The sequence below is a fragment of the Pseudoalteromonas sp. P80D2 genome (assembly GCF_036680945.1).
Classification (GTDB): Bacteria; Pseudomonadota; Gammaproteobacteria; order Enterobacterales; family Alteromonadaceae; genus Pseudoalteromonas; species Pseudoalteromonas shioyasakiensis.
On record NZ_JAZDAR010000016.1, the window covers coordinates 1 to 57,671 of the forward strand.

50 protein-coding genes, 5 tRNA genes and 1 riboswitch (1 of these 56 running past the window's edge) are annotated in these 57,671 nt (G+C 42.4%); of the genes, 15 read left to right on the forward strand and 40 right to left on the reverse strand.

The window, feature by feature from the left end:
- Positions 1–157: 157 nt before the first annotated feature.
- From VRK28_RS00700 to orn, 5 genes are all read right to left on the reverse strand, one after another.
- A tRNA-Gly gene (locus VRK28_RS00700) sits at positions 158–233 on the reverse strand.
- A 102-nt stretch (positions 234–335) separates the two neighbouring features.
- A tRNA-Gly gene (locus VRK28_RS00705) sits at positions 336–411 on the reverse strand.
- A 166-nt stretch (positions 412–577) separates the two neighbouring features.
- Positions 578–653: transfer RNA gene (locus tag VRK28_RS00710), tRNA-Gly, on the reverse strand.
- A gap of 93 nt (positions 654–746) precedes the next feature.
- Positions 747–822: transfer RNA gene (locus tag VRK28_RS00715), tRNA-Gly, on the reverse strand.
- Between the two features lie 275 nt (positions 823–1,097).
- Positions 1,098–1,643, reverse strand: a complete 546-nt coding sequence (orn, locus tag VRK28_RS00720; protein ID WP_054554138.1) for an oligoribonuclease — start codon at positions 1,641–1,643, stop codon at positions 1,098–1,100.
- A 122-nt stretch (positions 1,644–1,765) separates the two neighbouring features.
- Here orn and rsgA point away from each other — a divergent pair, with 122 nt between their 5' ends.
- Positions 1,766–2,824 carry a small ribosomal subunit biogenesis GTPase RsgA gene (rsgA, locus tag VRK28_RS00725; RefSeq protein WP_058585944.1) on the forward strand — a complete coding sequence of 353 codons (1,059 nt, stop codon included), beginning with the start codon at positions 1,766–1,768 and terminating at the stop codon, positions 2,822–2,824.
- Positions 2,825–2,842: 18 nt separating this feature from the next.
- Positions 2,843–3,709, forward strand: coding sequence for an archaetidylserine decarboxylase (asd, locus tag VRK28_RS00730; RefSeq protein WP_175083551.1), 867 nt, complete (start codon positions 2,843–2,845; stop codon positions 3,707–3,709).
- Positions 3,710–3,773: 64 nt separating this feature from the next.
- Here the strand turns inward: asd and VRK28_RS00735 are convergent, their stop codons facing one another.
- From VRK28_RS00735 to VRK28_RS00770, 8 genes are all read right to left on the reverse strand, one after another.
- Positions 3,774–4,529 carry a HesA/MoeB/ThiF family protein gene (locus VRK28_RS00735; protein WP_062566541.1) on the reverse strand — a complete coding sequence of 252 codons (756 nt, stop codon included), beginning with the start codon at positions 4,527–4,529 and terminating at the stop codon, positions 3,774–3,776.
- Between the two features lies 1 nt (position 4,530).
- The gene (thiE, locus tag VRK28_RS00740; protein ID WP_062566542.1) at positions 4,531–6,054 is read right to left on the reverse strand and encodes a thiamine phosphate synthase; all 1,524 of its coding nucleotides are present in this window, start codon (positions 6,052–6,054) and stop codon (positions 4,531–4,533) included.
- A gap of 15 nt (positions 6,055–6,069) precedes the next feature.
- The gene (locus VRK28_RS00745; protein ID WP_062566543.1) at positions 6,070–6,852 is read right to left on the reverse strand and encodes a thiazole synthase; all 783 of its coding nucleotides are present in this window, start codon (positions 6,850–6,852) and stop codon (positions 6,070–6,072) included.
- A gap of 1 nt (position 6,853) precedes the next feature.
- A complete protein-coding gene (thiS, locus tag VRK28_RS00750; RefSeq protein WP_171041525.1) occupies positions 6,854–7,051 on the reverse strand; it encodes a sulfur carrier protein ThiS in 198 nt (65 codons plus the stop codon).
- Between the two features lie 8 nt (positions 7,052–7,059).
- Positions 7,060–8,064: an FAD-dependent oxidoreductase gene (locus VRK28_RS00755; RefSeq protein ID WP_062566544.1), complete on the reverse strand. Its 1,005-nt coding sequence runs from the start codon at positions 8,062–8,064 to the stop codon at positions 7,060–7,062.
- Between the two features lie 73 nt (positions 8,065–8,137).
- Complete coding sequence (thiC, locus tag VRK28_RS00760; protein WP_062566545.1) at positions 8,138–10,090, reverse strand: phosphomethylpyrimidine synthase ThiC; 1,953 nt, start codon at positions 10,088–10,090, stop codon at positions 8,138–8,140.
- Between the two features lie 145 nt (positions 10,091–10,235).
- Positions 10,236–10,337: riboswitch (TPP riboswitch) on the reverse strand.
- A 64-nt stretch (positions 10,338–10,401) separates the two neighbouring features.
- Positions 10,402–10,761 carry an META domain-containing protein gene (locus VRK28_RS00765; RefSeq protein WP_283206515.1) on the reverse strand — a complete coding sequence of 120 codons (360 nt, stop codon included), beginning with the start codon at positions 10,759–10,761 and terminating at the stop codon, positions 10,402–10,404.
- A 166-nt stretch (positions 10,762–10,927) separates the two neighbouring features.
- Positions 10,928–11,317: an acyl-CoA thioesterase gene (locus VRK28_RS00770; protein WP_054561129.1), complete on the reverse strand. Its 390-nt coding sequence runs from the start codon at positions 11,315–11,317 to the stop codon at positions 10,928–10,930.
- A 123-nt stretch (positions 11,318–11,440) separates the two neighbouring features.
- On the opposite strand from VRK28_RS00770, the gene VRK28_RS00775 reads away from it, so the two are divergent.
- Complete coding sequence (locus VRK28_RS00775; protein ID WP_062566547.1) at positions 11,441–13,540, forward strand: TonB-dependent receptor; 2,100 nt, start codon at positions 11,441–11,443, stop codon at positions 13,538–13,540.
- Positions 13,541–13,608: 68 nt separating this feature from the next.
- Here VRK28_RS00775 and epmA read toward each other — a convergent pair whose 3' ends face one another.
- Both epmA and efp read right to left on the reverse strand, forming a co-directional pair.
- Positions 13,609–14,583 carry an elongation factor P--(R)-beta-lysine ligase gene (epmA, locus tag VRK28_RS00780; protein ID WP_062566548.1) on the reverse strand — a complete coding sequence of 325 codons (975 nt, stop codon included), beginning with the start codon at positions 14,581–14,583 and terminating at the stop codon, positions 13,609–13,611.
- Positions 14,584–14,650: 67 nt separating this feature from the next.
- Positions 14,651–15,217, reverse strand: coding sequence for an elongation factor P (gene efp, locus VRK28_RS00785; protein WP_054554126.1), 567 nt, complete (start codon positions 15,215–15,217; stop codon positions 14,651–14,653).
- 41 nt (positions 15,218–15,258) lie between these two features.
- Between efp and epmB the strand changes: the two genes are divergently transcribed.
- A complete protein-coding gene (gene epmB / locus VRK28_RS00790) occupies positions 15,259–16,272 on the forward strand; it encodes an EF-P beta-lysylation protein EpmB (protein ID WP_332393096.1) in 1,014 nt (337 codons plus the stop codon).
- On the opposite strand, the gene VRK28_RS00795 is transcribed toward epmB, so the two are convergent.
- Positions 16,273–16,485, reverse strand: a complete 213-nt coding sequence (locus VRK28_RS00795; protein ID WP_054554124.1) for a hypothetical protein — start codon at positions 16,483–16,485, stop codon at positions 16,273–16,275. It abuts the gene before it with no gap.
- Positions 16,486–16,557: 72 nt separating this feature from the next.
- On the opposite strand from VRK28_RS00795, the gene VRK28_RS00800 reads away from it, so the two are divergent.
- Complete coding sequence (locus VRK28_RS00800; protein WP_054554123.1) at positions 16,558–16,848, forward strand: hypothetical protein; 291 nt, start codon at positions 16,558–16,560, stop codon at positions 16,846–16,848.
- Positions 16,849–17,024: 176 nt separating this feature from the next.
- Here VRK28_RS00800 and VRK28_RS00805 read toward each other — a convergent pair whose 3' ends face one another.
- A complete protein-coding gene (locus VRK28_RS00805; protein WP_332393097.1) occupies positions 17,025–17,528 on the reverse strand; it encodes a DUF3016 domain-containing protein in 504 nt (167 codons plus the stop codon).
- 230 nt (positions 17,529–17,758) lie between these two features.
- On the opposite strand from VRK28_RS00805, the gene galE reads away from it, so the two are divergent.
- Entirely contained in the window at positions 17,759–18,772 is a 1,014-nt protein-coding gene (gene galE, locus VRK28_RS00810) for a UDP-glucose 4-epimerase GalE (protein ID WP_332393098.1), read from the forward strand.
- 63 nt (positions 18,773–18,835) lie between these two features.
- Here galE and VRK28_RS00815 read toward each other — a convergent pair whose 3' ends face one another.
- The 5 genes from VRK28_RS00815 to VRK28_RS00835 all read right to left on the reverse strand — a co-directional run bounded on the left by VRK28_RS00815 (position 18,836) and on the right by VRK28_RS00835 (position 23,557).
- Positions 18,836–21,286: a carbohydrate-binding domain-containing protein gene (locus tag VRK28_RS00815; protein WP_332393099.1), complete on the reverse strand. Its 2,451-nt coding sequence runs from the start codon at positions 21,284–21,286 to the stop codon at positions 18,836–18,838.
- A 151-nt stretch (positions 21,287–21,437) separates the two neighbouring features.
- Positions 21,438–22,007, reverse strand: coding sequence for a hypothetical protein (locus VRK28_RS00820; protein WP_332393100.1), 570 nt, complete (start codon positions 22,005–22,007; stop codon positions 21,438–21,440).
- A gap of 5 nt (positions 22,008–22,012) precedes the next feature.
- Entirely contained in the window at positions 22,013–22,516 is a 504-nt protein-coding gene (locus tag VRK28_RS00825; RefSeq protein ID WP_332393101.1) for an RNA polymerase sigma factor, read from the reverse strand.
- 21 nt (positions 22,517–22,537) lie between these two features.
- Complete coding sequence (locus VRK28_RS00830; RefSeq protein WP_332393102.1) at positions 22,538–23,245, reverse strand: hypothetical protein; 708 nt, start codon at positions 23,243–23,245, stop codon at positions 22,538–22,540.
- Between the two features lie 235 nt (positions 23,246–23,480).
- Positions 23,481–23,557: transfer RNA gene (locus VRK28_RS00835), tRNA-Ile, on the reverse strand.
- A gap of 273 nt (positions 23,558–23,830) precedes the next feature.
- Here VRK28_RS00835 and hemN point away from each other — a divergent pair.
- The gene (hemN, locus tag VRK28_RS00840) at positions 23,831–25,204 is read left to right on the forward strand and encodes an oxygen-independent coproporphyrinogen III oxidase (protein WP_332393103.1); all 1,374 of its coding nucleotides are present in this window, start codon (positions 23,831–23,833) and stop codon (positions 25,202–25,204) included.
- Positions 25,205–25,266: 62 nt separating this feature from the next.
- On the opposite strand, the gene VRK28_RS00845 is transcribed toward hemN, so the two are convergent.
- From VRK28_RS00845 to VRK28_RS00855, 3 genes are all read right to left on the reverse strand, one after another.
- Positions 25,267–25,782, reverse strand: a complete 516-nt coding sequence (locus VRK28_RS00845; protein WP_332393104.1) for a DUF2489 domain-containing protein — start codon at positions 25,780–25,782, stop codon at positions 25,267–25,269.
- A complete protein-coding gene (gene yihI, locus VRK28_RS00850; RefSeq protein ID WP_063529037.1) occupies positions 25,779–26,378 on the reverse strand; it encodes a Der GTPase-activating protein YihI in 600 nt (199 codons plus the stop codon). The genes VRK28_RS00845 and yihI overlap by 4 nt, the downstream gene beginning before the upstream one ends.
- A gap of 751 nt (positions 26,379–27,129) precedes the next feature.
- Positions 27,130–27,762: a c-type cytochrome gene (locus VRK28_RS00855; protein WP_054561153.1), complete on the reverse strand. Its 633-nt coding sequence runs from the start codon at positions 27,760–27,762 to the stop codon at positions 27,130–27,132.
- A gap of 283 nt (positions 27,763–28,045) precedes the next feature.
- Here VRK28_RS00855 and yihA point away from each other — a divergent pair, with 283 nt between their 5' ends.
- Complete coding sequence (yihA, locus tag VRK28_RS00860; protein WP_054561154.1) at positions 28,046–28,693, forward strand: ribosome biogenesis GTP-binding protein YihA/YsxC; 648 nt, start codon at positions 28,046–28,048, stop codon at positions 28,691–28,693.
- A gap of 4 nt (positions 28,694–28,697) precedes the next feature.
- On the opposite strand, the gene VRK28_RS00865 is transcribed toward yihA, so the two are convergent.
- Positions 28,698–29,216: a DUF1285 domain-containing protein gene (locus tag VRK28_RS00865; RefSeq protein ID WP_332393105.1), complete on the reverse strand. Its 519-nt coding sequence runs from the start codon at positions 29,214–29,216 to the stop codon at positions 28,698–28,700.
- A complete protein-coding gene (locus tag VRK28_RS00870; protein WP_058585960.1) occupies positions 29,216–29,803 on the reverse strand; it encodes a YceI family protein in 588 nt (195 codons plus the stop codon). Before VRK28_RS00870 ends, VRK28_RS00865 begins: the two co-directional genes overlap by 1 nt.
- Before the next feature lie 424 nt (positions 29,804–30,227).
- Here VRK28_RS00870 and VRK28_RS00875 point away from each other — a divergent pair, with 424 nt between their 5' ends.
- Positions 30,228–31,148, forward strand: coding sequence for a lipase family alpha/beta hydrolase (locus VRK28_RS00875; protein ID WP_332393106.1), 921 nt, complete (start codon positions 30,228–30,230; stop codon positions 31,146–31,148).
- A gap of 309 nt (positions 31,149–31,457) precedes the next feature.
- Here the strand turns inward: VRK28_RS00875 and polA are convergent, their stop codons facing one another.
- Positions 31,458–34,193 (reverse strand): DNA polymerase I, encoded by a 2,736-nt coding sequence (gene polA, locus VRK28_RS00880; protein WP_332393107.1) that lies wholly within the window; start codon positions 34,191–34,193, stop codon positions 31,458–31,460.
- Between the two features lie 511 nt (positions 34,194–34,704).
- On the opposite strand from polA, the gene elbB reads away from it, so the two are divergent.
- The 3 genes from elbB (at position 34,705) to VRK28_RS00895 (ending at position 38,696) form a co-directional block, all read left to right on the forward strand.
- Positions 34,705–35,355, forward strand: coding sequence for an isoprenoid biosynthesis glyoxalase ElbB (gene elbB, locus VRK28_RS00885; protein ID WP_332393108.1), 651 nt, complete (start codon positions 34,705–34,707; stop codon positions 35,353–35,355).
- 182 nt (positions 35,356–35,537) lie between these two features.
- On the forward strand, positions 35,538–35,930 hold the full coding sequence (locus VRK28_RS00890) for a c-type cytochrome (protein ID WP_054554118.1): 393 nt from the start codon (positions 35,538–35,540) through the stop codon (positions 35,928–35,930).
- A 201-nt stretch (positions 35,931–36,131) separates the two neighbouring features.
- On the forward strand, positions 36,132–38,696 hold the full coding sequence (locus VRK28_RS00895; protein ID WP_332393109.1) for a bifunctional diguanylate cyclase/phosphodiesterase: 2,565 nt from the start codon (positions 36,132–36,134) through the stop codon (positions 38,694–38,696).
- Here VRK28_RS00895 and rep read toward each other — a convergent pair.
- Entirely contained in the window at positions 38,686–40,698 is a 2,013-nt protein-coding gene (gene rep / locus VRK28_RS00900) for a DNA helicase Rep (protein WP_332393110.1), read from the reverse strand. The genes VRK28_RS00895 and rep overlap by 11 nt on opposite strands.
- 111 nt (positions 40,699–40,809) lie before the next feature.
- Here rep and ubiK point away from each other — a divergent pair, with 111 nt between their 5' ends.
- Positions 40,810–41,073, forward strand: coding sequence for a ubiquinone biosynthesis accessory factor UbiK (gene ubiK / locus VRK28_RS00905; protein ID WP_054561163.1), 264 nt, complete (start codon positions 40,810–40,812; stop codon positions 41,071–41,073).
- A gap of 51 nt (positions 41,074–41,124) precedes the next feature.
- Here ubiK and can read toward each other — a convergent pair whose 3' ends face one another.
- The 7 genes from can to ilvG all read right to left on the reverse strand — a co-directional run bounded on the left by can (position 41,125) and on the right by ilvG (position 49,575).
- Positions 41,125–41,787 (reverse strand): carbonate dehydratase, encoded by a 663-nt coding sequence (gene can / locus VRK28_RS00910; protein ID WP_054561164.1) that lies wholly within the window; start codon positions 41,785–41,787, stop codon positions 41,125–41,127.
- An 18-nt stretch (positions 41,788–41,805) separates the two neighbouring features.
- Positions 41,806–42,984, reverse strand: coding sequence for a methyltransferase (locus VRK28_RS00915; protein ID WP_332393111.1), 1,179 nt, complete (start codon positions 42,982–42,984; stop codon positions 41,806–41,808).
- A gap of 49 nt (positions 42,985–43,033) precedes the next feature.
- On the reverse strand, positions 43,034–44,038 hold the full coding sequence (locus VRK28_RS00920; protein WP_332393121.1) for an ABC transporter substrate-binding protein: 1,005 nt from the start codon (positions 44,036–44,038) through the stop codon (positions 43,034–43,036).
- Positions 44,039–44,169: 131 nt separating this feature from the next.
- Complete coding sequence (gene ilvA, locus VRK28_RS00925) at positions 44,170–45,720, reverse strand: threonine ammonia-lyase, biosynthetic (RefSeq protein ID WP_054561166.1); 1,551 nt, start codon at positions 45,718–45,720, stop codon at positions 44,170–44,172.
- 2 nt (positions 45,721–45,722) lie between these two features.
- Positions 45,723–47,579, reverse strand: coding sequence for a dihydroxy-acid dehydratase (gene ilvD / locus VRK28_RS00930; RefSeq protein ID WP_062566580.1), 1,857 nt, complete (start codon positions 47,577–47,579; stop codon positions 45,723–45,725).
- A gap of 104 nt (positions 47,580–47,683) precedes the next feature.
- A complete protein-coding gene (gene ilvM, locus VRK28_RS00935; protein ID WP_054554110.1) occupies positions 47,684–47,929 on the reverse strand; it encodes an acetolactate synthase 2 small subunit in 246 nt (81 codons plus the stop codon).
- Entirely contained in the window at positions 47,926–49,575 is a 1,650-nt protein-coding gene (ilvG, locus tag VRK28_RS00940; RefSeq protein WP_332393112.1) for an acetolactate synthase 2 catalytic subunit, read from the reverse strand. The genes ilvM and ilvG overlap by 4 nt, the downstream gene beginning before the upstream one ends.
- A gap of 536 nt (positions 49,576–50,111) precedes the next feature.
- Between ilvG and VRK28_RS00945 the strand changes: the two genes are divergently transcribed.
- Entirely contained in the window at positions 50,112–50,990 is an 879-nt protein-coding gene (locus VRK28_RS00945; protein WP_332393113.1) for a TraB/GumN family protein, read from the forward strand.
- Positions 50,991–51,014: 24 nt separating this feature from the next.
- Here VRK28_RS00945 and modF read toward each other — a convergent pair whose 3' ends face one another.
- Positions 51,015–52,472, reverse strand: coding sequence for a molybdate ABC transporter ATP-binding protein ModF (modF, locus tag VRK28_RS00950; RefSeq protein ID WP_332393114.1), 1,458 nt, complete (start codon positions 52,470–52,472; stop codon positions 51,015–51,017).
- Positions 52,473–52,601: 129 nt separating this feature from the next.
- Between modF and VRK28_RS00955 the strand changes: the two genes are divergently transcribed.
- On the forward strand, positions 52,602–53,225 hold the full coding sequence (locus tag VRK28_RS00955) for a hypothetical protein (protein ID WP_062566584.1): 624 nt from the start codon (positions 52,602–52,604) through the stop codon (positions 53,223–53,225).
- A gap of 13 nt (positions 53,226–53,238) precedes the next feature.
- Here the strand turns inward: VRK28_RS00955 and VRK28_RS00960 are convergent, their stop codons facing one another.
- From VRK28_RS00960 to VRK28_RS00970, 3 genes are all read right to left on the reverse strand, one after another.
- Complete coding sequence (locus VRK28_RS00960; RefSeq protein WP_332393115.1) at positions 53,239–54,990, reverse strand: response regulator; 1,752 nt, start codon at positions 54,988–54,990, stop codon at positions 53,239–53,241.
- Positions 54,991–55,082: 92 nt separating this feature from the next.
- Positions 55,083–57,419: a fatty acid cis/trans isomerase gene (locus VRK28_RS00965; protein ID WP_332393116.1), complete on the reverse strand. Its 2,337-nt coding sequence runs from the start codon at positions 57,417–57,419 to the stop codon at positions 55,083–55,085.
- A protein-coding gene (locus tag VRK28_RS00970; protein ID WP_332393117.1) for a hypothetical protein crosses the window boundary here: on the reverse strand, positions 57,416–57,671 show its 3' portion. It continues 125 nt past the right edge of the window; only the last 256 of its 381 coding nucleotides appear in the window; the start codon falls outside the window, past its right edge; it ends in the stop codon at positions 57,416–57,418. The genes VRK28_RS00965 and VRK28_RS00970 overlap by 4 nt, the downstream gene beginning before the upstream one ends.

A 57,671-nucleotide genomic window follows, 5' to 3' on the forward strand; every position in this document is an offset into this window, starting at 1 on the left:
TGACTTTACTTTCATGATTACTGACTCCAAAAAGGTGTCTACTTTTATGGAGTCAGATCAGTAAGCTGTAAGCTGTAAGCTGTAAGCTGTAAGCTGTAAGCAAATCTTGGTATTAACTAAATTATTTAAGAAAGTGTTTTTGGGATTTTTTAGAGATTGGAGCGGCACACGAGGCTCGAACTCGTGACCTCAACCTTGGCAAGGTTGCGCTCTACCAACTGAGCTAGTGCCGCTTTAAATAGTTTCTAGTTACAAGATTCAAGTTACAAGTTTGAATAGCTTGGTGCTTTCAACTTTCCCCTTGAAACTTATATCAATTTCTTTTGGTGAGAAATTGGAGCGGCACACGAGGCTCGAACTCGTGACCTCAACCTTGGCAAGGTTGCGCTCTACCAACTGAGCTAGTGCCGCTTTTAAGTAGTCAGTAATTTGTCCGTTGTCGCACAACCTGAAGGTTGCGGTGAAACGTTCTGGCAACTGAGCTAGTGCCGCACAATAAGTTACTAGTTTTAAGTTACAAGCTTCAAGTTAGTTACTTTCTTCTTGAAACTTAAGCCAATTTCTTTTGGTGAGAAATTGGAGCGGCACACGAGGCTCGAACTCGTGACCTCAACCTTGGCAAGGTTGCGCTCTACCAACTGAGCTAGTGCCGCATAAATAAGTTGTAAGCTGCAAGTTTCTAGTTTCAAGCTAATGCTTTCAACTTTCCCCTTGAAACTTATATCAATTTCTTTTGGTGAAGAAATTGGAGCGGCACACGAGGCTCGAACTCGTGACCTCAACCTTGGCAAGGTTGCGCTCTACCAACTGAGCTAGTGCCGCTTTAAAGTAGTCAGTAATTTGTCCGTTGTCGCACAACCTGAAGGTTGCGGTGAAACGTTCTGGCAACTGAGCTAGTGCCGCTTTAAAGTAGTCAGTAATTTGTCCGTTGGCGCACAACCTGAAGGTTGCGGTAAAACGTTCTGGCAACTGAGCTAGTGCCGCAAATTATAACTTTCAACTATAAAAGTTTAGCTAAAGACACACTAACCCCGCGGGGGTTAACGTCTTAAGCGGGGCAGGATTCTACAATAATCCGATGTGTTTGCAAATGTTTTTTACAAATTAAAGAATTTTTCTTGGTAAACCTTTAATTCCATGATCGAATCTTTGATATCGTCGAGGGCTAGATGTGAACCTTTTTTGTTCACTTGCGCTAATACGTCAGGTTTCCAACGACGTGCAAGCTCTTTAACTGTACTCACATCAAGGTTACGGTAGTGAAAGTAGTCTTCCAATTCAGGCATGTACTTATTCATAAAACGGCGGTCTTGGCCGATAGAATTACCACACATAGGTGAAGCACCCGCAGGTACCCATTGCTTTAGAAATGCCAATGTTTGATCAATAGCATCTTGTTCAGTGAATGTGCTTGCTTTACAACGAGCTGTTAAACCAGATTGACCGTGCTGAGTCGTGCACCACTCGTCCATGCCATCAAGCAGTTCATCGCTTTGATGAATAGCAATAACAGGGCCTTCAGCCAAGATGTTTAAATCACTGTCGGTGACAACAGTGGCAATTTCGAGTATTTTATCTGTTGCTGGTTCGAGGCCTGTCATTTCCAGGTCGAGCCAGATAAGATTTGATTTATGAAAAGACATAGTTACCTTAGCGGTGCTTTCCTTTAGATCCAACGCATTTAGATATATCATATTAGTATCATCAGTCGACCTAAAGCTTTTTTTTCAAAAAGCCCGACATTTACTCAAGTTATAGGCCAAAAGTGGCAAAACAAAAGAAATTAAGTAAAGGCCAATCACGTCGAATTAAGGCCAATCATCAAAAACGCCTCTCTAATGCAGACAAAAAGCAACAGAAAGGGGCAACTGTGCAATGGCAAAATGACAATTTAGGCCCTGCCGAAAATGCGGTTGTGATCAGTCGATTTGGCCAACATGCCGATATCGAAACCGAATCAGGCGAAGTATTGCGCTGTAATATACGCAGAACAGTATCGAGCCTTGTATGTGGTGATGAAGTTATTTTTCGCCGTGCAAAAGTTAGCGAAGGCGACTTAGCAGGCGTTATTGAAGCAACTCATGAGCGTCGTTCACAACTAACTCGCCCTGATTTTTATGACGGGGTGAAAGTCGTCGCTGCCAATATTGACCAAATTTTAATGGTCTCTGCTGTATTGCCTGAGTTTACGCCAAACATTATCGACCGCTATTTAGTTGCCTGTGAAGACATGGGGATTGAGCCTATTTTAGTGCTTAACAAAATAGATTTAATTGACGATGAAGGCCTTGCTTTTATTGATGAAATTCTCGATATCTATCGTGAGCTAGGTTATCAAGTACTATTAGTCAGTAATAAAACCGGTCAAGGCATTGCTGAGCTTAAACAAAAACTGGTTGATAAAAACAGCATTTTTGTTGGTCAAAGTGGTGTGGGTAAATCAACCTTAGTGAACACTGTACTGCCTGATGCTGACATCTTAACCCAAGAAGTATCTGAGAACAGCGGCCTTGGTCAACACACAACAACCGTATCGCGATTACACCATTTACCAAGTGGTGGTAACCTAATCGACTCACCGGGAATTCGTGAGTTTGGCTTATGGCATTTAGATGTTGAGCGCGTTACATGGTGCTTTAAAGAGTTCCGTGATTTTATTGGTGGCTGTCGTTTTCGCGATTGTAAACATTTAAACGATCCTGGCTGTATAATTCGCCAAGCTGTTGATGATGGTGAAATTTCAGAACTTCGCTTTGACAGTTACCACCGAATTTTAGAAACTATGGCCGACGGCCGTGCTGGTGCACGCGCTCCTCGCGTATAACTATTTAGGAAATAACAAGTGAGTTTAGATAAATTCAAAATTGCTATGCAATATGCCATGCCAAAACATTTCATTTCGCGCATGGTTGGCAAGTTAGCAGCAGCAAAAGCGGGTGGCTTAACAACGGCCTTAATTAAATTGTTTATCAAACAATACAAAATTGATATGAGTGAGGCTAAATACCCAGATCCAGCTCATTACAAAACTTTTAATGAGTTTTTCACTCGCCCGTTAAAAGAAGGTATTCGTCCACTTGCTGAAGAAAGCGACATTATTGCTCACCCAGTTGATGGTGCAATTAGCCAATTAGGCGATGTAGTAGACGGTCAAATCATCCAAGCAAAAGGCCATGACTACAGCTTACAAGCACTCCTTGGTGGCAAAGAAGAAGACACTGCACCGTTTTTAGGCGGGAAGTTTGCAACTATTTATTTAGCGCCTAAAGATTACCACCGTATTCACATGCCTGTTGATGGTACGCTGAGCAAAATGATCTACGTACCGGGTGATTTATTTTCGGTAAACCCGTTAACAGCACAAAATGTACCTAACCTATTTGCTCGTAACGAGCGTGTTGTAGCTATCTTTGAAACTGAAATTGGCCCGCTAGCCATGGTACTTGTTGGTGCGACAATTGTTGCTAGCATCGAGACTATTTGGGCAGGCACAGTCACGCCACCAGCAGGTAAAGATGTATTTAGTTGGAATTACCCAACTACAGGTGACAACGCGATTACTCTGAAGAAGGGTGAAGAAATGGGTCGCTTTAAGTTAGGCTCTACCGTTATTTTAGCCTGGGGAGCAAATCAAGCTGAGTTCTTATCAGATCAACACCCAGAAACAGTGACCCGCATGGGCACACCATTTGCGAAAATTAACGACTAATAAGTTCAATTAAGCAAACCACTTGAGCAATAGTGGTTTGCTTAAAATTCATTATAAACCGCGCCTACACCCCACGATTACACTCTGAGCATTCACTATCTTTTTGAATATTAAAGCACTGCTGCATTAGTGTTAGCCCATCAAATTGAATAAACTCGCTACCCGTTTTATGGCCAAGCAATATATTGATAGCCAATAAACTTTGCATGCTCCCCATAACACCCAGCAACGGGCTCAATACCCCTGCATTGTCACAATTAAGCGCTGTTTGCTCCTCCGTTTGTGGGAATATACAGCCATAGCAAGGGCTCTGTTCATCACGAAAATCAAAACTCATCACCTGCCCCTGCGTTGCAATAGCGGCAGCTGATACAAGTGGGATAGATTTAGCTAAACAATAGCGATTAACCAAATACCGGGTAGCAAAGTTATCACTGCAATCGAGGATGATGTCAGCACCTTCAAGTAGCTCAACACAGTTACTTTCATCAAGCTTTTGGCATAAAGGCTTAACCGTAATTTGATTATTTAAACTGCTTAACACCTTGGCAGCCGCCTGTGTTTTTGCCTGCCCCATGTGGTTTACTTTATAGAGTATTTGTCGCTGTAGATTTGAAAGCTCAACTTTATCGTCGTCAATCAAAGTGAGCGTTCCGATTCCTGCAGCCGCTAAATAAAACAGTGCAGGTGAGCCAAGCCCCCCCGCTCCGACAACCACAATATGTGCAGACTTTAACTTTTGCTGCCCTGCATGCCCCACCTCTTTGAGTAGCAAGTGGCGGCTATAACGAATTTGCTCTTTGTCGCTTAACGCGCTCATATTATGACTGACCTTCGACCAGCTGTTTTAACTTGGCAATGGCTGCTTGGTAGTTTTCGGCTTCAGTAATCGCACGTACTACGGCAACACTGCCAACACCCGTGCTCGCAACTTGCTCAGCACGAGATAAGTCAATTCCACCAATCGCGACCGTTGGATAATCGGCCATCAACGGCACAAATTTTTCGAGCTTTTCTAAGCCCTGAATTTGCCCAGTCATGTCTTTAGTGGTGGTTGGATAAATAGCACCAAACGCCATATAACTTGGTCTGTAATTATGTGCACGCAGCATCTCATAAAAGCCATGAGTCGATACACCTAAGCGTAACCCCGCCTCTTTTATGGCAATTAAATTAGCGGTTTGTAAGTCTTCTTGTCCTAAATGCACACCATAAGCACCGTGCTTAATCGCCAACTGCCAATAATCATTGATATACACCTGCGCATCGTAATTCTGCCCCAGCATAACCGCACTTGCAATCGACTCATCAAGTGCTGCATCGTCTGCATTTTTCATTCTTAATTGAACTGTTTTAACCCCTTCGGCTAAACACTTCTCTAACCAATCAACCGTATCTACAACGGCATACAGCCCAAGTTGTTTAGAGTCGCACTCGGCAAAGCCTGCTGCCATGGTAAAATCAACCGGGCAATCAAAGTCGAGCTCATCACCGAGCCAACTTCCCGCCTCGATGACTTGTGGGTAATCTGCTAGATTTGTTGGAAAGCAAGTGTGTGCAACAGGTCCAATCCCTTCACCATATCGAATGGCTGCTTTTAAACCTTGGTTTATATAGGCTTTCGCTAAAATAAAGGCATCTTTGAGTGGATACTGTTTGGCTAAACACGCGGCAATCACAGAGGCCATACTGCATCCAGTACCGTGACTATGCGGAGTTTGAATTTTTTCGTTACCAAGCCAATATTCCTGCTCACCTTGCACGCAGTAATCAATGCAATAGCCACTTGGGTAATCCCAATGCCCCCCTTTGATAATCACCGCTTTTGCACCAAAGTCAGTTAACTTTTCTGCGGCTTCTTTCACTGCGCTTGGGCCAATCAAATAAACACCGGTTAATAGCTGCGTTTCGTGGGTGTTCGGTGTTACTACATCGACTAATGGCAATAAGCACTCTTTAATGGCACTAACGGTATCTTCTTCTGTTAATAAATCACCACTTGAGGCAATGGCAACCGGATCATAAACAACTAAAGGCGGCTCTGCCCAAGTTGCTTTGTAATGTTTTAAATGCTCACTAATAAGCTGTATTTGCTGCACATTGGCAAGCATGCCAATTTTAATCACACTGGCAGGCATATCACTGGCTAAGGCTAATAGTTGCGACTCAATCACCTCTGTTGAAATCGGGTTAAGTGCTTCTACACCTAAACTATTTTGTGCCGTTAAAGCAGTAATAACCGTACAGCCGTGTACATTAAAACTTTGCATTGCCTTGATATCGGCTTGAATTCCTGCACCGCCGCCCGAATCTGAGCCAGCTATGGTCCATACAACCTGATTCATGTTATTCCTCACATTTTATTCTTGATGCCAAAATGGCATACCGAGCGTCGGCGTTGATGGGCTTGCTACGTCTTTTTCTGGCATCGCTTTAGCCACATAGCTATATCGCCCCGCTTCAACCGCACTTTTAAACGCTTTACTCATCGTCACTGGGCAACCTGCCCCTGCAATTGCCGAGTTTAATAATACGGCATCATACCCTAATTCAAGCGCTTGGCAGGCATGAGATGGTAAACCTAAGCCTGCATCAACAATTAAAGTATGGTTTGGCAAGCGCTCACGGATCATTTTTAAGTTGTAAGGATTCAGCAAGCCTTTACCTGTGCCAATCGGTGCGCCCCAAGGCATTAGTACTTCGCAGCCTAAATCAGCGAGGCGCTGACACAGCACTAAATCATCTGTGCAATAAGGTAAAACTTTAAAGCCATCGGCCAATAAAATTTTAGTGGCTTCGAGCAGTGCGATTGGATCTGGCTGTAAATTATATTCATCACCAATTAGTTCTAACTTGATCCAATCAGTGGCAAACACTTCGCGGCACATTTGCGCCAAGGTCACCGCCTCTTTTACGCTATGACAACCCGCCGTATTTGGCAGCACCTTTAACCCAGTGTTTTTTATCAATTGCCAAAAATCATCACCCGCAGCAGCGCTTTGCTGGCGTCTTAATGAAACGGTGACAATCTCAGCCTGTGAGGCCACTATCGAATCCTGCATAACACTAGGTGAAGGATACAATGCTGAGCCAACCAGTAACCGACTCGTAAATTGCTCACCATAAACCGAAAAACTATCCATCTTAGCCTCCTTGAATTGGCGACAATAACTCAATGCTGTCGCCTTCGTTGAGGGTTTTAGCATCGCATTGACTGCGCGGTACAAAGTCACCATTAACGGCAACCGCAAATGGCGGTCTTGCGCCAAATTGACTTAACGCCTGAGTCAGCGATGTATTGTCGTTCACTGTAACTGACTGACCATTAATTAAAATATTCATTTTTATCCTTAAGCAATTAAGCTCACTGCATCATCAACCACCTGAGGCGCAAGTAGATAGCCATGACGGTATAAGCCATTAATACTGATCACTCGACCTTGCTTAGTGACTTTCGGACGATTGTCTGTAAACGCAGGACGAAGCCCCGATTGCAAGCTCTCGATACGCCCTTCAGCAAAGCCGCTATGCACCGTATAAGCAGCAGACAATAACTCCAGCGCCGAGCGCACGGTGACTTTACCGCGGTCTTGTGATTCGATTTCAGTCGCACCAATCACAAATTGATGATTTGGCTTAGGAGCAATATAAATTGGGTAACGCGGATGCATCAGTCGTATCGGTCTAGTTAGGTTCACCTCTGGTGCATATAAACGCGCCACCTCTCCTCTTACTCCACGCAGTAAAGGTTCAGCCTGTTTAGCACCTAAGCCTCTACAATCAAATACATAATCAAAGCTTTGGCCATTCACTTGATGGGCGTTCAATTCAACTTTACAGCCAAAGTTAAATTGCACTCCTTGCGAGGTAAGCTTTTTAAAACTAGCGCTATAAAATGCCTGATTATCGAGTTGCCCTTCACAAGGTAAATACACACCTTGGTGGAAACGCCCAGCTAGTTCTGGCTCAAGATCAGCGATTTGAGTGCCAACCAAAGCCTGTGCCTGATAGCTTTCAAGTGGTTTTAAGCGGCTCACAAAACTTTGTAAATCGCCCTTATCTTGCTGATGAGCAACCACTAAACTGCCTGTTTGTTGAAAATACACAGCGTCATCGAGTTCACTTAGAATTTGCTGCCAACGCGTGATGCTATTAAGCCCTTGTAGGGCTAAATCCTGTTCACACAGGACTGATTCTGCAAGGGGGGCTAACATCGCTGCAGCAACGCTGCCGGCACTGTTGCTAGCATGTTCATCATCTTGCTCAAACACACTTAACTGATGCTCTTTAGCAAGTGCCAATGCAGTTAAACGGCCAGTTAAACCAAAACCCAGTATCGCTATCTTTAAAGACATAAACTTTCTAGGCGCTAGGCTCTAGGCCCTAGGTAAAAACCCAGAGCCCATCGCTGATGCCTAGCTCCATCAATTAAACTGCTTTATGGTAAATCTCAGAGCCTGTTTTTTTGAACTCGTCTGATTTCGCTTTCATTTCGGCTTCAACATCGACCATTTTGATTTCGATAGCATCGCCTACGTTATTTGGATCGATACCTCTTGCTTCAAGATCTTTGGCGTAATCACGTACTTCTTGAGTGATCTTCATCGAGCAGAACTTAGGGCCACACATAGAGCAGAAATGTGCAATCTTGCCTGATTCTTGTGGCAGTGTTTCGTCGTGATATTCGCGGGCGCGTTCTGGGTCTAAACCTAGGTTAAATTGGTCGTGCCAACGGAACTCAAAGCGTGCTTTTGATAATGCGTTGTCACGCTCTTGCGCACCTGGGTGGCCTTTTGCTAAATCGGCAGCATGAGCAGCAATTTTGTAAGTGATTAAACCTTCTTTAACGTCTTCTTTGTTTGGTAAGCCTAAATGCTCTTTAGGGGTTACATAACAAAGCATAGCGCAGCCGTACCAAGCAATTTGCGCAGCGCCAATACCTGATGTGAAATGATCGTACCCCGGTGCAATATCCGTGGTTAATGGACCAAGCGTGTAAAACGGTGCTTCTTCACAGTGTTTAAGCTGCTCTTCCATGTTCTCTTTGATCATATGCATTGGCACATGGCCAGGGCCTTCGATGAACACTTGCACATCATGTTTCCAAGCAAGTTTTGTCAGCTCACCTAAAGTACGTAATTCGCTGAACTGGGCTTCGTCATTAGCGTCAGCAATAGAGCCCGGACGCAAGCCATCACCTAATGAGAAACACACATCATACTGTTTTAAAATTTCACAGATTTCTTCAAAGTGCGTGTATAAGAAGTTTTCTTTATGGTGCGCTAAACACCATTTCGCCATGATAGAGCCACCACGCGAAACAATACCGGTAACACGCTTTGCCGTCATCGGCACGTAACGCAGTAATACCCCAGCGTGAATAGTAAAGTAATCAACACCTTGCTCTGCTTGTTCAATCAAGGTATCGCGGAAAATCTCCCACGTTAGGTCTTCAGCTACACCGTTTACTTTTTCAAGCGCTTGATAGATTGGTACGGTACCAATTGGCACTGGCGAATTACGTACCACCCATTCACGGGTTTCGTGAATATAGCGACCCGTTGATAAGTCCATTACCGTGTCGGCGCCCCAACGAGTCGACCACACCATTTTTTCTACTTCTTCTTCGATTGATGATGTGACCGACGAATTACCAATATTCGCGTTCACCTTAACTAAGAAGTTTCGGCCGATGATCATCGGCTCAGTTTCTGGATGGTTGATGTTGTTAGGAAGCACGGCGCGACCACGGGCAATTTCATCACGCACAAATTCAGGGGTAATAAAATCAGGAATACTAGCGCCAAACGATTCGCCTTTGTGCTGGGCCGCAAGTAACTCTTCACGAACTTTAGCGCGTCCCATGTTTTCACGGATCGCCACATATTCCATTTCAGGCGTCACAATGCCTTGTCGCGCATAATGCATTTGCGTTACGTTTTTACCGGCTTTTGCACGGCGGATCTTTGGTAGGTGTTCAAAGCGGATATGATCTAACCCTTCATCTGCCATTCGCTGTTGAGAAAATTGCGAAGTCACTGAGTCTAAAATTTCAGTGTCGCCGCGGCTTTCAATCCACTTTTCACGGTATTTCTCAAGACCCTTGCGCACATCAAGTTGAAAATCTGGGTCAGTGTATGGGCCCGAGGTATCGTAAACACGAATTGGCGCGTTAGGCTCAAATACTGGGTTTTCTTCTGTACCACCGATGAAGGTATCGCTGAGGGTGATTTCACGCATCCCTACTCGTACATTGTCTTGTGTACCTTCTACATAAACTTTATGAGAATTAGGAAACGGTTGCCCCGTTAAGTTATAAATATAATCTGATGCAGCCGCACGGACTTCGCGGCGAGATGGTTTAGTTGTTGTGTTTGACATGACTTACCTCATTGCTTTAAGGGTTGTCTTGTCAGATATTGCAAATGCAATAGAGAGTGGCAAACGCCATTGGATCGTCAATAAGCTAAGTGCTTACTAGTGCAGCCTGTACCGCTTATGCCCCAAAAATTTGGCGCACAAGCGCCCAGTGAGGCAGCTTGTTCCCTACGCAGGTGTTAGCCTGATCAGGTTCACGGATCCCGCTTTCGCGATCTCAGCCTTATTAAAGGCACTCCGACAAGTATAAATTCGTTTCTTTTAAAACGCCCTGAGTGTACGTCAGTTAAAAATTTGCTGCAAGCTCAGCTACTTTAGTTTTTTGCAATGAAGGTAAAGTGGTGCTCACCTTGCAAGGTCAGTTGCTCAGCAGTTAAAGTAATGGCCGCACCTTCTTTTAGCGTTGACAGTAATTGCTGCTCAAGCGCATCAACTTGCTCACCACAAGATTTACGCGTCATACCTAACTTATTTACTGTTAGCGTATCTTCGCTGAGCGCACCTTCACCAAAAAATTTATTACAGCCAGCAAAGCCGTTAACCTGCATCGCTTCGATAAAACGCAGCGAGGCTGTTTGGGATACAGGAATGGCTAAACCATTCACTTTTGATAATTGCCACTGTGTATATTTTAATTGCTCACTAGTGACTGTCCCTGTCGATGAGCAGCCCATGCAAAATAATACTAAAAGGAGGGGCAAGGCTACTAACTTCATATTTTTTTACGATTCAAATTTCAATGTAGTAATAATAACAACATTTAACGCAATTGATCGTTAAAAAAACATGTTTTATCTGTAAAAAATTGTTCTAAGTTAGCTTTTTAAATAACAACGCAGACTATTTGAATAAGTTATCGACTTCTTCTGGTAAAAAAGGACGACCTTTTTCATTTACCGACGTGCCAATCACCAAAGCTTGCAGCATCACTTTATCGTCATGTTTACGATACACCGTTTGCCTAAAAGCAAACTTTAAACGGCTGATACGCTCAGGCTCAACTGCAACGTAAAACTCATCGCCCGGCACTAGTGATGCCTTGTAATCCATTTCGCTTCGCAGCACGACCAGGTTTACTTTTTCTCTTGCTAGCTTTGCAAAGTCGATACCTTGAGCATGTAAAAACTCATGGCGAGCATGCTCTAGGTAATTAAAATAAACACTGTTATTAACAATGCCTTGTAAATCACACTCATAATCACGCACTTTAAAGTCTACTTTAAAGGTCATAGTCGTATTCCTAATCAATTTACGTATAATTGCCTGCGTTTATACCATAAAAATTGATTTTATAGCCATTTGGCTAGCTAGGTTGCTAGAATAGCAGTCCCGAAAATGGAGTTAAGAATCCGCATGAAACGACGTTTATCATTATTATCTGCTGCCATCCTGCCTTTATTCGCAGCATCTTCAATTGCTTACGCTGAAGACGGTGATCTAGAAACGATTGAAGTTACCGGTGATTTCAAAAGAGAAAGCATTCAAACCCTTAGTGCCAGCGCAAGCTTGTTTTCTGATCATGAAATCAATCAACGTGGTGCAAAGTTTTTAGATGAGATGCTTGCTAGTGCAGCGAATGTAAACTTTACCTCTGGTGCATCTCGTGGTCGTTTCGTGCAAATTCGTGGTGTTGGTTTACGCTCACAGTTTGTTGACCCTATTAATCCTTCGGTTGGCTTAGTGATCGACGGTATTAACTACTCTGGTTTAGGCGGCAGTTCACTGTTATTTGATATCGACCAAGTTGAAATTTATCGCGGCCCACAAGGGACTCGCTTTGGTGCTGATGCCTTAGCTGGCATGATTCAAATGGAATCTGCAACACCCACTCTTGACCCAAGTGTGAAAATACAATTAGGTGCTGGCAACTACAACAGCTATGAAGCAGGTATAGCCGCAGGTACGGGTATTACTGACGACACAGCAGTACGCGCCAGCATTTATCAACGTGAATCGGATGGCTATGTTGAAAACCGTTATTTAGGTGAAGATACCCAGCAACAAGATGAGCTTGTTTCTCGCTTTAAGTTACACAGCCAATTGACCGATCATCTGCGTACTGAACTGAATGTACATTACATCGATATAAATAACGGCTATGACGCATTCACACTAGATAACAGCCGTTACAGTGTTGCTGATGAGCCAGGCCAAGACAACCAAGAAAGCATTGCGGTTGGCCTAGCAAACATATACACCGGCTTTGACTTTTTTGATGTTAGCTTAAACCTATCTGGTATCGACAGCGAGCTGTTATACAGCTATGACGAAGACTGGGTGTGTAATGATGAAGCCCAACCTGAATTATGTGCCGCTGGCTTACATGATTGGGGTTATAGCTCAACAGATGCTTACTTTCGCGATCGCCAAGATCAAGCGGCTGAGCTGCAATTTAGTGGTAAATCTGGTGAGTGGGTCGCAGGCATTTACTATCAAGGCCGCGAAGTTGACTTAGAACGTCAATACACTTGGCTTGCGCAACCATTTGCATCAACTTATGAAACCAGCAATATTGCTGCATACGGTCAATTAGCAACACCTATCGGCCCAAAAACAACCTTAATCACAGGTTTACGTGTTGAGCAGTATCAGGGCGACTACACCGACAACAACGGTTTTATTGAAGAAACCGATGATGTCATGGTGGGCGGTAAGCTTGCACTTGAATACCAAGTCATTGATCGCACCATGATCTACACCAGCATTACTCGTGGCTATAAAGCTGGCGGTATTAACTCTGAAGCTTTAGCAAAAGCAAAAGACGAAGGCTTAAACCTAGATGCTGATTTCTTTGCTAATCACACATCATTTGCCCCTGAATACCTATGGAGCGGTGAGTTTGGTGTGAAAGGCAGCTCTTTGGACGATAAGTTTGTGTTACGTCTTGCCGCTTTCTACATGTACCGTGAAGATATGCAGCTAAAATCGTGGCAAGTTGAAGGCCAAAAATTCACAGGTTATATCGATAACGCCAGCTCTGGCGAAAACTATGGTTTAGAAATTGAAGGCAGCTTCCAAGCTACTGACAATTTACTACTAACGGGTAGTGCAGGTTATCTACATACAGAAATCAATGACTTTGTTGCGCAATCAGGCCTAGATCAAGATGGTCGAGATCAAGCACAAGCTCCTAAATACCAATATGCATTCACTGCGCGTTATAACTTTACGCCAGCACTTTATGCATCAATTGGTGTAGAAGGCAAAGACGATTACTACTTCTCTGACAGCCATAACTCACAAGCACCAAGCACTAATTTAGTGAATGCTTCATTTGGTTATGAAAGTGATAATTGGAGCATTAATGCATGGGCACGTAACTTATTTGACGAAGACGTACCGACTCGTGGTTTTGAGTTTGGTAACGATCCATTAGACGGTTACACCACTCATACATACACACAGCTTGGCGAACCTATGGTTGCCGGTGTGACATTTATTTACGAGTTATAAGCAATAGGGTGCTAGGTTTTTTATCTAGCACCCAAACACCTAGAGCCTAGAGCCTAGAGCCAAATAAGTTAAGCCCTTTCAACATCAAAGGCGAGTACGTCTTTAATCTTTTGTTTATTCATTGCCAGCATAATGAGTCGATCAATACCCAGTGCGACACCCGCACATTGTGGTAAGCCATGCTCTAGTGCAGCTATTAAACGCTCATCCATTGGCACTTGCTTTAAGCCATTTGCTTCACGATATTGATTATCTTCACTAAAACGAGCTGCTTGCTCTTTGCCATTGGTCAGCTCATTAAAGCCGTTTGCCAGTTCCATATTTTTAAAATATAACTCAAAGCGCCCTGCGACTCGCTCATCATGTTGGCAAATATGCGCAAGAGCGGCTTGCGATGCAGGAAAATGATAAACAAAACAAGGCTTTTCTTGGCCAATCGTTGGTTCAACCTTCATACAAAATAATAGCTGCAACAAGGTATCGCGGTGCGTTTCATTCGCCGCAATATCGGCAAAGCCCTGCTCTGTTGCTAGTTGCTGCAATGTGCTGATATCAGCAGTTAAAGGATCAACACCTAAGGCGTTCATAAAGGCTTGCTGATATGTGAGTCGCTCTGCGCTTTCTACGCCAAGCACTAATTGCATAAGCTCATCCATTTCATCCATAAGCGCAAATTCATCAAAACCCGGACGATACCACTCAAGCATTGTAAATTCAGGATTATGATGACTACCCGCCTCTTCATTACGAAAGGCTTTGCATAGCTGGAAAATAGCCCCAGAGCCTGCAGCAAGTAAACGCTTCATGGCAAACTCAGGGGAAGTTTGCAAATAAAGTGGTAAGCCACCAGCATGACCAGGACCAACAAACTCGGTACTAAATGTCGCTAAATGCACATCGGTTACACTGGCCGCACTTAAGCTTGGCGTTTCAACCTCCATAACATCACGATCATAAAAGAACTCGCGAATACGGCGGATGATAGCGGCACGGTGGCGTAAAGTTTCAATATCGGCGCTTGGTTGCCAGAGGACATTAGACATAAAGTGTTTCCCAAAAAAAATCCCAGCAGAAGCTGGGATTTTATAATAAATTGCTTAACAAAGCCTATTACTTAACACGGCTCACGTATTCACCGCTACGAGTATCAACTTTGATCACTTCGCCGATTTGTACGAATAGAGGAACACGAACAACAGCACCTGTGCTTAATGTTGCTGGTTTACCGCCAGTACCCGCTGTATCACCTTTTAGACCTGGATCTGTTTCAGTGATTTCTAATTCAACGAAGTTTGGTGGAGTCACAGCGATTGGGCTACCGTTCCAAAGCGTGATTGTACAAACGTCATTTTCAACTAACCATTTTGCATTGTCGCCAAGCGCTTTTTCGTCAGCAGCGATTTGCTCAAATGTTTCGTTGTTCATGAAGTGCCAGAACTCACCGTCAGTGTATAGATACGCTAAATCTGTATCCATTACGTCTGCACCTTCAACTGATTCACCTGACTTGAATGTTTTTTCTAGTACTTTACCTGTGATAAGTTTACGAATACGAACACGGTTAAACGCCTGGCCTTTACCTGGTTTTACCATTTCATTTTCTAAGATGCTGCAAGGTTCGCCGTCTAACATAATTTTTAGGCCGCCCTTGAACTCATTGGTGCTATAATTCGCCATCGTTTCCTCTGTCTAAATAATTTCGAGTAATCTACGTGTCAATGATACAAAGAAATGAAGTAAATTTGCATAAAAACTGGCAAAAAGAATTGGCAAATGTTGTCACTTGTCCTGAACGCTTGCTAGAAATGCTAGGATTATCAAGCAAAGTAGACGAAAAAGACCTCAAAGCACGCAGTCTTTTTCCTGTCCGCGTGCCACTGCCTTTTATCAAAAAAATGCGTTATGGCGACATAAACGACCCTCTTTTGCTGCAAGTGATGCCAAGACACCAAGAGTTTTTAGCAAAAACAGGTTACGACAAAGATCCTCTAAAAGAGCAAGATAACAACCAACCTGGTTTGTTACACAAGTATCGCTCTCGGGTTTTAGTGATGTTTAAAACCGGCTGTGCTGTAAATTGCCGTTATTGTTTTAGACGCCATTTTCCTTATCAAGAAAACCAATTAAACAAACGCAGCTTGATTGACGCACTGGCTTACATAAAAGCAGACAGCAACATCAACGAAGTCATATTAAGTGGTGGCGATCCATTGATGGCCAAAGACGATGCTGTTAGTTGGTTTATGGATGAGTTAGAGCAACTTCCGCAAATTAAACGCATGCGTATTCACAGCCGCTTACCTGTGGTGATCCCTGCAAGAATTACCGATGAGCTATGTGCACGCCTTGCTGCATCACCGTTAAAAGTGGTGTTTATAAACCATATCAATCACGCTAACGAAATTGATGATGACTTTAAAATGGCCATGCAAAAGTTAAAAGCTGCAGGGGTTACGTTATTAAATCAGGCGGTGTTACTAAAAGATGTGAATGATTCTGTCGAGTCGCAAGTTGCACTTAGTGAGGCTCTGTTTGAGGCAGATATACTTCCTTACTACTTACATCTACTCGATAAAGTTGAGGGTGCTAGCCATTTTGACATAGCTGAGAGTCAGGCACGGGAAATCGTAACGGCTATGCTGGCAGCATTGCCGGGGTTCTTAGTTCCTAAGCTGGTGCGCGAGATCGGCGGCGAAAAAAGTAAAACGCCTATCGATCTCAATATACTGTAGCTAAACGTATACGTTTACGTTGTTACCTAGTGTCGCAGTTACCGACTTAGCAGGTGTTTGTGCAGCACTGGTGTTCATTGCTGCGCCTTCGATAAGTGCAAGTGCCGCAGCACCATCAGCCTTTTGCTGTTTTTTAGCAAGCGATGCGCTGTAAACTTCTGCGCTTTCACCACCGCCACTCATCGCTGGTAAGCTTGATCCTGATATATTCATAGTTCATTACCTGACTTTTTATGACAATCCACGTACTATATCGGCATTGCAGTCTAAAGCTTTAGGAAAAAAATGGATTCAATTATTGAACAACTCAATGCTAACCTAAAAATCGTTTATCGTCAGGCACTTGATGCTGATAAAAAATTAGATGATTTACAGCAGCAAGGCCATGGCAAATTCAAAGCCTTATTTGCAAAAGATGCTGGCTTTGATTTTGAAGCAAAACGCTTTAAACCTTACGTTCTCGATGTTGCTGCTGATGTAGAAAGCTTAAGCAACGACGGTATGGACGAAGAAAAACTGAAAAAAACCGTTATTAAACTGCAACAGTTACTACAACTGTTAGCGACGTTTAAGTAACGTAGAAGCCTCTATTTTATTTATTGTAAATAGAGGCTATCGCGCGAAATAAATTTCACGCCTACATGTGGGAGCAGCTTTGGCCGAGTATTGTTTTTCGGCGTTAAACGCCTCCCACGATATAGGTCTTTCACAAGACCCACAAACAACACAGCTCAACTTAAAACTGACAGCTATCATTCACCCAAATTTAACGACGGCAGTAACTCATCTTCAAACCAATCAGTGATTAAGCGCTTGTCGTAATAATAGGCTTCATCGCGCCCCATTTTCATGCGATCCATAAAGCCCATGTCTTTAAGCTTTACATCGTTTGCTTCACTTATCACTTTACCGTCTTTGTCGGTAATCGAATAATTTAGGTCGATACGCGGAAAATAAATTGGCTTAACGATACGTAGTTCATTCATGGTACCAAAACGCACATCACCCGCTAGGTCGAGCTCAGTCACTTCAACATTGAAGGTGTAGCCTTCAGGTAACTTTTCAGCAAGTTTATTAAAGTGTTTTTCAAAATTCTTCGCCACGTTCTTATGAAATGAACCTTTTGGTGAGTTGTTTCCGGGGCGAACATCGCGGTAATCGTTAAAGTCATGCCATTTAACTTTTGCTTCTCCTGCGTGAGCAAAAGCAGGTAGTGCAACAACCATTGCTAAGGCAACTTTTTTTACTGTATTCATCTGTTTCTCCACTTAACAGGTATAGCTAATGATTAAATTTTAGCTGCTGACAATTAACTATAGCTTAATATCTAAACACTTAGGTGTAACCAATATGGTGCAAAATGTAATCAAAAACAAGCGATTCATGTTTTTGCTTTATCGCCGTAAATCACAATTAATTCATGTAATTTAGGCCGAAATGTGATGAAATAAGGCTAATTCAACCAGGTATAGTTCATGGATATTTTATGACCATTTTAGTCACCGGCGGAGCCGGATACATCGGTTCTCACACCGTATTAGAGTTATTACAACAAGGCACTGACGTTATTGTACTCGATAACTTAAGCAATTCATCAAATGAGTCATTGGCTCGCGTAAAAAAAATAACAGGCAAAGGCGTCACGTTTTATCAAGGTGATATTTTAGATAGAGCCTGCTTAGACAAAATCTTCAGTGAACACACAATTGATAGTGTTATTCACTTCGCTGGTTTAAAAGCGGTTGGTGAATCGGTTGTAAAACCTATCGAGTATTATCAAAACAACGTACAAGGTACGCTGACTCTGGTTGATGCTATGCGTGATGCTGGCGTGTTTAAGTTAGTATTTAGCTCATCAGCAACCGTATACGGTGACCCTGCAAGCCTGCCAATTCGCGAAGATTTCCCAGTTGGCGGCACGACTAACCCGTATGGCACATCAAAGCTTATGGTTGAAATGATGCTGCAAGATATCGCGAAATCAGATGAACGCTTTGCCTTTGTTATCTTACGTTACTTTAACCCTGTCGGCGCACATGAATCTGGTCTTATTGGTGAAGACCCAAATGGTATTCCTAACAACTTATTACCTTATATTTCGCAAGTCGCTGTGGGTAAGCTAGAAAAGCTAGGTATATTTGGGGATGACTACGATACTGTAGATGGTACAGGTGTTCGTGACTATATCCATGTCGTCGATTTAGCATTAGGTCACTTAAAAGCACTGAACCGAATTGCAAGTGATACAGGTGCGCACGTATTTAACCTAGGCACAGGTAATGGTTATTCAGTACTGCAGATGGTTACCGCTTTTGAGAAAGCCAGCGGTCAAGCCGTACCTTACCAAATTTCGCCGCGTCGAGCGGGCGATATTGCAGCTTGCTACGCAGCTCCAGAAAAAGCGTTAAAAGAGCTTGGCTGGCAAGCAGAGCGTGGTATCGATGAGATGATGCAGGATACATGGCGCTGGCAAAGCAATAACCCGAACGGTTACAAATAGTCAAAGTCATTATAAGCCAGTAAAAATTAAGCCTGCACTAAATGCAGGCTTAATTATAAATCACTAACCGCCGGGGCCGCCTCGACCACCGCCACCACCTGGGCCAGTTTGCCCTCCTAACTGAGTAACAACATCAGTAAGAGTAAATGACTCTGACAAACTAGCTCCGTCTATTGAGAGCTCCCCTGAAGTATACAAACCATTAAAGCTTTCACCGTCACTCACACTGCCGCCAACATAAATATCGTAGCTCTCAGACAAGCTCAATTTGGCACTTGAATAAAGTATAGTCGCAACTTGTTTAGGCACTAAAAAAGTAAGCGCTTCGTCTTGTGATTCTGAGTGAATATGTAAAATACTATCTTTGGCTACCCCATCGAGCACGATGCTATTTTGCGTGCTTTCGGTTGAGCTTGGTAAACTTGTGGTTCCACCGAGCCCAAGAATTGTGCCCCCTGTGAACTTAATCGTGTTGCTATCTGCATCGATCCCTGCCTCTGGTACACTGCTACCAATCGCTATCAGAACACCACCGGTGATAGTAATTTCACCATTTGAGTCAACCGAGTCATTTGAACTGCTATACGCGTAGATCTGACCGCCATTAATATAAATCATATCGCCAGCATTTATGGCATCGTCATAAGCGTTGATCTCGAATTGCCCATCGTTAATGGTTATTTCACTTTTCGCTTCAATTCCTTCTCCTTCTGAGGTTGTTATCGTAAAAGTGCCGCCATTAATCGTTACATTAGGAGTAATTGACTCATCTGGTTCGTCTTCTTCGCTAATATCATAAGATGCAGCAATACCATCATCTAGCACGTCAATATTAAAGACTCCATCATTGATAATAATGTAGCCCTCAGATGCATCAATACCGTCGCTTTGTGCTGCCAGCGTAAAACTACCGCCATCAGCAATAAAATAATCATTGGTATGAATGGCATCTTTTACTGCGTCAGTCACAATAATATTGCCATCACGTACACGGATATAATCATCACTGACAATACCGTGCTTGTAATTAGCCGTCACGGTTAACTCACCTGAGCCACTAAAAATGAGTTGCCCTTCACTAAAGAAGGTCGCTTTAGCGTCTTCATCGTCAGGGATATCTGAATACGTTGTACCGTCGATAAGAGAGCTCTCACCTTCTAAAATGACAAACACCGTTTTTTTAGATTGAATATTAATGGCAGGGCCATCGCTATTTACAAGCTCAAGATCTGATAAACCCAGTTGAAATTTATTATCGCTGTAGATCTTTAATGACCCCTCAGTGCTCGAGCCTGCGACGTCATACGCAACTCCCGAGATGGTTGCCACTACAGTCACATCAGCACCATCAACGCTAATCTCAACACCATTGTCTTCAAACGGATTTGTTACCGATACGCTGGTATCGGCATAACTAATAACGACAGTGCCATCAAAGCTAGCATTTTCAACAAGGTCGTCTTCATCTTCACCTGTGTTGTCAGTATCTCCTTCTGCTGCTCCTGAAGGGTTGTAGTCTAAAATAGTAATGGTATCTGCAGATGATGTACTCGTGGTCGCTGTAATAGCTACCGTATCAGCAGTACTATTTTGAGAGCCATCATTAACGATTAATTGAATGGTATAAACACCGTCTAAATCAGTTGTGAATGAGGGGGATACCGTTGTTGCATTCGTTAATTCGGCTTCACTGTCTGTCGGAGTTGATAACAATGACCATTGATAAGTAAGTGTATCGCCGTCTTCATCGCTACTTGATGAACCATCTAAGGTCACCTCTGCTCCAGTTTCAACGCTTTGACTGTCGCCCGCTTCCGCTATGGGTGCGGTATTAGTTGCAGCTGTCGATGATGCAGTAATAGTCACCGTATCTGCACTGCTCGACTCTGCCCCATCATTCACTATTAACTGTACTTCATAGTCGCCATCGCTATCTGCAGTAAAAGTAGCAGAGACACTCGTTGCATTTGAGAGGGTTGCTTCGCTGCCTGATGGAATACTTACAAAAGACCATTGATAAGTTAATGTGTCATCATCGTCATCACTACTCGACGCGCCATTTAAAGTGACGAGCGTGCCCGTTTCAACAGTTTGATCAGTACCAGCATTGGCTTCAGGTGCTGTATTTTCAACGCTAGTGGTACTTGCCGTGATAGTAACCGTATCTGCACTACTTGTGTCTTCACCATCGCTTACAACAAGCTGTACTTGGTAGCTCCCCGCTACATCTGTAGTAAAAGTAGCAGATACGCTGGTTGCATTTGTAAGACTGGCGGAGCTGTCCGAAGGTACGCTAACAAAAGACCATTGATAGGTTAACGTGTCACCATCTTCATCACTACTTGATGAGCCATCTAACGTAACCAATGTGCCCGCTTCGACACTTTGATCGCCCCCTGCAATCGCAATAGGCGCCGAATTCACTGTTTCTTGATTGTCTGAGCCACTGTCACCACAGGCAACTAAGCTCAGCATAATGATCGATAAAAGCAAACATTTCACAACATGTGTCATAAATACTCCCTATATCTCAGTATTGACATAGGTGTATTTTTAGCCAGTTACAGGGCGCTCTACTATAGGTCGGGAGGCATCTTTATTGTATAAGCACAATACTTCCACACTATAAACACAATTTGGCCACCTCAAGTAGCAACGCCGCTCATCAGCGCATCGCTTGAATACTCTCAAGCGCTACAGCTAGCTGTGCTTTTAGTTTTTTATAGCGTACATAAACAGCCAGCACGATAATACCATTTATACCCAGCTGGATGAGCCATAGGTTGTATGTTTTAAACATAACCATATTAAACAAGGCAACGATTAACAAAGCGCACCAAAGCACAACGCAGCCAATAAAACTCACACGCCAGTAATGAACTTGGTGCTTCAGCTGATTCTCTTTAAAATTAAGCATTGCATTGACGTCTAGCGTTTCTGCTCGCCAAAGCTTTCGTCTTAAACGGTATGACCAAATTCCAAAACCTAGAGGAATAGGCACTAATAGCGCAAACATAATGGTTTCATAGGTGTTTTTTACCTCAAATAACATGGCGTAAATACAAAATACGGTTACCACAACACCTAAAAATGAGTCGATTAACCCTTTTAGCTTTAACTTAGTTCGCGACTTTTGCGTTTGTGCTATTAACGCTGCACTATCCACTTTCGGCGTTGCTTGCACAAATGCCTGCTGCCACTTAGCTAATTGATCATCTGCTTCGAATTTATCCACTTTATTTACTCCATTAGGCTCGCAATTTGCTGTCTTGCTCTACTTGCACGTTTAGCAACAGCATCTTCAGACAGTCCCAGCGTTTGAGCTATCTCACTTTGATTAAACCCTTCAAGCTGTAAAGCAAGCACCTGCCGATATTTCAGCGTTAATTTACGAAGGGCAGCCATTAAATCTAAACTGTCGTCTGGTGACTTATGCGCACTTAAGGCTTGGGTGTAATCAATACTTTCAGAGCTTGCCACCTCTTTGCGGTTTTGCTCTTTTATCACATGATCAACCGCTTTATTGTGAGCTATTCGGGCAATATAGGTTTTTATGCTGGCATCGCCCCGAAAGGCAACATCGGGTGGTGAGTCATTACTTTCAAAAGCGCGCCAAACAGCCAGCGACATCTCTTGAATTAGCTCATCTTGTAGCGCTAGATTGATCTCGTAGGTTGCAGCAACACGCGCCAACAGCGGCGCGTATTCATTCAGCAATGTGTTTATTTGAACATCAGCTTTCACTGTACTTCCATGTTTTTATTATTATTTGAACAAACGATTATAGGCACAAAAGTAGGTACATGCTAATACCGGCCCTACCAACAACATAGGTAAAAGACTATAAGGGGCAGTAAAGGTAACAAGCATATTAATCAAACAAAGCATGCTTAATGGTTTAATCACCTTGAGTGCCGTTGTAATGCCTCCTTTAACAGCGTCACTAAGCGAAGCATTGTTTAAAAGTAACAGAGGTACCACAAACATAAGCAGCATATTTACAGGAACAATTGACACAAACATGACCCCTACGCGCCAGCGTTCAACATCAACAAACTGACCTGACAATAAAACCGATAGCTGCTCACTACCAATCAAAGCACTCCCTACTGCAAATTGCACCAGCGCCAGTAAAATACCAACAACTGACCACACGGCAACTCGCCCCCACTTCGCCCATGTTGCATTATGCTTAAATGAAAAACCTTGCTGATTATTCAAGTTAAACAATAAAGGCCACACCGTTGCCATTAACATAGGCGCTAACCATTTAGATACGGTTAAACCTGTAGGTGCAGGCAATAACTGCACTAAACCAGGCACAATAGCGAACAGCGTCATAAGTAAAAAAAGTTTAAACGGTGCTTTTTTAAATAGCCCCCACCCTTCTTTTAACCAAACAGCCGCATCACTAAATGGTGCATTTGCTGAATCAAGTTTTAGCGTATTCACAGTTGATGTTGTAGTCGTCATGAGTTTGTCCTTTTCGTAAAAATAGATACACAAGACACTGCCTATTGCTACCACCGAATAGAACAACTTCGTGTCATTTGCAGCTATAGACGAGACAAACACAGAAAACCTGACAAAATATTTTTAAAAAATTAAAAATAATTTTATTTCGTAGAATTTTAAAGATTAAAAAGAGGTGGAACGCAGCTATAAAAACAGCTGTAAGCTTTAATTTTGGATTTTTACAGTAAGAAAATGGTGGCCCCTCCCAGACTTGAACTGGGGACCTAACGATTATGAGTCGTGTGCTCTAACCAACTGAGCTAAGGGGCCATTGTATTAGCGAAAGCTAAATTTTTTGATGCGTTTAGCAGGTTTAACTGACTAAAGCGGGATGCAGTATAAAAAGTTTTTGTAACCTTGTCACTAGCAAAACCCTTTATTTTAACAATCACTAAATCAACTGCTCAAATAGTAAACTCTTTGTTTTTACAACGACCTTAAAGCATGCCGATTAGTTTCTAGCCTCCGACATTGTTCTAGATCAAATAGCTAAATCACTAAACTCGTTAAAATAGCCGCTCAATCAATTGCGGAGTGCTGACTGTGATAAATTTACCAAGCTGGGATCAATCTCTGATCAACAAGTACAATATTTCTGGGCCTCGATATACATCTTACCCAACAGCATTGTCTTTAGCTGATGGTTATAACCAACAAGATATGATTAACGCGATTGCGGCGTCGAAAAGCCGTTCTTTATCCTTGTATATCCATATCCCTTTTTGCAGTCAGCTTTGTTATTACTGTGGTTGTAATAAGGTCATCACTCGTCATCAATCTAAAGCCGATTTATATCTAGATAATTTAGCGCTTGAAATTGCTGAGCAAGCAACGCTTTTTGCCGATTATAACGTTGAGCAACTGCATTTAGGGGGTGGAACGCCAACGTTCTTATCGGCAGAGCAAATGAGCCGTTTAATGGCATTGGTTGAGCAGCATTTTAATTTTGCTGATGATGCCGAGCGCGGTATTGAGATTGACCCTCGTTCTTTAGCTGATGGCATGCTAGTTCACCTACGTCAGCTTGGCTTCAATCGTGTCTCATTTGGTATTCAAGATTTCAATGATGATGTGCAACTGGCAGTTAATCGCCCGCAAAGCGTGCAATCTGTAAAAGGCTTGATTAGTGAGGCTCGTGAACTTGGCTTTAAATCTATTAATGCCGATATGATTTACGGTTTGCCACTGCAAACACCTGAGAGCTTTAAAGAGACGATTACACAGCTGATAGAGTTAAACCCTGATCGCGTGTCGGTATTTAACTATGCCCATTTACCAGATCGATTCGCTGCTCAGCGTAAAATTAAAGATGCTGACTTACCATCTGCGGGCGATAAGCTCACTATGTTCAAAAATACCCTTGAGCAGATGTTAGCGGCGGGTTATCAGTTTATTGGTATGGACCACTTTGCCCGTAAAGACAATGAACTAGCAATTGCACAAAACGCAGGTCAATTACACCGTAATTTCCAAGGTTACACAACGCATGGCCAATGTGACTTATTAGGTTTGGGTGTGTCATCGATTTCGCAAATAGGCAATGCCATTTTACAAAACGAAAAAGAGTTGAAGCACTATTACAAAGCTGTGCAAGAAGGCTATGGCAGTGCAATCTGTAAAGGTGTTGCTTTAACTGATGACGATACATTACGTGCCGCAGTGATCAAACAATTGATCTGCCAGTTTGAGCTGGATATTCCAGCAATCGAAAAACAGTTTAATATTAACTTTGCCAGCTACTTCTGCGAGGCACTACAGGCACTCGACCCATTACTAGCTGATGGCTTGGTGTCTGTTAGCCAAGATAAGATCACAGTAACAGCTCGCGGTAATTTATTTATTCGTATTATTTGTATGTGCTTTGATGCGCACCTACAACAACAAATCAAGCAAACTCGTTTCTCACGAGTTATCTAGCCCAACAAAAAGCAGAGCCTAGGCTCTGCTTTTTATTTTGTTTAATTCAAAGATACGTCAACTTAATTAAATACTACGTTTTCGCTGCCTGGAGCGGCTTTAAACTCTTCAATTATACGTGCACAATCCGCTTTGATTTCATCGCTATGCTGCTCTTCAGCACGCCAGCGAGCGGTGTCCATTTTAAAAATCTCTTTTTTAGAGTATTTCTTACGGGCATCGTGCGTTGGCATATCTTTTACAACTTCGTACATTTTAAATATGCCTGGGTAACGCTCACTTAGCTCAAACTCTTCTGCAAAGCTGTATTGAGAGATCAGCACCCAAATACGTAAGCAGCCTTCTGAGAACTCACATTGCTCTTCATTCATTGCACGGGCAATTAAATGAATGCTATCGGCTAGCTTTGCATTACGCTTTGCTTTTGATGCCGCAAGCTTTTGCTCATGCTCAACTTGCTTCTTGGCGATAAGCTTATTTTGCTCTTTTAGTTTATACAGAAGTTGCCCTGCATAAAACGCAAGCCCTGCGATAATTGCCGCACCAATTACAATGGCAATAATCAAGGTTGTGCTCATCGCTCATCCTCATCTTCGTCATCAAACCATTCATTGGCTAAGTCATCAGATAAATACTTATCGAAGTCAGATTCACCTTCATCGTATGAATCATCTTCAAAGTCATCTTCGTACTCGTCTTCATCTTCAATGCCTAATAACTCACACAGTGCTTGGTGGCGAGCAATACGGCTATTGAAGTACTTAGCATCTTTACCTGTTAATAACTCACCGCGCTCATGACGCTCAACCAGCTTAAGTAGACGCTCGTCATTCTCTAGCGCTTCTAACTCTTGCTCTGGCGTTAGTTCAGGCTCAGCCACTTTCTTAAGCTCAACCATAGGTTTTAAGTTGCGCTTCATTTCAACTTTCGGCTCAGCCTTAGGCGCAACTAAAGAAACCGGCTTTTTACTACCAACACGCTTATCTTTCGGTTGATTGTTTGCAGCAGTGTTTTCTGCATTTTGTGCATCAGGTGCATTTCGAGACCCAGGTTTAGCACCTTTGGTCTTTTTAACTCGCTGCTCTTTTAACGCGCGCATCTCTCTAAGCTTTTCTTTGCTTAGACGTACAGGACCATTCGATGGAATTTTACGCGACTTTTTCTTTCTACTCATATCTTGATCATCTCACTTAAGAGGTTGTGCACAACGCCTTTGTGGCATTGTAATGCTGGCATAACCAGAAGAATTCGATGTGCGGATGTGGTTGGTCAACTTGACGAACTGCGCACTTTTCATACTTTTAGTACAAACGGTGGCTATTGTAACAGGACAAATAAAAAGGCGGTAGAGAAAACATCTCTACCGCCTACTAATCTGAGCGCCAATTATCTGGACACTTCTCCCTTCGACTTTTTAGTCTTTATTATTTTTATTATTATTGTTTATCCATTTTGTTATTGTTTTAACCTTCCGTGTAGCATTCCATTTTGTTTTTATTATTAAACTTCCATGAGCTTTTATTATTCTCGGTCAATCCTGACGCTTTTTTGTTATTTCCTTTAGGACACCTAACCAGTGTCAACCCCTAAAGACTTGCCGCAGTCACTTTCCTTATTACATTGTCCATGTTGTTTTTGCTGTCTCAGCGACAGTGGTTAATTTACTCATTAATAATTTTGTTACAACTGATTTATATAATTTTTCTTACAGATAAGATATTGCAACAAGCTCAACTTATTTAATAACAAAGAGTTATGTATAAAATTGAAATAAAAATAAGATTTAGCTTACAGCTCGGTATGGACAATGTCTCACAAAGGCGTAGGAGATTTCGACATGGTTTAAATACAAAAAAAGCAGCTTGCGCTGCTTTTTTCACACTAATCACATATTACTGCGGAGTATTACTACCCGCAATCAGACTTTAGTGTAAGCCACCTAAGTATTTTGAAAGTACTTCGATGTCTTTGTCTGTTAGCTTTTTAGCGATGTCTTGCATCATACCGTTTAAGTCGTTATTACGCGTACCATCACGGAATTTTTCAAGTTGTGACTTGATGTATTCTGGATGTTGGAACGAAACTTTCGGGAATTTAGCTAGTGATGTACCGTTACCACGAGGACCGTGACACGCAGCACATGCTGGAATACCACGCTCTGCATCACCGGCTTTATAAAGCTGCTGACCTACTTCTACTACATCTTTAGGTGTTGTACCTTCAGACATATTTAAAGAAGAGAAGTAAGCTGCTAGGTCTTTCATGTCTTGATCGCTAAGCGGCATAGCCATACCACTCATTACTGGATCCATACGACCTTCTTTGCCGCCAGATGTCATACCTAATTTAAACTCTTGTAATTGTTTATAGATATAATCTGCGTGTTGGCCTGCAATTTTAGGGTAGATATTAACCGGTGCATTACCGTCTGGGCCGTGACAAGCCGCACACGTTGCCGATTTCTCTTTACCTGCGTTTACATCGCCATCAAATGCTGTTGCGTTGCTTGCTGACAACGTACCAAGCAATATAGTTAAAGATAGTGCTATTTTTTTCATGGTGAATTCTCTGTTTCCGACCCTGTATCATCTACAATATGGATGTTGTGATTTCTATATTCTACACGATAATAAATTCTCTGGCACGTTTTCTGCCCACATTAAGCTCATAATTTATAGGGATTTGACTTAGATTAAGTTTATACCTAGTAATTTTCCTAATTTAAAGCCAATTTAGCACGCTTAAATACGCTTTTGAATGCTGCTTTAATAGTATAAAATACGTGCCTTAAGTGGAAATTAGCCACTGTTTGTTATTTTTTATAAAAGACTAGGAGAGCCTGTGCTCAAATCTCGTATCAAATACAATACTGCGTCCTTTGTTACCAGCGCACCTGATATCTCACGCTTACCTGCTGATACGGGGATTGAAGTCGCGTTTGCTGGTCGCTCTAATGCGGGTAAATCAAGTGCTTTAAACACGTTAACAGATCAAAAGTTAGCGCGTACTTCTAAAACACCCGGTCGTACTCAGCTGATCAATACCTTTGAACTTGATGCCGATAAACGCCTTATCGACTTACCAGGCTATGGTTTTGCTAAAGTTCCTATCGAAATGAAGAAGAAATGGCAAAAGTCACTAGGTGAATACTTACAAAAACGTCAAAGCTTAAAAGGTATCGTTGTTTTGATGGATATTCGCCACCCGTTAAAAGATTTAGACCGTGACTTAATCGACTGGGCCGTGGGCAGCGAAATTCCAGTGCTGGCACTATTAACTAAAGCCGACAAGCTAAAACAGGGCGCGCGAAAAGCTCAAGTTTTACAAGTTCGTCGTGAGTTAAGTAGTTTAGATGGTGATATTACAGTACATGCCTTCTCTTCACTAAAAGGCACAGGCTTACCTGAAGTTGCTAAAAAGCTTGATGAGTGGTTCTTAGGGCCCATTGAAGCTCAAGCACCTGAGTCTGACGAACAACCAGAAGCTTAATCGCTTAGGCCAAGTAATAACGCTTGGCTAATGATTCTATATAGTAGCCCTGCTCGTCTGAGCAGGCTATTTCGGCCCACTGATAATAAACATTTCTCGATACCCTCGCAGCCAAGCCATGTGCTAATTGAAGATAAGGCACACTGATACCTTCAAATTCTCTCAGTAATAGTGGTTGCTTTGCTGAAACCAACCAAGCGCGCTGTAAATTATCAACACAACAAAGCGCACGGCCTTGCTCTGTATCTTCAAAGCGCCAATCAACAATAATAAAAGGTACATCATCGACCGTGATAGCCATTTTCTCGACAGGTGTTTTTAAAAAATAACTACCTGCTTCTTTGCAAAGCACAGAGGCAAAGAGTTTAACCATTGCCTCGCGCTTTATTTCACTGCCGGCATAAAACCACCGCCCTTGCGCATCAATCAATATAGGCACTTGTCCACAGTTTTGTGGCTGCCATTGATCAAAAGGTTTATCGGGTGCCTGAAGAGCGGCTTCTAAGTCAGCAAGTGATTGCATTATTTTTCTTTATCTAGCGTCAAAGAAAATGTCACAGGAACAGCTGTTGCAATTGATGGTAAACCCGCAAGTTTTTGTAACTCACTAATACCTTCTGTTACTTTGAAATCACTTGCATTAATAATCACCGGCGTAAACGATGAAACAGTAACATCGCCTTTCGGTGACATATTGGCAAGTACATCAATTGTTAGCTCTTTCTTGTTGCCATGGAAGTCTAATTCAGCTTTCAAACCTTTAAGCACATGTTGTCCTGGTTTTAGCGTTAACAGCGCTTTGCTTAAATCAGCAGTTAATACTGCATTAGGGAATTTAGCTGTCTCAAATAACAACTTGGTCATGCGCTCATTGCGAATAGGGATTAGAGTTTCAACCGATGTCAGATCGATCATCAACTTAAATTGACCTTGCTCGTTAAGTGTACCCGACACGTTTTTGAAATGATGCGCTTCTGCAACTGAATTCTTTTTGATAGACACAAAGCTCACATTGCTTTGCTCATTATTAACTTGCCAGTTTGCGCTGGCTAAAGGGGCAACTAAAATACTCGATAATGAAAAGGCAGCAATTGCCAAAGATTTAAACATAACGCATTCCTTCGAAAGTAAATAAGAATCACTTTGATGGTATCACTTGCGTTAATTTGTGCAATGAATTGTATGATAAGAGAAAGAAAAAGCGACTCACTCAACAAGGAGTGAGCCGTTATAGCAAACTGGGGAGAAGCTATCAATACGTTGCATCCTTTCAGATGCATCATCAACAGGATGTCCTACAGGATGAGGACGGCGCGGACTTTAGCAAATACCGGATTAAAAATAAATTGCATAACCGCAGAAACAACACAAATTGATAAACATATAACGAAACACTAAAACCATCTTTTCTTGTTTACTTAAAGTTAACATTACAGCGAGCCATAATTTAGGGTAAAGTGAATCAACAGCACGCAAAAATCAGGCTTTTTTAAGGCTTGTTAGTGATGAAAATTGCAGTAGAAGAGTAAAAGGTATGAAAAAAATCCCCTTAATTTTATTTGCTACCTTACTTTTTTTAATGACCCCCTACTGCCATGCAAAAAAAACAACGACACAATATCCGGTAATTTTAGTTCATGGGCTAATGGGATTCGATAACCTACTCGGCCTAGATTATTTTTATAATGTTGCAACAAGTCTCAATCAAGATGATACCTTGGTGTTCACGCCAGCGGTCTCGGCTATTAATAGCTCTGAAGTAAGGGGCGAACAATTACTCACTCGCGTAAAAGCAATTTTAGCACTGACTGGCGCAAAAAAAGTAAATTTGATTGGCCACAGCCAAGGCGCGCAAACAGTGCGCTATGTTGCCTCAGTCAGGCCAGATTTAATTGCCTCAGTAACCAGTATTGGCGGTGCAAACTATGGTAGTGGCATTATAGATCTAATTAGTCAAAAACTACCTGCAAACTCTAAAGCAGAACATGCTGCTCAATTAGTATTTGATGCATTTGGTGGTGTTATTTCACTACTATCAGGTAACAGTGACTTACCACAAAACACACTGGGTGCATTAAATAGCTTAAGTACACAGGGTGCTCATGCATTTAATCAAAAATACCCTGAAGGTTTACCAGAAAATAAATGCGAGCAAGGTCAGCTAGTTGCCGAAAATGGGGTGTATTATTTTTCGTGGAGTGGTACAGCAGCACTCACCAATATACTGGACCCAACCGACTTGCCCATGTTGCTTGGTTCGTTACTTATTTTAGGCAAAGATGATGGCCTAGTATCGCGCTGCAGCAGCCATTTAGGTCATGTCATCAAAGATGATTATGAAATGAACCACTTAGATGAGATTAATCAATTTATCGGTTTACACAACTTTCGTGAAGTTGACCCTATTGAGCTTTATCGTCAACACGTAAAGCGGTTGCAGGAGTTGGGGTTATAGTTAACGAGTAATGATTTATTTTTGGGTGAGTCGGGTCGCACGAAGCGATGTTCTATATATAGAAGCGATCAGCTTTCAGCCTTCAGCGGTCAGACGCGCGAAACAAGTTTCACGCCTACTTGTAGCAGCGGCTTTATGCCGCGACCCTTAAATTGGAAGCTAGATTCGAGATAAATACGCTATAACGGTCAAGCAAATCGCTAACTTTTAGTCTGAAAGCTGACGGCTGATAGCTGACAGCTCTAACTTTCCCCTTGTAACTCGCTAACTTTTAACCTGATAGCTGACAGCTCTCACCTATTGCGACTATTAGTGAGCCTGTTGCCAGTTGTCACCGCTGTCGGCTTCAACAATCAGAGGCACATCAAGAGTCGCGGCTTCAGACATTAGCTTACAAATTTCAGCTTTATAGTCGTCAACACACTCTTCTTTAATTTCGAACACTAATTCATCGTGCACCTGCATTAGCAGCTTCACTGAACCTTCAGCTTGCGCGTTCACCCACTGATGAACTTTTAGCATCGCTTTTTTGATGATATCAGCAGCAGTACCTTGCATTGGTGCGTTGATCGCAGCACGTTCAGCGGCTTTGCGACGAGCGCCGTTACGGGCTTTGATTTCCGGTAAATGTAAGCGACGACCAAAAATCGTTTCTACATATCCTTTATCAGCAGCTTTTTCACGAGTTGTTTCCATGTACTCAAGTACGCCAGGGAAACGCTCGAAGTATTTATCAATATAATGCTGTGCTTCATGGCGTGGTACATCTAACTGACGTGATAAACCAAACGCCGACATACCATAAATTAAACCGAAGTTAACCGCTTTCGCTTTACGACGCATATCGCTGGTAACCTCTTCAAGGCTAACCCCAAAGACTTCTGCAGCGGTTGCGCTGTGTACATCTAAACCATTCGCAAACGCAGTTAATAGGCCTTTATCTTGTGATAAATGCGCCATGATTCGTAATTCAATTTGGCTGTAATCGGCAGCCACAATTTTATGGCCAGGTGCAGCAATAAAGGCTTCACGAATACGGCGCCCCTCTTCTGAACGAATTGGAATATTCTGTAAGTTAGGATCCGTTGAGCTTAAACGCCCTGTTGCTGTTACAGCTTGATGGTAAGAGGTATGCACTCGCTTAGTGCGCTCATCAACCATTAGCGGAAGTTTATCTGTGTAGGTTGATTTAAGTTTAGATAAACCACGGTGCTCAATAATCACTTTTGGTAATGGATAATCATGAGCAAGTTCTTGCAATACTTCTTCTGCTGTCGAAGGTGCACCCTTAGGTGTTTTCTTGATAACAGGCAGCTCAAGTTTTTCAAACAAAATAGCTTGCAGTTGCTTAGGTGAGCCTAAGTTAAATTTTTCACCTGCAATATCATAAGCTTCTTGCTCAAGCTCTAACAGGCGCTCGCCTAAACGTTGGCTATGAGCTGCCAGCATGTTGCTATCAATTGCAACACCAGTACGCTCAATATCAGAAAGCACTGTGACAAGTGGTAACTCAATATCTTCGAATACTGATTTCAACTGGCTATCAGCATCAATTTTTGGCCATAACACTTGGTGAAGACGTAGCGTTATATCGGCATCTTCAGCAGCATAAGGTGCTGCTTTTTCTAGCTCAATTTGGTTAAACGTTAACTGCTTTTTACCTTTACCGGCAATATCTTCAAAGCTGATATTTTTGTGGCCTAGGTATTTCAGTGCCAACGAGTCCATATCATGACGGCTGCCTACACTATTAAATACATACGACTCCAACATAGTGTCGTATTTAATACCCTTTAACTCGAAGCCCGCATTTGCTAACACACTTTTATCGTACTTAAGGTTTTGCCCCACTTTCGCTTTGTTTTCGTCAGCTAAGATTGGGCCAATTTTTGCCATTACGGTTTCTAAGCTTAATTGTTCTGGCGCATCAGGGTAATCGTGAGCAACAGGAAGATAAGCCGCTTCACCGGCTTTAACCGCAAAGCTCATACCAACCAATTGCGCTTGCATATAATCAAGGCTGGTTGTTTCAGTATCAAAAGCAAATAATTCAGCGTCATTTAACTGCGCCACTAAGGTATCAAGTTGCTCTTCAGTTAAAATAGTTTCGTAGTGTGCATCAGCAACTTTTGGTAGTTCGTTAGCTTCAGTTGGCACATCTAAATGCGTATCAGCGTCTTTAGGGTTATCAAGTAGTTCAGCTAACCAACGGCGGAACTCACACTCACCATAAAGTGCAATCAGTTCGTCACGATTAGGCTCTTGCAGCTTAAAGGTTTCAAGATCTGACTCAACCTCAACATCACACTTAATTGTTGCTAACTCATAGCTAAGTGGCAGATGATCAAGTGCAGCAGCAAGTTTTTCACCAATCTTGCCTTTAATTTCACCAGCATGATCAATGACACCTTGCAATGATCCATATTTTTGTAACCATTTCACTGCTGTTTTTGGACCACAGCCATCAACACCTGGGATGTTATCGACCTTGTCACCCATTAAAGCAAGGTAATCAATGATCAACTCAGGGCCAACACCAAACTTCTCAACCACGGTTTCTGGATCTGAAATGCTATCTGTCATGGTATTGATAAGCGTAACATGTTCATTAACAAGCTGCGCCATATCTTTATCGCCAGTTGAGATCAGTACATGACGCTGCTGCTCTGACGCTATGCGCGCAAAGGTACCAATAACATCGTCAGCCTCAACACCTTCAATACTAATCAGCGGGAAACCCATTGCTTTAATAATGTTATGTAGTGGTGCGATCTGTGTGCGTAAGTCATCCGGCATTGGCGGACGATTCGCTTTGTATTCACTGTACATATCATTTCTGAAGGTTTTACCCTTGGCATCAAATACCACCACCATGTGCGACGGATCATATTGCTTGATCAAACTCTTAAGCATATTAACTACGCCATAGATTGCGCCTGTCGCTTCACCTTTTGAGTTAGTAAGGTGCGGTGGCGAATGGTATGCACGGAATAAATAAGAAGAACCATCTACAAGAATAAGTGGATTTTCAGGGATCTGAGCCATGGTGAAATTGGATCCTAATTGAATAACATTAAATTGTTTGTAAGCATGCCATAAGGCCATGAAGAAAACGACTGTGAATTATTAACCAATAAAGGTTTATGACAGAGCAAGCTGTGGATAACTTTGTAGATAACAGACAGGGTTAATTCTCCCAAAATGAAAAAACATCTAGGAAAATTTTATAAGTTCATGTTTTGATTTAAAAAAGATATTACGGCGTTCTTTTTTTATTATTTTTGTCCGATGTGGAAAACGGTTTTAGTGGCGATAACCTTTTGCTTATTCGATACCGAATTAACATCCCTTTTCATAACCGGAGGAGTATTCTAGCATAATGGATCAAAGATCATAGCGATCCTTTATACTTTTTTTTTCGTTAGTAATTTATAAAAAGGCATAAACAGCTATTCATCACGCTTTGCGAGTTATCAAGCGACGAAAATTTTTTATTTTGTCGCCATGCTCGTATCCTTGTTAAACTAAAGCTAGTCGCATTAAGGAGAGTTCAAAAATGAAAAAAGTTGCTGTAATTTTAGCTGGTTGCGGTGTTTACGACGGCGCAGAAATCAATGAAGCCGTATTAACCTTATTACATATCGCAAAAGCAGGCGCGAGCTATCAATGCTTCGCACCCGATATCGAACAAATGCACACCATTAATCACCTAACCGGTGAAGAAATGACACCTAATCGTAATGTGTTAGTTGAAGCTGCGCGTATTGCCCGTGGTGAAATTAAAGCACTGACTGAGCTAAATGTAGATGAATTCGATGCCTTGATCGTACCAGGTGGCTTTGGGGCCGCGAAAAACCTATCTGACTTTGCTGTTAAAGGCGCAGATGCCCAAGTTCAAGGTGATGTACTGACAACTGCGAAGGCCTTTGTCGATGCCAACAAAGCAGCGGGTTATATATGTATTGCTCCTGCCATGCTGCCACTTATTTATGGTAAAGGTGTAAAAACAACCATTGGTAACGATGCAGACACCGCTGCAGCAATCGAGCAACTTGGCGGAGCGCACCAAAGCTGTGCTGTGGATGATATCGTTGTCGATCCTCAGCATAAAGTGGTCACAACCCCAGCCTATATGTTGGCCCAGAGCATTTTAGATGCTGATGCGGGTATCGAAAAATTGGTTAACAAAGTATTAGAGCTTGCTTAAACATCAAGCTAAGAGCCAGTATTTAATGCTGGCTTTTCTTGCGCTAACGCAAAAAAATGACGGTTTTTCTCAAGAAAAAGCCTTTTAGATCATTTTATAAATTGTGGCTTAGCGTTATAATCGTTCTAATTTCCGTCAGATATCGTGATTGATCACGTTCAAATCGAAGTGAGCAAGGCAAAATGAAAAAACTATCAGCTGCATTATTACTGCTAGCAACAACGGCATATGCACAAGCGTATGACAACTCTTTGACTGAAGATGCAATTAAAAAGCGTCTAGCGCCAATTGGTTCTGTATATCTAGAAGGTGATAAAGCTGCGGTCGCTGCTGAACCTACAGGTCCTCGTTCTGGTGAACAAGTTTACCAAGCAGCATGTTTTGCTTGTCATGGCACTGGCGCACTAGGTGCACCTAAATCAGCTGATGATTGGGCTCCTCGTATTGCTAAAGGCATGGACACTCTACTTGACCATGCAATCAACGGTTTCAACGCGATGCCTCCTAAAGGTACGTGTATGGACTGTTCTGATGAAGAGATCAGCGCTGCTATCGATTTCATGACTAGCAAGTAACAGTTCAAAAACTAATACTAAGGGCTTAATTTTATTAAGCCCTTTTTTTGTGCCTGCTTTTAGCCGCTAGACTAATAGTGTAGCCAAATACGCCCCATCATAAATTACTATTTTGTTAACATCTGTTACTTGACGATCTAATAAAAAAGTGGAACTATAAAGGACGAAATTTAAACAACAATAAGATCTGGTTCTAAATCATTGGAAGATTCAGCAACACACATTGATAAGCTAGAAAGAAAAAATGCTCGCTTAAAATCGCTTTTACAAAAGTATAAGCAATCACATCACTTGCAACATGCTCTTTTACAATTATCAGAGCAAGCAAGCACTGTTGCCGAATTAACCCTACTCTACCCTGCTATCCACAACATTCTGCAAGACTATATCCCAAGTAAAAACTTCTTCGTTGTGTTACATAACCCGGTTTACGATAACCTTGAGCTATCTTATTTCGCCGATGAAAAAGATGGTCTTTCAGTACCGTTAAAATATGAGCAGTACTTTAAAGAAGGCCTCACGGGTTACGTATTTAAACAAGGTAAAACCTGTTACTTTACCAAACAACAAACAGAGCAAGCGGTTGAACAAGGCTTACTTAAGTGCTTTGGTACGCCAGCTGAGCATTGGGTTGGAGTGCCCGTCTATCGCGATAAAGTCATTATTGGCGTCATGGTCGCGCAAAGCTATGACAATAAACAAGGCTATTCGGAGCAGCAAATTGAGTTGCTCGAAGCGATGTCATTATATTTAGCGACAGCGATTGAACGAGTTAAAAAACGTGAGCTGCTCGAATCTGAAGTAAAAATTCGCACCCGTGCACTGACACAAAGTAACCAAGCACTTAACGACGAAATTCAACAACGTAAAAGTGCGCTAGAACGCCAACAGATCTTATTTAAAATATCAGAGCTGGCAACACAAAGTAAAAACCTCGACGATGTATATCAGCATGTACATAACATTATCAAAACCATTACCTATGCAGATAACCTATACATCGCATTGTATGACCAAAAGTCACATTGGTTGAGTTTTCCTTACTGCGTCGATGAATTTAACGATAATGGCAAACCAAGGCCATTTGCTAAAGGCTACAGTGAACTGGTGCTCAGCACTGAAAAGTGCCAAGTCATAGACAGTGAAAGAGCAAAAGAGCTTATCAAGCTAGGCGTAGTAGAAAGGCCTGTTAATGTACCACCTGAGCGCACCGCGACGAGTTGGTTAGGTGCTCCGCTGAAAACCTCGCAAGGCGTTATAGGCCTCATTGTTTGCCAAGCTTATAACAATAAACATGAATTTAGTCAGGATGATTGTGAGCTAATCACCTTTGTATCGCATCAAATTGCTAATGTTATTCAAACTCACCTAGCAAACCAAGAGTTAAAGCTTAGTCACCAAAAGCTTGAGCACCGGGTCACTGAAAAAACCAAAGAACTTCGCCAAGCCAATATGCACCTGCAAATGCAAATTGAAGAGCGTAAAAAAATAGAACAACAGCTGTACCACGATGCACACCATGACTCACTGACGAGCTTACCGAATCGCAGTTTATTCTTAACTCAACTTGAAAAAACATTGCAGCATTACCAGCGCTACCCAGAGCAGCAGTTTGCAGTGCTATTTATTGACCTTGATAAATTTAAAGACATTAACGATCACCTTGGTCACCAAGCAGGCGATCAATTTTTAATTGGTGTTGCCGAGTCTTTCTCGCATTGTATTCGTGAGCATGATTTGCTTGCACGTTTAGGTGGTGATGAGTTTGTGATATTGCTCACTCACTTAACAGAGCAACAGCAAGCCCAAGATGTTGCCAAACGTATTATCGAAATTATGAGAAAACCTTTCTGTATGAAGGGTCAGTGCATTCAAAGTGGTGCGAGTATTGGTATTACCTACTCAAAACCCAGCTACAAACACACCGATGAAATTATACGTGATGCGGATGCAGCCATGTATTACGCGAAAAATGCAGGCCGTAATCGCTTTGAATGCTTCCATCCGCTGCTTAATGCCAGCAATGTGCAACATGATGCTGACAATATGCATCACTTAGATGATTTGCCTATGCACTTTAGAAGTGCCGAAATCATTACCTTGGATGAACAAACTCGCTCAGAATCTTTACTCGAAGCATTTGGTGAACACCCAGTACTTGGTAGCACCAGCTTTGAAGTACTTAAGAAGTTTGCAACCGATAGAGTTCAGCACTTTGAGGTTGAACTTAATTTATTAAAACAAGCCTTCAGCTTAGTAAGTGACAGTAATCTAGAAAAAGTATTATTCCCTTGCTCTGGTTTAGTTCTTGAACGTATTAATTTTCAAGCACTGTGTAAGCTACTAAAAGCTCACGATGCGAATAGAATGTGTTTATTATTCAACGAACAAGAAATTCGTTATGCATCAGCGGTACAAATTGAAAATTTAAAAAACTTGGTCGCACAAGGATTTTCGATTGGTTTGAATGAATTTGCTAAAGATCGCTGTGAATTAAACTTACTGACTGAGTTCCAATTCGATTACTTGTTATTAAGTTCAACATTCAGTAAGCGTGTACTACAACAAGAAAACTATCACCTACAACTGCAAGGTGTGCTGGCGATTACTAAGCTGCAAAATATCCAAGTAATCGCGAAAGGCCCGTCAATTTTTAACTACCGCACGTTACTCGATAAGCACGGATTGTCATTGTTTATTGGTAAGCAACATGCGCTGGCGCCCTTCGAACACGAAGCACCGAGCGCACAATTTATTACTTCTTAAGCATTGCTCTTAGATTAGCTACACGAGCTTGGCCTTTTTCCATACGCTCAGCCTGTGAAGACGGTGGCTTTTTCGCTTCGAAGGCTAAATCATCTTGTGGTAACTCTTGCACAAAGCGACTGAGCTCAGTATCTGAAGTTTCACCAAATTGACGACGTAACTTAGCATAGGTCATTACCAGTTCTTGTTGTGCACGCGTAATACCTACATAAGCAAGACGACGCTCTTCTTCAACGTTATCTTCATCGATACTTACTTGGTGCGGTAACAAACCCTCTTCCATACCAACCATGAACACATACGGATACTCCAAACCTTTTGAAGCATGCAGTGTCAGTAATTGTACCGCGTCAGATTCGTCTTCTTCTTCGTTACGCTCAAGCATATCCCGCAGGGTCAGTTTACTGACCACCTCAGCAAGGTTCAGCGGCGGGTTGTCTGCATCCCCTGTTAGCATGTCGGTGATCCAACGATAAAGCTCTGAAACGTTTTTCATGCGCATTTCAGCAGCTTTTGCACTCGGTGATGACTCATAAAGGTATGCTTCGTAGTTAATTTGCCTAACTAACTCTTTTACAGCTTCAAGAGTATCGCCCCGTACTGCATTATCAGAAAGCTCAACCACCCAACGGGCAAAGCCAGCTAAGGCATTGAAACCACGGCCTTTTAAGCGGTGTGCAAGTTCAGGTTCAAAACAGGCTGCAAATAAACTGATGTGCTTTTCATTAGCAAGGGTGCCGAGTTTTTCGAGTGTGACCGTACCAATCTCACGGCGTGGCGTATTAACAATACGTAAAAAGGCATTGTCATCATCTTGGTTCACCAATAGGCGTAAATACGCCATGATATCTTTAATTTCTGAACGCGAGAAAAATGACATGCCGCCGCTGATCTTATAGGGAATGCGGTTGCTCATAAGTGCTTTTTCAAACACGCGCGCTTGGTGGTTACCACGATATAAAATTGCGTAATCTTTGTAGCTGGTGCGTTTCATGAATTTATGAGAAATAATCTCTGCCACCACTCGCTCTGATTCATGCTCTTCATCACGACAACCAATCACTTTGATAGGCTCACCATAGCCAAGCTCACTGAATAGCTTTTTATCAAACTCGTGAGGGTTATTAGCAATCAAAATATTCGCCGCTTTTAGAATTCGCCCTGCGCTACGGTAGTTTTGTTCAAGCTTAATTAAACGTAAGCCCGGAAAATCTTTACTTAATAGCACAAGGTTTTGAGGCTTAGCACCGCGCCATGAGTAAATTGATTGGTCGTCATCGCCTACCACGGTAAAACGAGCTCGCTCACCCACCAGTAGCTTAACCAACTGATACTGGCTGGTATTAGTATCTTGATACTCATCCACCAGCAAGTAACGAAAACGCTGCTGCCAACGCTCACGCGCAGCGGCATTTTGGCCTAACAATAAAGTAGGGATCATGATCAGATCATCAAAATCTAGGGCGTTGTAAGCACGTAATTGATTTTGATAACGCGCATACAGCTGAGCAAACAAGGCTTTTTGCGGCTCACGGGCTTCGCGAACGGCACGTTCTGGTAGAATCAACTCGTTCTTCCAACTACCTATTTGCATCTTCAGTAGGTTGAGTAGATCTTTGTCTTTTTTAAGTTCTTCTTCGGTCAGCTCAGCTAATAACTGGTTGGTATCTTGATCATCAAACAACGAAAAACCAGGTTTAAAACCTAACGTCGTTAACTCTTTTTTGATTATCTCAAGCCCAAGGGTGTGAAACGTTGAAACCCATAAGCCTTTCGACTCTTGTTTACCCAGTGTTTGCGTTACACGCTCACGCATTTCTTTTGCGGCTTTATTGGTAAAGGTTACCGCCGCAATATTGCGCGCTTGATACTCACACTTTTGCACCAAGTAAGCGATTTTATTAGTAATAACACGCGTTTTACCAGATCCCGCACCGGCTAATACCAGACACGGTCCACTGATATACTTTACCGCTTCATCTTGTTTTGGGTTGAGTTTCATAAGCCCCTAAAGAAATTATCCAAAGACAGGACGGGCAATTTTACCGTAATCACTACACTACGCCTAGCCAATAAGGTAAGATTGTTTTTTTACGTGACTCAAGGGACGAAGATGATCAACCCAGCAAAACTTGAAGAAATCGCTAAGCAAATTACTGACAACATGCCTCAAGGCGTGAAAAACCTTGCCGAAACAGTTGAAGGCAAAACAAAGCAAGCTATTCAAAACAAACTTGCTGAGATGGACTTTGTAAGCCGTGATGAGTTTGATATTCAAAGCCAAGTACTTATTCGTACTCGTGAAAAACTCACTGAGCTTGAAGAGAAAGTGGCTTTACTTGAGCAGCAACTTGCTAGCAAACAAGACGAACAATAAAAAAGGAGAGCGAATTAGCTCTCCTTTTTTCTAACTAGCTAGTTTTAGGTATTAGCTTTTTTCTGCCACGCGTTCAAATACGCGCTTAACGGCAATACCGTAGGTATCACTAGCTTCTTCTGCACAGGTCACAACCGACTCAAGATCATTAAGATGACCATTTGCTAAGCCATACACCCAACCATGAATTGTTAACTCTTGGCCTTTCGCCCAAGCATCTTGCACAATGTTAGTACGGCACACGTTACGTACTTGTTCGATAACGTTTAGTTCAATTAAGCTATTTAAACGCTCTTGTTCAGGTAATGCATTAAGCTGTTCGATGTGTTTTTCTTTTACATCACCTACGTGGCGTAGCCAGTTATCAATTAAGCCAAAACGTGCTTCGTTTAATACTGCTTGAACACCACCACAGCCATAGTGACCAACGACCATGATGTGCTTCACTTTCAATACTTCAACAGCGTATTGCATTACCGAAAGACAGTTATGGTCAGTATGCACAACAACATTTGCTACGTTACGGTGAACAAATAGCTCACCCGGTAACAAGTCTACGATTTCGTTTGCAGGTACACGCGAGTCAGAACAACCGATCCACAGGTACTCTGGATTTTGCTGCATTGATAGAATTTTGAAAAACTCAGGATCATTTTCACTCGTACGCGCTGCCCAACGTTTATTATTCTCGAATAAATTTTTTAACTTTCTCATTGCGCCTCTTTACGGTATTTAATAATTAGCTTGGATCAAGATATTCCTTGGTGTCAGCTGCTTTTCGCAAAACGTACTAACTGTTACTTGATACCCTTGTTGTTGCAAATATAAAGCACGATCGAGCACGAGCCAAACTTCAATTGCCCTTCTGAACACATGTCGGACGAGTTCAACTCGCTCAGTTACCCTTTTGCGCTTTTTACCTATCTCTAAAAATTTATTGTAATCAATGCCTTCTGGTAAATATAATGATTTTTTCTCAGCTGCCCACAAACAAAATGAGCTAAACGAATCAGAGAAGATCGCTTTGTTCACTGATGGCACACTCACATAGTGCATTTCACCGGTCAGTGATTTTCGTAACGCGTCAAATCCAAGACGCCATTCAACCTCTGTTTTTCTTACCTTATCAACTCGGCTCGGTGCTGTTACCGTTTCTTGCAGCGCCAGTTTTAAATCGCGATGAGTAAGCGCAAGTTGGCTTTGCATGGCAGGCTCGCTCATTGCTTGATAGGCGTTATCTGTGAATAAATGATAACAGCACGGTGAAAAACTGATTTGTTGGGTTTTCGCTTTGCTTGCTTGCTGCATAAATGTTTGATGCAAACGACCACAAGCATGTAAAGCAACAGCATGCTGCTGGCTTTCAAAAAAGCCATCAGTGTCATCGGTTAATACATCAGCTTGTGTAAACTGCATCGCCAATTGCTGTTGTTTAGCACTGTGTTGACCTTGGTCGCACAAGTATTGTTGTAGCTCAATGCTATGTACACGTGGTGCTCCATTGAATGCCAACATGCGACCTAAATGCCCTTTACCAGCACACCATTCTAAAACAGGCTGGTTTAATGGCTGCTGACTGATCGCCGCGACAAAGTCTTGTAGTTGCTCAAACTTACGGCCTTTAATGCCATTACTTATCCAAAACGGAAATTCATTTCGGGCAGCACTTATCGCTGGCAACTCACACAATTCAGCCAGCTTTTCGATGTGTTCGATTTCATCAGTAAAATAACGATATAAAGCCTGCTGATCGGCATCAAGTTCACTCACTTGTTGGTCATCAAGCGCCCATAATAAGTTGGCTAATTCAGGCCAAGGAAGATCATCAAAATCAAATGCGGTACATTGCCAGTATTGGCGGGTTGAAAATAGCAGTGCATCTAAGGCAGCAAAGTGCTCGGCAAGTGTCATAACTACTTAGCGACAAGAAATAAAAAGCAGTATAACAGATTTATCTTATTTAACGTCGGTTACTGCTGATCAAACGAATGTACAATGGCACACATGCAATACTTAGAATGATGGCTAGGATCAGCATCCAAGATAGCTCAAACCCTTCTGTTTGCTGTTGATCATACATAAAGCCATCAAAGGCCTGATCAAACTCATCCTGATCTAAGCCATATAAATCTGCAATCAAGCGCCACTTTGCCATCGACATATTGCCTAAATTAATCCCCGGTGGTTGAATGTAGCTTGCTAACACATGGGCTTCATAGGCCAGCTCTTGTACGCTTTTATGGGTGGCATAATGCTGCTTGGTTACATCGATGCTTTCTTCTAAGTGTAATAAGGCATACCGCCACCCTTTTAAGCTGGCACGGTAAAAGCGCTCAACAACCTCAGGCTTGTTCGCTAAAAACTGCTCAGAGGTATATAAAATATCGCCATACACATTCAAACCAAACTTTTGCGGGCAAATAAGTCGGTGACCGACTCCTTGTAATGTCATCGTATAAGGCTCATTGGTGACATAAACTTGCACCGCATCTAAATCACCGGCAAGCCACTCTTTAATACCCCCTTCATGGCTAGCTGCCATCAAGCTTTCTAGGCTCAATCCTGCGCGCTGTAACATCACCAGTAACTCAGCATTTTCTATTGAACCGATTTTACTTAGCTTTTTACCAGCAAAGTCTCTTGGCTGAAAAATATCTGAGTTATTTTTTACCATCCAGCAGTAAGGTGAAAACTGCAGTATGGCTCCAAGGGCAACAACCGGAGCGCCTTGCTGACGCTTTTGTAATATGCCTGAGTGGGTAATGGCAAAGTCGGCTGTACCGCTTAGTACTTTAGGGAAGGTATCTGGGTGGTTTGGATCAGCAGGAATAATATAGACATCAAGGCCAGCTTCCTTATAAAAGCCTTTTTCAGCAGCCATATAATAGCCTGCAAATTGAAACTGGTGAGTCCATTTTAATTGTAAGCTAACTTTATCAGCACACTGTGCGCTCATAGAAAGCATTAAACAGATTAACCCTAATAGGCTTTTTATACCTTGCACGCATCATCCTTGCTTGAAACCGTGCATTAACTATAGGAAAAATAGAGAAAAAAACAAGGCTGCTAATTAGCAGCCTTATTCAGGTTTTATAACTAATTAGCCACTTTCACTGCGCTCAACTCCTGACCTTGGCTGGTTAGGAACTGGGTGAAACATGGATTGTTTGTTTCATCTTGAACGTTGTATCCCAAACGGTTCAAATGCTCATTGAATACTTCATAATCACTCGGTTCAATAGCAAAGGCCGCCAGCACATTACCAATTGCCCCACCATGGTTACGGTAATGGAATAAAGTAATATTCCAATTACTACCAAGAGTATCTAAGAATCGTGCCAGTGCGCCTGGGTATTCAGGAAACTCAAAGCGTAATAAACGCTCATGAAGTTGAGCTGGCGCTTTACCACCCACCATATAACGAATATGCAATTTAGCCAGCTCGTTATCTGATAGATCGCAAAATGTGTAGTCGTTTTCTGTCAGTGCCGCTTTTAACTCATCAAGCTCTTGCTGCCCTTGTCTTAAGGCAATACCAACAAAAATTTGTGCTTCGCCAGGACCTGCATAACGGTAATTAAACTCGGTGATAGCCCTGCCACCTAATGAGTTACAAAACTGCTTAAAGCTGCCCTTCTCTTCTTTAATAGTCACAGCAAGAAGTGCTTCGTTCTTTTCACCAAGTGCCGTTCGCTCTGCAACATAACGTAAGCGGTCAAAGTTTAAGTTTGCACCCGATAAAATCGCAGCTACGTTTAAGCCTTTAACACCATTTTGTTGGCACCACTTTTTAAGGCCCGCTGTTGATAGCGCCCCTGAAGGCTCCGCTATAGCACGAGTCGAAACAAAGATATCTTGCATTGCGGCGCAGATTTCGTCGCCCGTTACAGTGACCACTTCATCACAAAACTTTTGCGCTAAACGAAATGTTTCTGTGCCGATAACTTTTACGGCTACACCATCAGCAAAACTGCCAACACGGTCAAGCTCAACAGGCTTGCCTGCTTCAAGCGCTGCTTTTAGGCAAGCACTCTCGTCAGCTTCAACACCAATGACTTTAATATCAGGGCGTAACGACTTAATGTACACCGCCATACCTGCCAGTAAGCCACCACCGCCAACAGGAATAAAAACAGCATCAAGGTCGTTCAATTGCTGCATTAATTCACGGGCAACGGTACCTTGGCCAACAATCACATCAGGATCATCAAACGGTGGCACAAACACCCCGTTACGCTGCTCTGTCAGCTCTAAAGCATGGGCTTTTGCCGCATCAAAATGATGGCCGTGCAATACCACTTCACCACCGAGTGAACGTACAGCATTCACTTTAATTTCTGGTGTTGTGACTGGCATCACAATCGTTGCTTTATGGCCTAAAAATGAGGCACTAAGTGCAACGCCTTGCGCATGGTTACCCGCTGAGGCTGTGATCACATCAGAACCTTTTGGCAACTTGCTCAGTTTATGAAATGCACCACGAAGCTTAAATGAATAAACCGGTTGTTGGTCTTCACGCTTTAGCCATACATGGTTGCCTAGCCGTGCACTAAGGTCAGCCATTTCGCTGACCTCAGTGACTTTTGCAAGGGGCTCCATGTTTGCTTGGATGATAGCGCGAAAATAATCGAGCTCTTGAGAAACCATAATTAACTAAGCTCCTCAAGTTTTGCTAAATCGCGAACAGCTCCTTTGTCTGCACTGGTTGCAAGTAATGCATAGGCTTTAAGTGCAGATGAAACATAGCGGTCACGATCAAGTGGTTTATAAGCATCTTTACCGCGTGCAAGTTGCTTTTGTTTACGTGCTTCAAGTTCTTCATCAGACAGCGCTAGGGTGATTTCACGGGTTGCGATATCAATGATTATTTTATCGCCATTTTCAACATAAGCGATTGCACCACCACTTGCTGCTTCTGGTGAAACGTGACCAATTGATAAACCCGATGTACCACCCGAGAAACGACCATCGGTGATAAGCGCACACTTTTCACCTAAGCCCATTGATTTTAAGTAACTCGTTGGATACAGCATTTCTTGCATGCCTGGGCCGCCTTTTGGTCCTTCGTAACGAATTACAACAACGTCACCCGCTTTCACTTCGCCGTTAAGAATACCTTCTACCGAATCATCTTGTGATTCGTATACAACCGCAGGGCCTTCAAAGTGCAGCATTTCTTCAACTACACCGGCACTTTTAACAATACAGCCATCAAGGGCTAAGTTACCTGATAGTACAGCTAAGCCACCATCTTGACGAAAGGCATTTTCAACACTGCGAATACAGCCGTTTTCACGGTCATTATCAAGTTCTGGCCAGCGGCATTCTTGGCTCATTGCTTTTGTCGTACGGATACCGGCAGGGCCTGCTTTATAGAATTTTTGCGCTACTTCATTATTAGGATCGGTGGCATCCCATTTAGTCACCATTTCGGCCATAGTGTGACCTGCTACATGATCAACAGTTAAATCGACAAGGCCAGCCTTACCTAATTCACGAATAATTGCCATCATGCCACCAGCACGGTGCACATCTTCAATATGATATTTATTGGTTGCAGGCGCCACCTTACAAAGGAAAGGTGTTTTGCGAGAAAGCTCATCGATGTGCGACATATCAAAATCAACACCCGCTTCTTGCGCTGCAGCTAATAAGTGTAAAACCGTATTTGATGAACCCCCCATAGCAATATCAACTACCATTGCATTCATAAAGGCAGTGCGATTAGCAATAGCACGTGGTAATACTGCTGCATTATCTTTTTGATAATACTCACGGCATAAATCAACAATGCGCGCACCTGCTTCAACGTAAAGTTGTTTACGGTCTTTATGCGTAGCAAGTGTGGTACCGTTACCCGGCAGTGCTAAACCAATCGCTTCTAATAAGCAGTTCATTGAGTTGGCAGTAAACATACCCGAACATGAACCACAAGTAGGACACGCAGAGCGCTCTACTTTTTCAGAGTCTTCATCGCTTACTGTGGTATCAGCACCTTTTACCATGGCATCAACTAAATCAAGTTTAATGTCGATATCAGCAAGGCGTGTTTTACCCGCTTCCATTGGACCACCTGATACGAAAATAACCGGAATATTTAAACGCAGTGCTGCGAGCATCATCCCCGGGGTGATTTTGTCGCAGTTAGAAATACAGATCATAGCATCGGCACAGTGTGCATTAACCATGTATTCCACAGAGTCAGCAATTAAGTCACGCGATGGTAGTGAATAAAGCATGCCGCCGTGACCCATCGCGATACCATCGTCGATTGCAATAGTATTAAATTCTTTTGGTACACCACCGGCTTCGGTGATAGTTTCAGCCATTAGCTCACTAAGTTGGTTAAGGTGAACATGGCCCGGTACAAACTGAGTATATGAGTTAACAACAGCGATAATTGGCTTACCGAAGTCTTTATCTGTCATCCCTGTTGCACGCCATAAAGCACGCGCCCCTGCACGTTTGCGACCTTCTGTTGTTGTTGCACTTCTTAATTTAGCCATAATTACCTCAGTTGTTGCAGTGGCATGCCACTGACTTCCTCATTCCTAATTTATTTCTCACTAAAGCATCAATCTGATTGCTCTAGTTACCTGTTGATTTTTTACTAGATTGCTTGTTGTTGAAATTGGTTTTCAACATTAACGTGTTTAACATCAACCAATTTATTCAATTGTGATGTTAGTAGATAAATTGGCTTATCGCTGTCTACCGTCATAGTGACGTGAAACGCTTCATCAGCCATTTCTAAATTCATGGTTGTTAGGTCAAAGCCGCGATGACGTGCAACGCGTAAAAAGCGCTCTACAGCGACACTTTGATTCTTTAGCGCAATCGTTAGGGTGTGTTTCATTTTACTGTCTCCGTCATCATTTCATCATTGGCAGCACCGGGTGGTACAAGCGGCCATACATTTTCTTTATCATCGATACAGGCATGCAGAATGTATGGGCCTTCACTATTTACTAACGCATCAACTGCAGCATCGACTTCATCTGCTTTAGTGATGGTTTGACCTGGAATGCCAAACACCGCTGCTAACTGCACAAAATCAGGATTATCTGAAAGGTTTGTTTCAGAATAACGACCTTCAAAAAATAGCTGCTGCCATTGACGTACCATGCCTAAGCGCTGGTTATCTAGGATTAGAATTTTAACTGGCAGATTGTTACGGCGAATTGTTGCTAGTTCTTGAATGTTCATCATGATTGAGCCATCACCCGACACTGTGATCACAAAATCATTTGGACGAGCAACTTGAGCGCCGATAGCGGCCGGTAAACCAAAGCCCATGGTACCCGCACCACCACTACTTAAGTGATTACTTGGGTGGCTAAACTTCATGTGTTGTGCCACCCACATTTGGTGCTGACCCACATCACAGCACACAACACCCGTTGATGGCATTTTTTGGCTTAGCTGGTTTAATAAATAAGGGGCAAATACTTTCTCGCCCGGATAGTCATAACGCCATGCATGTTCTTTCATCATGCTTTCGATGTGCGTTAACCACTCATCAGGCGTTACAAAACAATCAAGTTGCGGTAATGAGGTTTTTAAATCTGCGACTAATGATGCTTTTGCAGGCTTACGCTTACCAACCTCTGCCGCGTCGATATCAAGGTGTATCACTTTTGCTTTTGCGGCAAACTTGCTTAAATTGCCAGTAACACGGTCGTCAAAACGAGCACCGATACAAACCAAAACATCACACTCTTGCACTGCTAAGTTAGCCGCTTTACCACCATGCATACCTAGCATACCCAAATCATATTCATAATCAGGTAATACGCTGCCTAGCGCTTTTAATGTTGATACTGCTGGCATGTGAGTTTTTTCTAAAAACTGCATAAGCACGTTTTGTGCATCAGCAGCCTGTACACCACCACCGATATACGCCACAGGGCGCTGCGCTTCACTTAAGATTTGATTGGCTATCGCAACTTGGTTTGCGTCTAATTTTGGTAAATGATCTTCGGCAGCTAACCAAGGGTGGAATGGTACTTGCGCCATTTGGATGTCTTTTGGGATATCAACTAATACAGGGCCTGGGCGGCCGCTTTGCGCTAGGTGGATGGCTTCTTGTAGTATTTCGGCTAAGTCTTCAGCTCTTTCAACCATGTAACTATGTTTAGTACATGATAACGACATACCTAACACATCCACTTCCTGAAAGGCGTCGGAGCCTATCGCTGCGGTAGGTACTTGCCCTGTGATTGCAAGTAACGGCACTGAATCCATCATCGCATCAGCAAGGGCTGTTATTAAGTTAGTCGCACCAGGGCCTGAAGTTGCAAAGCACACACCTAACTTACCTGTGCTGCGGGCAAACCCTACAGCTGCAAAACCAGCTCCTTGTTCATGACGCGTCAAATAATGTTTGACTGGCGCACCGTACAAGGCGTCGTAAATAGGCATGATGGCACCACCTGGGTATCCAAAAACATCCTTAACGCCATGTTTGGCTAATAAATCGATTGTTAACTCTGCGCCTGTCATCGTAAATCCTCATTCCTCAGTGACATTGTGTATTTGCTGCGACTCAAACCTTAAAACGAAAAAGCCCCCCGGACTGTTAAGTGCGGGGGGCTTTTTAAATGCTTCACTTTTCTCTAAGCACTAACTAGCCCCCGCGGTAATAATAATCACCACGACGTTAATTAGAATTAGAGAAAGTTTGTTTGTAAGCATTTATCTGTAACCAAATTCTGTTCATTTGTAGCGGAAATCTAGCCATCCCGCTGTCTTTTTCTATTAGTACCGCGCTGGGGCCTGTAAGTCAACATAAAAATCAATTCAAAAAACAGGCTAAAAAGCAAAATTAAAGGAATAAATATTCAACAATTTCACATATAGAGATTTATATTTCACTATTTATTAAAAATTGAAATTTCATACCTCGTTATTTGCCATTATATGATTGATTAATTTTTAGCAATTAGATGTGATTTTTCTGCATAAAGCCGATTTAATTTAACGCCTCAAAGAAAAATTAGTTTAGTATTGAAAATAACCACGTTATGAAAAGGAAAGTTATGAAATTCGTCCAGCGTATAAATGCCCTGTTTTTTATGGTGCTACTACTTGGTTTTAGCCAATATGCACTTGCAGAGCCGGGGTTATGGAAAGTAGAAAAAAACGGCGTTGCTTCTTATTTATTCGGTACCGTGCATGTTGGCGATAACAGCATGAAAGGCTTGCCAAGTAAGGTAACAAAAGCACTCGATAACTCAGATAAAGTCATTGTTGAGGTGGATATCAGCGCCATTTCACCAATGGAAATGCAGCGTCGCTCATTACCATTTATGATGCTGAAAAATGGCAAAACCTTACAATCAGAATTATCACCAGAAAACTATGCAAAACTGCAAAAGTACTTTGCTGATAAATCAATTGATATTGCAATGTTTAAGAATTTAGCACCATGGGCGGTGATGGTCACCATGATGCAGATGGAGTTCCAAAACGTTGGTTTTTCAGATCAATACGGCATCGACAAGCAAGTACTTGCTTACGCTAAAGAACATAAAATATCTATTGGTGAGCTCGAAACTCTTGAACGCCAAATGGAAATGTTTGAGCACTTAGCAATTATGAATGACAAGATGATCGAAGAAACATTCGAGCAACTTGCAGACGTAGATACCTACTTTTTTGGTCTTATCAAGGCTTGGAAATCGGGTGATATGAAAACACTTACGCAGTTTTACAATGAAAGCTTTGATGACTCTCAATATGGTCAACTAAGCGAGCAAGTGATGTTGATAGACCGTAACAACAATTGGGTTAATCAACTATCGACTCGCATCGGTAAAGAAAAGCTGTTCATTGCAGTGGGCGCTTTACACTTACCCGAACAACACGGCTTATTGAAGCAATTAACAGACAAGGGTTTTACCGTTACCCGTAACTAAATGATTTCAATCGTTTAAAGCGCCTTAAGGCGCTTTTTTTGTGAAATCTGCCATCTCTAAATAATTGTTGATACCGGCTATTTTGTCACTCGCGTGGTGATTAACATACACCACGGTGCTGGTGCCTGCAGCGCAGATTTTTTCTATTAGTAATAATACTCGTTGCCTATTCGCTTCATCGAGGCCTAAGCAAGGCTCATCAAGGATCAATAAGTTAGGGTGTTTAACCATAGCCCGAGCAATCAACAATAAACGCTGATCACCAAAAGACAGTTGGCTAAATGAACTGCTTTGTTTGTCACTTAAACCTAATAACGCTAACCACTTTTTGGCAATGGCAAGTTGCTTATCGGTGGCTTTTTGGTAAAGACCAATGCTGTCATAAAAGCCCGAAACAACCGTATTGAGCGCGGTTATACTCACTCGATAATCCATATGCAGCGCGTTAGAAATATAACCAATGTGCTGTTTAATTTGCCAAATACTCTCACCGCTTCCGCGCTGATAGCCAAACACCTTGATATCGTTGTTGTAACACTGCGGGTTATCACCCGTGATAAGGTTCAGCAAACAGGTTTTACCTGAGCCATTTTTACCTGTTAACTGCCAATGTTCGCCTTGGTTAATTTGCCAGTTTAGTTTTTCAAATACAGCCTCGCCGCCATAACTCACTGCTGCGTTATTGAGTCTTACCAGCATTGAATCCGTGAGCGGAGGCGCTTGATGGTCAATATCAGCCTCAGGTATTTGTAACTGAGTATGAGTGAGATGCAATAGCTTGAGTAAATCATCGCGCTGCTCGGGTCTAGGCTTCGCTAATTGCTCTGTGACATGACCCTCTTTAACATAAGCGTAATGATCAACAAAGTCAGGGATCTCAGTTAAACGATTGAGCACAAAAATAAGGGTTGTTGTTTTACTAAGCTCTGCGAGTAGCTGATTAAGCTCTGCCATTGCCGTGACATCTAAACCATCAAAAGGCTCATCAAGCACAAGTAAATCTGGTCGACCTATTATGGCTTGAATCAACATCAGTTTGCGGGTTTCACCGGTCGATAAATCGCGAAATGCCTTGCTAAGTTTGTCACTAAAATCAAATAGGCTTATTAACTGCTGTAGCAAATCACTATCAAGCTGTTGCTCGTCTCGACCTGCAATAATTAACTCATAAACCGTACTCGAAGGCGTAACGCCATCAATAATATCATCTTGATCTTTAGTTAGCTCAGCCGCAAGGAGCTGCTTTTGGCTGTCTGGCGAAACCAATGCTATACGCTCAAAGCTATTCTCATACTGGCCTTTTTCTATTTTCGCAAAACCGGCAATGGCAGCTGCCACCGCCGATTTACCTGCCCCATTCGCACCAAGTAAAACCCATTGCTGCAATGGCGATACATTGATATTGAGATCATCTAAATAATAAACGTCATTGCCCAGCCCTTTTAGGCTAGCTTTAACATTAACCAACTGCACTTGTTGCACTTTGAATCCTCATTCTAAGTTACCGTTAGCTTGACGTTACCGTATTCGATAAAAAATTAAAAATCGTTTAAACCTTTTTTGAACACAGCTGCGACTAAGGTATAAAAGGTCATCAACAGGAAACAGACAATGAAAAAATTACTTTGTGTAGCAGCAATTGGCTTAGCACTAACAACAACATACGCAATGGCAAAAGATTCTCGTGAGCTAAATCATAACTTTGCTGTGAGTGGCGCAAGCCAGCTTGATATTGATTTTCCGGTGGGCAGCTTAGAAGTCGAAAGCTATGACGGTAGCGAAGTCGTCGTTACGGTTCGCATTGAACCAAAAAATGACAATAGCTGGTTCAGCTCTGATGTCGATTTATCAGATATTGAATTAAGCCACTCGCAAAGTGCCAGCTCACTTAGCTTAAAACTAGATAATGACGACATTCAACAAAACTGGCATGTAAAAATGCCTAAATCGATGGCAATTGATGTTGAACTTGGTGTTGGCGATATTGAAATTAACGACGCAAGTAATTCAGTTGAGATTGAGCTTGGTGTGGGCGCGGTAAGAATTGATAGCGCGCTTGATGACTACAAACGTATCGAGCTTGATACCGGTGTGGGCGATACTAAAATTCGCGGCTTAAAAAATGACGGTAACACTAGCCGTAAAGTGGTTAGCTCGCATTCAAGCTATCGTGGCAATGGCCAATACGATATCGAAGTCGAAGTGGGTGTTGGCGACATTAAAGTAACGAACTAATTTAACGCTTTGGTTATCCCTGTGAGCTCTCAGCAAATAAAATGCTGAGAGCTTTTTGCACTGAATCCAGCGTGATCGGTTTATATACGTGCAAGTTTGCTCCAAGCTCATATACTCGTTGCAAATCTTCATTCGATGTATTGGCGGTCACCACCAAAATTGGCACCTGTTGCCCCTGCTCATTACGAATAATATCAATCGCTTTAAAGCCATCCATAACTGGCATATTTAAATCCATAAAAATTAAATCGTAATGCTTATCTGAGGCTTTATCTGTGGCAATTAAACCATTTTCCGCCACATCAAAGCTGTAATTTAAATGGCTAACCATGCGCCCTAAAATGGTGGCGTTTAGCGGGTTATCTTCAACAATTAAACAATGTAATGCTTGCGGCAGCGGCGCTGGCATTGCTGATTTAGGCGTGCTTTCTAGTTCTAAATTAATTAACACTTTCACACCTTGTGGCTCAGCATTAAGAAATTGGATTTCTCCTTTTAATGCTTTAACAATGTGCATAACCCTAAGCAGCCCCGTTTTTAAGCCTTGAAAGTGTTGCTCTGAGTCATTTTCGTAGCTAAGTAAATCTGTCGGCGGCTTTTCAAAGCCTTTACCGTTATCTTGTATTTCAATTACAAAGTGCTGCTCACCTTGGCATGCAGCGGTAACGGCAATACGGCCTTGGCTTGGAGTAAATTTAACGGCATTGTTAATGATTTCAGCAACAATTTGCGTCAACCTTGCATGGTCAGTGCTCACCTCTTTATCGAGTGAGTCAGCTAAGTTCACGCTCAAGGTAATACCTTTATCGTTACAGGCATATTCATAGGGTGAGATAGCTTGCTTTAATGTTGATAACAAATTGCTGCTAGTGAAACTTAATTGCCATTCTCCCGAGGTTAGCTGCTGTAAGTCCATTAATTCGTCTAGCATAGCCACCAGCCTGTTAACGCAATAAAGCGCCTGCTGTTTAGTCAGTTGCTGACTGTCGCTGATATCGAGCGCTTCGATAGATGCGGTTAAACCTTGCAATGGTGTTCTAAATTCATGACTGGTACGGGCAATAAAGCGCTCTTTATTTTTATTAACACGCTCAGCAAACTCTTTTTGTTCTTTGTACTTAGCAATATTTTTAGTGACCAGTTTCTCCATAGGTTTAAAAATGAAAAATAGCTCAATTGCTAATAACGTCATGGCGAGCAACCAGAACAATAACTCTAGCACCGCCAAAAATGTGACTTTTTGAACTGATTTTTGCTCGAGTAACTTAACCGCTTGGTCTAGCTTTGTGAGCAGTGCTTCAAGCTGATTGCTAACAAATGTTGAGCGGTCCACATAGGCAAAATCATCGGTATTGTTTAATAGCTGCTGCGCTTTACTCACATAGCGCTTTACATGTTCATCTAACGCGGTCGGCGGCGAGAAATAATGGGCCTCAAGCGCCTCATTTAAATGAATATAGTGACCTTGCTCATCTTGCTGAATTAAAAATTGATGCCCTGCAATAAATTGCTCAACCGCTTGTTGCAATAGCCTTCGGTGTTGCTGTTGAAAATGATCGGATTCATGATAAATGAGTGCATTGCCATACAAGGCAATTTTTTGTGACAGCATACGTTGTTTACCGGCAATATTGATAACCTTGGCATCACCCTTTTGGATATACAAAAGGCTCTGTATCAAAATGGCTGATACAGAGATCAATATGGCAATCGCCAATAACCCCCAGCGATATCGTCTTCGGATATCTGTGACTAGCTGCAACATGCTTTACTCATTATTTTTTAAAATAATTGTAGTTCATAGAATACAAGAAAGCCCACTTGAAGTGGGCTTTAAACATGATAGTTAACAGAAATTTATCGATTTTCGAGTCGGTTATAGTCAAATAACCCAAATTCAACGCCGCGGTACTCTTTCGCTACACGGTGTAAAATATCGCTGTATTGCCAAAACTGTGGATGTGTTCGGCGAATAGCGAACTCACTTTTCAGATCTCTGTAAGCTGCTTCATCTGTTGCTTTAGCAAGCCCAGCTGTAAAAGCTGCAATTTGCTGGTCATTGTGTAAATACCAAATGGCTTCTGGGTAATCACCTATGAATCCAGGCACAATCGTTACTGTATCTTCGTCATAAGCTCGTTGCCCTTCTTCATTCAATAAGCTCGAAATATTGTAATGAGCATTATGATGGATCAGGGTATAGGCCTTGTGCTTATCATCGCCATCTTTGACTAACACAAACGAAATTTGCGGTAGCAAGTTCACTGCTTTAACCGGAAGGTTGTTAATTTTAGCAAGTGGTTCAGGCACTTTCGTATAGTCGTAACGAGGGCTTAAAATTGGCTTAAGCTTCTCTTTTAGCATATTGAACAACTCTGACTGCGGATCCATTGTTTTGTATTCAATACCCGTAGGTTGGCTAAATGACAATTCATCTTCAAAGAAACTCGTTAAGCTAGGTGGTGATTTACGATACCACTGAGCTTTAATTTCTTTGCGCTTAGCTTCTGGTAATAATGCAAGGTAGTTTGCTTCACCCTCTAAGCGTAAAAAGTCCATGTACAAACGAGTTAATAGCTGATGACCAATGTTGCCATACACATCAAAACCCGCCACCAGCAAGTAATGAATACGTTCAAATAGTGCGTAGTCGAGTATCCAGGCGGTTTTTGGTTGCTGGCCTATCCAGCCTTTTACAACTGTTGCGCTATCAAAGTGGCGGAACACTGTGAGTGCTGCATTTTGGTTATGGCCATCACCCTGCCAAAGTAAATCGGTTGTTAGGTGCTGACCGTTCTCAAACATCTTATTAGCCAGTGCAACTTTGGCTGACAAATATTTGTTTTGGCGTTTTGAATACTTCACCCAACTAGAAATCGGCAAGGCATTACTTTCTTCTTCAGCTGGTAATGCTAAGGCATCTTCATGTTGTAACAACATTTCACCCACTTTAGGTGTCGCCGCCATTTCAGGTTTAGCAAACCCCACCCAGAACTGGTCGTTAATCACGTTTAACGCGATTTGACCTCGACAAACCGGCCCTTTAATAAAGCCCATAATAATAAGCTCAGCTTCATCAAGCATAAATTGATAACGTGAGTTTACTGGGATTGCAGCAAAGGCTTTAAATGGGTTTGAAGCCACTTCTGGCTTATAGCTTGGCAGTTTATCTACTTGATAATCAGCTTCAATAAATTGCGAATGTAAGCGTGCAAGCTTTTCGTCATTTAATGCTAAAGGTAAATGTGTTTTCGCTAAAATAGTCGAACGATCATGCATTAAACGATAGTAAACACGCTCAATCTTAGGGTCTTCATAAGGGCGACGGGTGCTAATGTGTTTGATCTCTTCACCCGGTGGCGTTGAAGAGCGAACCAGCTTAAAGTAGCTGTGTTTATCGCCATGCTCAGGGAAGTACATATGCGCTAAATACCAGTGCTCATAAATATAGCGAGCAGCCAACTGATGCTTTAAACCATCTTGATTTAAAAATGCTTCCCAACGTTCGACTTGTTTTAGTACGCCTTCTTCAGGAGGTTCAATATGAGCAAGGTAACCGCCCTTCTTAAGCCATTTAGTAAGGTGTTGAAATTCTTCGCTTGAGATACCCGGTAAACCATAAGGCATACCACTGTGTGGGCTATCTTTAGCAAATGAGTCAAACTCATTCATTGTGGTACATGTTTGTTCACGATCGAGTGAAAAATCAAACTCATCGCCTAAAATAGCTTGCTTAGGTAGTGGGCTGCTTTGCTTAAGTACTAAGGCATTATAAAGCACACTACCGGCAAGGTTCGCTTCTTCTGTTTGAGCTCGCTCGTTAAGTACTGGGGTAAAGCCTTTTTCACGCCACTGGGCGGTACTTGTCGCATCAAACAGCAAGCGGCTTGGCTCTTGCGCTAGTAAACGTGTGCCGTCATAAACACGCTCTTTACTTAAGCCGCGGTCAATACCTTCCACAGAAGATAACTTAAGCTGACATGGTGCGTCATAACAGCCGTGACAAACCACACAACGAGTGTCGAGTACAGGCTTTACATCACTTAAAAACTCGGCACCTTCAAGTGTTGATGCAGCAACAACGCGCTCTCTAGGTTGCTCTTCACCAAACAGTTCATCGTAATGAGCAGCACCTAAATAAGCACAACCACTTAATAAAATAAGACCAAATACGGTAGTGAGGAGTTTTCTCATCCTTCCTCCTCGATATCTTCAACGTCATCGCCTAAATCGAAGGTTGGCATCATATCGACTTGCGGCGATACAAAGGTTTGGTCTTTGTCGCAACTAAGCATAGCGCTCAATAGAGGTCCACGAACGAGTGTCAGTTGCGCATCATGCTCACCATCAATCAATGCTTGATAGTCATCATTTAATGCTTCAAGGCGATATTCATTAATGGCAATTGCGACACTGCTATCAACAGCAGGGTTTTGGCAAAGCTGC

Coding starts and splice junctions, on each gene's coding strand:
- yihI (WP_063529037.1), bottom strand. CDS start 26,378: ATGAGTAGAAAGAAAAAGTCGCGTAAAATTCCATCGAATGGTCCTGTA.
- rep (WP_332393110.1), bottom strand. CDS start 40,698: ATGAAACTCAACCCAAAACAAGATGAAGCGGTAAAGTATATCAGTGGA.
- thiC (WP_062566545.1), bottom strand. CDS start 10,090: ATGTCAAACACAACAACTAAACCATCTCGCCGCGAAGTCCGTGCGGCT.
- VRK28_RS00770 (WP_054561129.1), bottom strand. CDS start 11,317: ATGACCTTTAAAGTAGACTTTAAAGTGCGTGATTATGAGTGTGATTTA.
- efp (WP_054554126.1), bottom strand. CDS start 15,217: ATGGCGAATTATAGCACCAATGAGTTCAAGGGCGGCCTAAAAATTATG.
- VRK28_RS00855 (WP_054561153.1), bottom strand. CDS start 27,762: ATGAAAAAAATAGCACTATCTTTAACTATATTGCTTGGTACGTTGTCA.
- VRK28_RS00870 (WP_058585960.1), bottom strand. CDS start 29,803: ATGTTTAAATCTTTGGCAATTGCTGCCTTTTCATTATCGAGTATTTTA.
- galE (WP_332393098.1), top strand. CDS start 17,759: ATGACCATTTTAGTCACCGGCGGAGCCGGATACATCGGTTCTCACACC.
- VRK28_RS00875 (WP_332393106.1), top strand. CDS start 30,228: ATGAAAAAAATCCCCTTAATTTTATTTGCTACCTTACTTTTTTTAATG.
- can (WP_054561164.1), bottom strand. CDS start 41,787: ATGAGAAAGTTAAAAAATTTATTCGAGAATAATAAACGTTGGGCAGCG.
- VRK28_RS00960 (WP_332393115.1), bottom strand. CDS start 54,990: ATGTTGCAGCTAGTCACAGATATCCGAAGACGATATCGCTGGGGGTTA.
- VRK28_RS00845 (WP_332393104.1), bottom strand. CDS start 25,782: ATGAGCACAACCTTGATTATTGCCATTGTAATTGGTGCGGCAATTATC.
- thiS (WP_171041525.1), bottom strand. CDS start 7,051: ATGAATATTTTAATTAATGGTCAGTCAGTTACAGTGAACGACAATACA.
- ilvG (WP_332393112.1), bottom strand. CDS start 49,575: ATGACAGGCGCAGAGTTAACAATCGATTTATTAGCCAAACATGGCGTT.
- VRK28_RS00775 (WP_062566547.1), top strand. CDS start 11,441: ATGAAACGACGTTTATCATTATTATCTGCTGCCATCCTGCCTTTATTC.
- polA (WP_332393107.1), bottom strand. CDS start 34,193: ATGGCTCAGATCCCTGAAAATCCACTTATTCTTGTAGATGGTTCTTCT.
- VRK28_RS00945 (WP_332393113.1), top strand. CDS start 50,112: ATGAAATTCGTCCAGCGTATAAATGCCCTGTTTTTTATGGTGCTACTA.
- VRK28_RS00755 (WP_062566544.1), bottom strand. CDS start 8,064: ATGTCTTTAAAGATAGCGATACTGGGTTTTGGTTTAACTGGCCGTTTA.
- VRK28_RS00915 (WP_332393111.1), bottom strand. CDS start 42,984: ATGACACTTGCCGAGCACTTTGCTGCCTTAGATGCACTGCTATTTTCA.
- VRK28_RS00865 (WP_332393105.1), bottom strand. CDS start 29,216: ATGCAATCACTTGCTGACTTAGAAGCCGCTCTTCAGGCACCCGATAAA.
- VRK28_RS00805 (WP_332393097.1), bottom strand. CDS start 17,528: ATGAATACAGTAAAAAAAGTTGCCTTAGCAATGGTTGTTGCACTACCT.
- VRK28_RS00735 (WP_062566541.1), bottom strand. CDS start 4,529: ATGAGCGCGTTAAGCGACAAAGAGCAAATTCGTTATAGCCGCCACTTG.
- VRK28_RS00765 (WP_283206515.1), bottom strand. CDS start 10,761: ATGGGCTGCTCATCGACAGGGACAGTCACTAGTGAGCAATTAAAATAT.
- VRK28_RS00795 (WP_054554124.1), bottom strand. CDS start 16,485: ATGAATATATCAGGATCAAGCTTACCAGCGATGAGTGGCGGTGGTGAA.
- epmA (WP_062566548.1), bottom strand. CDS start 14,583: ATGTCTAATGTCCTCTGGCAACCAAGCGCCGATATTGAAACTTTACGC.
- thiE (WP_062566542.1), bottom strand. CDS start 6,054: ATGAATCAGGTTGTATGGACCATAGCTGGCTCAGATTCGGGCGGCGGT.
- VRK28_RS00890 (WP_054554118.1), top strand. CDS start 35,538: ATGAAAAAACTATCAGCTGCATTATTACTGCTAGCAACAACGGCATAT.
- VRK28_RS00955 (WP_062566584.1), top strand. CDS start 52,602: ATGAAAAAATTACTTTGTGTAGCAGCAATTGGCTTAGCACTAACAACA.
- VRK28_RS00745 (WP_062566543.1), bottom strand. CDS start 6,852: ATGGATAGTTTTTCGGTTTATGGTGAGCAATTTACGAGTCGGTTACTG.
- VRK28_RS00800 (WP_054554123.1), top strand. CDS start 16,558: ATGGATTCAATTATTGAACAACTCAATGCTAACCTAAAAATCGTTTAT.
- ubiK (WP_054561163.1), top strand. CDS start 40,810: ATGATCAACCCAGCAAAACTTGAAGAAATCGCTAAGCAAATTACTGAC.
- VRK28_RS00830 (WP_332393102.1), bottom strand. CDS start 23,245: ATGACGACTACAACATCAACTGTGAATACGCTAAAACTTGATTCAGCA.
- VRK28_RS00965 (WP_332393116.1), bottom strand. CDS start 57,419: ATGAGAAAACTCCTCACTACCGTATTTGGTCTTATTTTATTAAGTGGT.
- ilvA (WP_054561166.1), bottom strand. CDS start 45,720: ATGGTTTCTCAAGAGCTCGATTATTTTCGCGCTATCATCCAAGCAAAC.
- VRK28_RS00920 (WP_332393121.1), bottom strand. CDS start 44,038: ATGCTTTCTATGAGCGCACAGTGTGCTGATAAAGTTAGCTTACAATTA.
- epmB (WP_332393096.1), top strand. CDS start 15,259: ATGATACAAAGAAATGAAGTAAATTTGCATAAAAACTGGCAAAAAGAA.
- ilvM (WP_054554110.1), bottom strand. CDS start 47,929: ATGAAACACACCCTAACGATTGCGCTAAAGAATCAAAGTGTCGCTGTA.
- ilvD (WP_062566580.1), bottom strand. CDS start 47,579: ATGGCTAAATTAAGAAGTGCAACAACAACAGAAGGTCGCAAACGTGCA.
- elbB (WP_332393108.1), top strand. CDS start 34,705: ATGAAAAAAGTTGCTGTAATTTTAGCTGGTTGCGGTGTTTACGACGGC.
- VRK28_RS00815 (WP_332393099.1), bottom strand. CDS start 21,286: ATGACACATGTTGTGAAATGTTTGCTTTTATCGATCATTATGCTGAGC.
- orn (WP_054554138.1), bottom strand. CDS start 1,643: ATGTCTTTTCATAAATCAAATCTTATCTGGCTCGACCTGGAAATGACA.